Source organism: Psychrobacter sp. CoH-33_TS_01 (genome assembly GCF_058189395.1).
On the sequence record NZ_JBVGQI010000001.1, the window covers coordinates 403700 to 461370 of the forward strand.

The 57671-nt window shown below is 44.2% G+C and carries 36 protein-coding genes and 1 tRNA gene (2 of these 37 running past the window's edge); 21 read left to right on the forward strand and 16 right to left on the reverse strand.

Annotated features, from left to right (window positions below; translation table 11 throughout):
- Both petA and ACZ2XM_RS01710 read right to left on the reverse strand, forming a co-directional pair.
- Nucleotides 1–11, reverse strand: the 5' portion of a protein-coding gene (gene petA / locus ACZ2XM_RS01705) for a ubiquinol-cytochrome c reductase iron-sulfur subunit (protein ID WP_490587888.1). It extends 574 nt beyond the left edge of the window; the window shows 11 of its 585 coding nt (coding positions 1–11); the start codon lies at nucleotides 9–11; its stop codon lies off the left edge, out of view.
- 603 nt (nucleotides 12–614) lie between these two features.
- Entirely contained in the window at nucleotides 615–2555 is a 1941-nt protein-coding gene (locus tag ACZ2XM_RS01710; RefSeq protein ID WP_490587887.1) for an ATP-binding cassette domain-containing protein, read from the reverse strand.
- 219 nt (nucleotides 2556–2774) lie between these two features.
- Here ACZ2XM_RS01710 and ACZ2XM_RS01715 point away from each other — a divergent pair, with 219 nt between their 5' ends.
- The 10 genes from ACZ2XM_RS01715 to ACZ2XM_RS01760 all read left to right on the forward strand — a co-directional run bounded on the left by ACZ2XM_RS01715 (nucleotide 2775) and on the right by ACZ2XM_RS01760 (nucleotide 27024).
- Complete coding sequence (locus ACZ2XM_RS01715) at nucleotides 2775–2993, forward strand: SlyX family protein (protein ID WP_490587886.1); 219 nt, start codon at nucleotides 2775–2777, stop codon at nucleotides 2991–2993.
- A 360-nt stretch (nucleotides 2994–3353) separates the two neighbouring features.
- A complete protein-coding gene (locus tag ACZ2XM_RS01720; RefSeq protein ID WP_490587885.1) occupies nucleotides 3354–4751 on the forward strand; it encodes an OmpP1/FadL family transporter in 1398 nt (465 codons plus the stop codon).
- Between the two features lie 369 nt (nucleotides 4752–5120).
- Nucleotides 5121–6311 carry an OmpP1/FadL family transporter gene (locus tag ACZ2XM_RS01725; protein WP_490587884.1) on the forward strand — a complete coding sequence of 397 codons (1191 nt, stop codon included), beginning with the start codon at nucleotides 5121–5123 and terminating at the stop codon, nucleotides 6309–6311.
- 440 nt (nucleotides 6312–6751) lie between these two features.
- Nucleotides 6752–9424, forward strand: coding sequence for a transferrin-binding protein-like solute binding protein (locus ACZ2XM_RS01730; RefSeq protein ID WP_490587883.1), 2673 nt, complete (start codon nucleotides 6752–6754; stop codon nucleotides 9422–9424).
- A gap of 125 nt (nucleotides 9425–9549) precedes the next feature.
- Nucleotides 9550–11166 (forward strand): surface lipoprotein assembly modifier, encoded by a 1617-nt coding sequence (locus ACZ2XM_RS01735; protein WP_490587882.1) that lies wholly within the window; start codon nucleotides 9550–9552, stop codon nucleotides 11164–11166.
- A 319-nt stretch (nucleotides 11167–11485) separates the two neighbouring features.
- Complete coding sequence (locus tag ACZ2XM_RS01740) at nucleotides 11486–12835, forward strand: hypothetical protein (RefSeq protein WP_490587881.1); 1350 nt, start codon at nucleotides 11486–11488, stop codon at nucleotides 12833–12835.
- A gap of 311 nt (nucleotides 12836–13146) precedes the next feature.
- Entirely contained in the window at nucleotides 13147–15666 is a 2520-nt protein-coding gene (locus ACZ2XM_RS01745) for a transferrin-binding protein-like solute binding protein (RefSeq protein WP_490587880.1), read from the forward strand.
- Between the two features lie 509 nt (nucleotides 15667–16175).
- Nucleotides 16176–23594, forward strand: a complete 7419-nt coding sequence (locus tag ACZ2XM_RS01750) for a transferrin-binding protein-like solute binding protein (RefSeq protein ID WP_490587879.1) — start codon at nucleotides 16176–16178, stop codon at nucleotides 23592–23594.
- Between the two features lie 126 nt (nucleotides 23595–23720).
- Nucleotides 23721–25283 (forward strand): surface lipoprotein assembly modifier, encoded by a 1563-nt coding sequence (locus tag ACZ2XM_RS01755; RefSeq protein WP_490587878.1) that lies wholly within the window; start codon nucleotides 23721–23723, stop codon nucleotides 25281–25283.
- Between the two features lie 199 nt (nucleotides 25284–25482).
- Entirely contained in the window at nucleotides 25483–27024 is a 1542-nt protein-coding gene (locus ACZ2XM_RS01760; protein ID WP_490587877.1) for a surface lipoprotein assembly modifier, read from the forward strand.
- 137 nt (nucleotides 27025–27161) lie between these two features.
- On the opposite strand, the gene putP is transcribed toward ACZ2XM_RS01760, so the two are convergent.
- Together putP and ACZ2XM_RS01770 are read right to left on the reverse strand one after the other, a co-directional pair.
- Nucleotides 27162–28661: a sodium/proline symporter PutP gene (gene putP, locus ACZ2XM_RS01765; RefSeq protein ID WP_490587876.1), complete on the reverse strand. Its 1500-nt coding sequence runs from the start codon at nucleotides 28659–28661 to the stop codon at nucleotides 27162–27164.
- Between the two features lie 777 nt (nucleotides 28662–29438).
- Nucleotides 29439–30311 carry a LysR family transcriptional regulator gene (locus ACZ2XM_RS01770; protein WP_490587875.1) on the reverse strand — a complete coding sequence of 291 codons (873 nt, stop codon included), beginning with the start codon at nucleotides 30309–30311 and terminating at the stop codon, nucleotides 29439–29441.
- A gap of 905 nt (nucleotides 30312–31216) precedes the next feature.
- Between ACZ2XM_RS01770 and leuC the strand changes: the two genes are divergently transcribed.
- The 6 genes from leuC to ACZ2XM_RS01800 all read left to right on the forward strand — a co-directional run bounded on the left by leuC (nucleotide 31217) and on the right by ACZ2XM_RS01800 (nucleotide 37943).
- Nucleotides 31217–32635, forward strand: coding sequence for a 3-isopropylmalate dehydratase large subunit (gene leuC, locus ACZ2XM_RS01775; protein ID WP_490587874.1), 1419 nt, complete (start codon nucleotides 31217–31219; stop codon nucleotides 32633–32635).
- Nucleotides 32636–32739: 104 nt separating this feature from the next.
- Complete coding sequence (locus tag ACZ2XM_RS01780; RefSeq protein WP_490587873.1) at nucleotides 32740–33378, forward strand: glutathione S-transferase family protein; 639 nt, start codon at nucleotides 32740–32742, stop codon at nucleotides 33376–33378.
- A 19-nt stretch (nucleotides 33379–33397) separates the two neighbouring features.
- Complete coding sequence (gene leuD, locus ACZ2XM_RS01785) at nucleotides 33398–34048, forward strand: 3-isopropylmalate dehydratase small subunit (protein WP_490587872.1); 651 nt, start codon at nucleotides 33398–33400, stop codon at nucleotides 34046–34048.
- A gap of 314 nt (nucleotides 34049–34362) precedes the next feature.
- Nucleotides 34363–35076 (forward strand): hypothetical protein, encoded by a 714-nt coding sequence (locus ACZ2XM_RS01790; protein WP_490587871.1) that lies wholly within the window; start codon nucleotides 34363–34365, stop codon nucleotides 35074–35076.
- A gap of 339 nt (nucleotides 35077–35415) precedes the next feature.
- Complete coding sequence (gene leuB, locus ACZ2XM_RS01795; RefSeq protein WP_490588532.1) at nucleotides 35416–36525, forward strand: 3-isopropylmalate dehydrogenase; 1110 nt, start codon at nucleotides 35416–35418, stop codon at nucleotides 36523–36525.
- Nucleotides 36526–36863: 338 nt separating this feature from the next.
- Nucleotides 36864–37943 (forward strand): L,D-transpeptidase family protein, encoded by a 1080-nt coding sequence (locus ACZ2XM_RS01800; protein ID WP_490588531.1) that lies wholly within the window; start codon nucleotides 36864–36866, stop codon nucleotides 37941–37943.
- A gap of 305 nt (nucleotides 37944–38248) precedes the next feature.
- On the opposite strand, the gene infA is transcribed toward ACZ2XM_RS01800, so the two are convergent.
- The 8 genes from infA to ACZ2XM_RS01840 all read right to left on the reverse strand — a co-directional run bounded on the left by infA (nucleotide 38249) and on the right by ACZ2XM_RS01840 (nucleotide 47746).
- A complete protein-coding gene (infA, locus tag ACZ2XM_RS01805) occupies nucleotides 38249–38473 on the reverse strand; it encodes a translation initiation factor IF-1 (protein ID WP_019671605.1) in 225 nt (74 codons plus the stop codon).
- A 147-nt stretch (nucleotides 38474–38620) separates the two neighbouring features.
- A complete protein-coding gene (gene truA, locus ACZ2XM_RS01810; RefSeq protein ID WP_490588530.1) occupies nucleotides 38621–39535 on the reverse strand; it encodes a tRNA pseudouridine(38-40) synthase TruA in 915 nt (304 codons plus the stop codon).
- Nucleotides 39536–39642: 107 nt separating this feature from the next.
- The gene (locus ACZ2XM_RS01815; protein WP_490588529.1) at nucleotides 39643–40740 is read right to left on the reverse strand and encodes an asparaginase; all 1098 of its coding nucleotides are present in this window, start codon (nucleotides 40738–40740) and stop codon (nucleotides 39643–39645) included.
- Between the two features lie 147 nt (nucleotides 40741–40887).
- Entirely contained in the window at nucleotides 40888–42471 is a 1584-nt protein-coding gene (locus ACZ2XM_RS01820) for a FimV/HubP family polar landmark protein (protein ID WP_490588528.1), read from the reverse strand.
- 211 nt (nucleotides 42472–42682) lie between these two features.
- Nucleotides 42683–44245: a type IV pilus assembly protein FimV gene (locus ACZ2XM_RS01825; protein WP_490588527.1), complete on the reverse strand. Its 1563-nt coding sequence runs from the start codon at nucleotides 44243–44245 to the stop codon at nucleotides 42683–42685.
- 305 nt (nucleotides 44246–44550) lie between these two features.
- A complete protein-coding gene (queA, locus tag ACZ2XM_RS01830; protein ID WP_490588526.1) occupies nucleotides 44551–45642 on the reverse strand; it encodes a tRNA preQ1(34) S-adenosylmethionine ribosyltransferase-isomerase QueA in 1092 nt (363 codons plus the stop codon).
- Nucleotides 45643–45841: 199 nt separating this feature from the next.
- Complete coding sequence (gene dinB, locus ACZ2XM_RS01835) at nucleotides 45842–46966, reverse strand: DNA polymerase IV (protein WP_490588525.1); 1125 nt, start codon at nucleotides 46964–46966, stop codon at nucleotides 45842–45844.
- 162 nt (nucleotides 46967–47128) lie between these two features.
- Nucleotides 47129–47746: a YqiA/YcfP family alpha/beta fold hydrolase gene (locus ACZ2XM_RS01840; protein WP_490588524.1), complete on the reverse strand. Its 618-nt coding sequence runs from the start codon at nucleotides 47744–47746 to the stop codon at nucleotides 47129–47131.
- A 358-nt stretch (nucleotides 47747–48104) separates the two neighbouring features.
- On the opposite strand from ACZ2XM_RS01840, the gene ACZ2XM_RS01845 reads away from it, so the two are divergent.
- The 3 genes from ACZ2XM_RS01845 to ACZ2XM_RS01855 all read left to right on the forward strand — a co-directional run bounded on the left by ACZ2XM_RS01845 (nucleotide 48105) and on the right by ACZ2XM_RS01855 (nucleotide 49835).
- Nucleotides 48105–48653, forward strand: coding sequence for a hypothetical protein (locus tag ACZ2XM_RS01845; RefSeq protein WP_490588523.1), 549 nt, complete (start codon nucleotides 48105–48107; stop codon nucleotides 48651–48653).
- 107 nt (nucleotides 48654–48760) lie between these two features.
- Complete coding sequence (locus tag ACZ2XM_RS01850; RefSeq protein WP_490588522.1) at nucleotides 48761–49009, forward strand: hypothetical protein; 249 nt, start codon at nucleotides 48761–48763, stop codon at nucleotides 49007–49009.
- 142 nt (nucleotides 49010–49151) lie between these two features.
- Entirely contained in the window at nucleotides 49152–49835 is a 684-nt protein-coding gene (locus ACZ2XM_RS01855) for a SinI family restriction endonuclease (RefSeq protein ID WP_490588521.1), read from the forward strand.
- A gap of 56 nt (nucleotides 49836–49891) precedes the next feature.
- Here ACZ2XM_RS01855 and ACZ2XM_RS01860 read toward each other — a convergent pair whose 3' ends face one another.
- From ACZ2XM_RS01860 to ACZ2XM_RS01870, 3 genes are all read right to left on the reverse strand, one after another.
- Nucleotides 49892–51061, reverse strand: coding sequence for a DNA cytosine methyltransferase (locus tag ACZ2XM_RS01860; RefSeq protein ID WP_490588520.1), 1170 nt, complete (start codon nucleotides 51059–51061; stop codon nucleotides 49892–49894).
- Nucleotides 51062–51468: 407 nt separating this feature from the next.
- A tRNA-Leu gene (locus ACZ2XM_RS01865) sits at nucleotides 51469–51553 on the reverse strand.
- A gap of 195 nt (nucleotides 51554–51748) precedes the next feature.
- Entirely contained in the window at nucleotides 51749–53587 is a 1839-nt protein-coding gene (locus ACZ2XM_RS01870; RefSeq protein ID WP_490588519.1) for an alkaline phosphatase D family protein, read from the reverse strand.
- 599 nt (nucleotides 53588–54186) lie between these two features.
- Here ACZ2XM_RS01870 and ACZ2XM_RS01875 point away from each other — a divergent pair.
- Nucleotides 54187–55338: an acyl-CoA dehydrogenase family protein gene (locus ACZ2XM_RS01875; RefSeq protein WP_490588518.1), complete on the forward strand. Its 1152-nt coding sequence runs from the start codon at nucleotides 54187–54189 to the stop codon at nucleotides 55336–55338.
- 260 nt (nucleotides 55339–55598) lie between these two features.
- Here the strand turns inward: ACZ2XM_RS01875 and ACZ2XM_RS01880 are convergent, their stop codons facing one another.
- Entirely contained in the window at nucleotides 55599–56288 is a 690-nt protein-coding gene (locus ACZ2XM_RS01880; protein ID WP_490588517.1) for a TetR/AcrR family transcriptional regulator, read from the reverse strand.
- 346 nt (nucleotides 56289–56634) lie between these two features.
- Between ACZ2XM_RS01880 and ACZ2XM_RS01885 the strand changes: the two genes are divergently transcribed.
- Nucleotides 56635–57671, forward strand: the 5' portion of a protein-coding gene (locus tag ACZ2XM_RS01885) for an acyl-CoA dehydrogenase family protein (protein WP_490588516.1). The gene runs 115 nt beyond the window's last position; 1037 of the gene's 1152 nt are visible here — the first part of the coding sequence; its start codon is at nucleotides 56635–56637; its stop codon lies beyond the right edge, outside the window.

The window sequence follows — 57671 nt, forward strand, 5'->3', positions numbered from 1 at the left end:
GCATGGCTCATTAAAACTTCCTCCAGGTGAATGTAATGGGATTATCCCACACTGGGTTTGTGGCGGTGGGGAGCATGAATGTTGCACCTGAACCACTTTTAGCTGTGCCTAGTTTTGCTAATTGTTACTATTCTAAGCTATTTTCGTCATAAAATAAATTCATAGGCGCAAAATAAAGCAAACCCCTGAGTAAAATTTTACCAGGGTTTCTCTGCTTTTAAGACGAGCTAGCTATTGACATTATAGCAAAGTTTCACTCAATTCCTTAAGCAGTCTAAGGAATTTATTTTTTTATTAAAACTATACGAATATTCGCTGGATTTTCGGCACGATATCAGAGCTATTTCTACGATATTCACACAGTATAGCCAACAGATATTCTAAACATTTTATTATTACTAGCAAGACTAGGCATAAAAATAGTAATACCAAATATAAAACTAATTTATTTACCTTTTCTACTTACTTAAGAAACGGGGCAGCTCACTATGGAGGCCCCGTTGTGGTTGTTATATATAGAGTTGAGCGATAGTTATCTAAGACATAGTTATCTAAGCTATAAATAGCTAGCTAAGCTGATTATCGGTAAACCAGATCGGATTACCTTAAAGCCTTTATTCTTGCTCTAAAGCTTCCCAGCGTTCCAGTTTCTGCATCAGCTCGTCATCAATAGCGGTCAGACGTTCGCTAGCCGCCGTTGCCGCTTCCAAATCTTGGGTAAACCAAGAGCCATCCGCTAACTTAGCTTGCAAACCGGCTTGTTCTTCTTCTAACAGTTTGATTTGCTTAGGAAGAGCGTCGAGTTCGCGCTGGTCATTATAGCTTAGCTTTTTCTTATTTGCAGCGGGCAAATCACTATCGTTAGCTTTTGCAGGGTTGGCCTTATTGGATTTTTTACTGTTAGCAGAGGCTAGAGGCTTATCGTTACGGTCTTTTTGTACTAAATAGTCTTGATATCCACCGACATACTCTTTGACGATACCATTGCCTTCTTCATCTTTATCAAACACCCAAGTGGATGTCACGACATTGTCCATAAAGGCACGGTCATGGCTAATCAGTAAGATAGTACCGTTAAAGCTCGCTACGGACTCTTCTAATAATTCAAGGGTTGCCATATCCAAATCGTTGGTAGGCTCATCGAGGATTAGAATATTGGCAGGTTTTAGCAGTTGCTTGGCCAATAGCACACGGTTACGCTCACCACCCGATAAGGCTTTAACCGGAGTACGGGCACGCTCTGGGGCGAATAAGAAGTCTTGCAAATAGCTCATGATATGCGTTTTGCGGCCGCCCACTTCGACGAAGTCAGACCCTTCTGAGACGTTTTGTGCCACACTGGCTTCAAGATCAAGCTGATCACGCAGCTGGTCAAAGAAGGCAATCTTGAGGTTAGTCCCTAAGGTGACGCTGCCCGTTTGAGTGAGATCAGCATCCGACATATCTAAGATAGCTTTAATAAGGGTCGTTTTACCCACTCCATTAGGGCCGATAATACCGATTTTATCACCACGTACAATAGTGGTACTAAAGCCATCGACCAACACATCACCGTCATATTCAAGATGCAAGTTTTTAACCTTACAGACGAGCTTGCCACTCTTATCGCCACTGGTCATGGTGATATTGACGTTGCCCACTTGCTCACGACGCGACTTACGCTCTTCACGCAGTTGTTTTAATTCGCGTACGCGGCCTTCATTACGGGTCCGACGCGCTTTGATGCCTTGGCGAATCCACACTTCTTCCTGAGCGAGCTTTTTATCAAAATTGGCGTTGTTCTTTTCTTCTGCTAAGAGTTGCTGCTCTTTTAACTCTTGATAGCGAGCATAGCCACCAGCGCCTTGGGTCACGTCATAGCTGGACAACTGGCCACGATCGAGCTCAATAATACGGGTCGCAAGCTTATCGACAAAGGCACGGTCATGCGTGACGAATAATAGCGTCAGGCCTTGCCAGTCCTTTAAGAATTGCTCCAACCATTCAATACTATCGACATCCAAATGGTTGGTTGGTTCGTCAAGAAGTAAAAGATCAGGCTTAGTCACTAGAGCTCGGGCTAATAGCACACGACGTTTACGGCCGCCAGATAGGGCAGAGAGGTCGTCTTCGGGATTCAGTCCCATATTGGTAATAAGTGTAGTGGCTTCGCGCTCAAGGTCCCAACCGTGTACTGCATCGATATCGTGTTGCAAGGTGGCCATCGCGTCACAGGCATCCATATCGCCATCAGCACAGGCATCTAATTTGATATTATAGTCTTTAAGCAGTTGCGCAGTACGAGGGCTACCCCCCATGACGATATCTAAAATACGCCCTTCCGATTCGGGCACGTCCTGCTCTAGCATAGCGATGCGCACACTATTATTCATAATGACTTCGCCGCTATCGGGCTGCAATGAGCCATTAATCAACTTAAATAAAGTAGACTTGCCTTCGCCATTACGTCCAATTAAGCAGACGCGCTCGCCTTCACTGATGCTCAGATCTATACCATCTAAAATAGGCGCAATGCCGAATGCCAGATGAATATTTTTTAAATGTACTAGTGCCATAGCTAATTTGTCTTACCCAAGGTTAAAATTGCCCAGATTATAGCATGCTATTGCCAGATATTCGTGTGATAGCTCGACTGTCTTTAAGGGTAAGGCCTCTTAAATTTTAATTAAGCTTAAAGCTTGCCTAGCATTTTAATTAGCGTAATTTTTAGCGATAGCAGGCTTTATGAGCCTAGTAAATAACACATTAATGATTTACCAATGAGGAGTACAGACATGTCACAGGATTTAGCGCAGCAGGTCACTGACTTGCAAATCACAGTTGCCCATCTAGAAGATACGCTAGAACGTCTGGATAAAGTCATCGCAGTGCAGGATAAACAAATGCAAGATATGCAGCGTCAACTACAGTTGGTTTATGGCCGTATTGACAATAAGAGCGAGGAGGGCGTAGCACCGTTTGATGTCATGGCTGATAAGCCACCGCATTATTAATAAAAAATTATTAATATATGGAAAATTCTAATCAATAAAACATATGAATTATCTTAATAATAAACAACTTAGCTTAGAGGTTCTTAATAAAAGCCTTGAATGAAAGTTAGAGTTGTTATAAGAAATATCAATTAAATCAATAGAGAACGGTTGTGTTCTGAATTGTTAGTAGAATAAATAACATCATACTTTTACATTTAGTAAAGCGAAATTTCTTACTGGTAGCATTCTTATTCTAATGTTGTATTTGCGTGTCATTTTCATTACTATGGGGACGCGTTTCTAGGGCAACTATGCCTAACCATGCCTGTTGATTGGTTGGCATTTTATTTTTAACAATTTGGACGTTTGGAGCCATTCATGATCCACAATTTTTCTCTTAAGACTTTGGCAGTTGCCATCACTTCTTTATCTGTTGCTAGCGTAGCGGGCGCTGCTGGCCTTGATCGCTCAGGTCAAGATATCAGTGCTTTCTTACAAGATGGTCTCTATGCTGAAGCCAGCTATACCTATATTGATGCTAAAGTTACTGGTAATGATAACTCTTACATGGGTATTGCAGACTTAAGCAAATATAACCAAGGCAATAAGATTGACGATATCGCTGAATCTTATGACATGGCGCGTTATGGTGTAAAAGTTGACGTAAACGATAGAGTTAGCGTTGGTATCTTATACGACGAGCCTTTTGGTGCGGCCGCTAAATACTCTGGCAACAATAACTTCGTAAGTGGCGATGCTGCACAAATTGCTGCTAATGCTGATCAGCTTGTGGCTGGTTTGACTCAAGACAAATTTAGTTCGGTAGCAGATGCTCAGACAGCCTTCAAAGGTTTGCAAAATGCTCTAGCTAACCCTAACCTTCCTGCTGAACAAAAAGCCATTTTGCAGGCTCAAGCGCAAGATTTAGGTACTGCATTAGGTGCAACTGATAAAATCATAAGTGGTATTAGTGCAACTACAGGTCAAGGTACCAATGTAGAAGTAAGAAGTGAAAACATCACTGGTCTTATTGGTGTTAAGCTAAATGACAACTTCCAAATTTATGGTGGTCCAGCTATTCAACGTCTAAACGCTGATGTAGCACTGCGTGGTCCCGCTTATTTAACAGCTGCAGGCTATGACGCGCATATCTCTTCTAGTGATGGCTATGGTTGGGTTGCCGGTGCCGCATTCTCAAAGCCAGAAATAGCTCTAAAAGCTGCATTAACTTATCGCTCAGAAATCGATCATGAAAATAATATCGATGAGACGATGCCAGTATTTGCTGCAAGACAAGGCAGCAAAATTGATATCACTACCCCTGAGTCAGTCAACTTTGACTTTCAAACAGGCGTTAACCCAACAACCTTAGCTACTGCTAAAGTTCGTTTTGTGCCTTGGAGCAAGTTTGAAATTGTTCCACCTTTATATAATGAACAGACAGACTCTGCTTTGGTAAGCTACGATAAAGACCAATGGCAAGTAGAGTTAGGTCTAGCCAAACGTGTTGCGCCAAACTTAGCGGTATCAGGTAGCTTAGGTTGGGATAGTGGTGCAGGTAACCCAACCACTTCATTAGGCCCTATCGAAGGCTATTATAGTGTAGGTGCTGGTGCTAAGTTTGACCTCGACAAAAACTGGGCAATCTCAGCCGGTGGTAAATACTTGATGTTTGGTGATGCCAATGGGTCATTACCTAACCGTAAAGTCGTTAGTAACTTTGAAGATAACGATGGTTATGCTGTAGGTGTTAAACTGTCTTATCAAGAAAAGTAGGCTAATAAGATTATATAAACACTTTTATTTCATTGTTTTAAATTATTGCAATAATTGATAAATGTTTATAAATAAATGTATTAATAGAAAAGCAGCCCAGAGAGGCTGCTTTTTTATTGCAATAAATGTCAAATGGTAACGATATTCCATTGCTAAGTTACAATAATTTAACTATGATACTTACAGAACTTACGTTATTAAACATTATGACAAGGTGATAGGTAAGGGAGAATCTTCTCAATTACTAGCCTGCATAATAGCGTATGACCAATTTAGGTGGGATTTACTTACTAGATAAAGTAAGTAAGCAAAGCCAGTTAGATTGACGACTATGGACGTTGTCATTTTTATCATCATGGAGGACATTCAATGTCAAAAGTCTTTACCTTATCTCAGCTTACCTGTGCGCTAGCCGCCTTATCTCTTACTTCTTTAGCAGGCGCTTCTGGTCTTGATCGTTCAGGCCAGCCCAGTGAAGACTTTAGCTCAAGTGGGACTTTAGCTTATGTTAGCGCTTATCACATCAGTCCTGATGTTTCAGGCGTAGACGTAACTGGTAGAAAAGTCGATAGCCTTGCAGAAGAGTATGAAGGCTATGGTTACGGTGTCAAAACCGATGTCAATGACAAAGTTAGCGTTGGTGTATTCTACGATCAACCTTTTGGTGCTGCAGTTAGTTTTGAAGGTGATAACCTACTAACTAAAACCGCTAACGGTCAATTTATGCCCACTTCGGCTGATGTTAGTACCGATAACTTTACTGGTATGTTAGGGCTTAATTTAGGCGCTAACAATAACTTCAAAGTTTATGGTGGCCCAGTGCTACAAAAGATTGAAGGCGATGTCAAACTTAATGGTGCTGCGCTACAAGCTTTAGACGGTTATACTTTAAATATTGCTAAAAATGATGCTTATGGCTATATGGCGGGTATTGCTTACGTGAAGCCAGAAATTGGTTTAAAAGCTGCTGTGACTTATCGTTCAGAAATCGAGCATGATGTAAATTATGCTGAAGCTATGCCTGCTCTTAATGGTTCACCATATACATCTGCTCAAACAAAAGAGAAAGAGTTGACCACCCCTAAATCAGTCAATATTGATTTCCAAACGGGCCTTAATGCCACTACATTGTTAACCGCAAAAGCCCGTTGGGTGCCTTGGAGTGACTTTGTAATTGCACCGCCATTACTAAATGATAACGTTTCGGCTCTACTAGGTGTTCCTAAAGCTAACTTGCTACAGTATAGCGATGACGCCTATATGGTAGAAGTGGGTTTAGGCAAACGCCTTACGCCAGCTTTAGCGGTATCAGGTTCAATCGGTTGGGACAGTGGTGCAGGTAACCCAGTCTCACCATTAGGACCTACTGAAGGCTATTACAGTGTTGGCCTTGGCGCTAAATACAATGTCACGCCTGCATGGTCGGTATCAGCCGGTGCTAAATACTTAATGCTAGGCGATGCTGATGGCGTTCTAGCTGCCAGTGGTAGTAAGATTGGTACGTTTGAAGACAATGATGCCTATCTCTTTGGTATGAAATTGGCTTATCAAGCTAAATAAGCATTTAGTTAGTAGTAGGATTGCTTTAGTCCAGTCTCAAAAGTGCCGTATTATAACTAAGCCGCTATCAATTGATAGCGGCTTTTTTTGCTCTGTGTATTGCTATATTTATAGAGATAAAAGGACGCTTATACTCGAAGCCTTTATAACGTATAAGGTTTTAAAGCATAACCAATGGCAAGGAAGTTACGTAGTATTGAAATTGTCATATTTTATATATTCAGTTACATTTTAAAAAATTATAGTTAATAATTGCTTAATAGTTATTTAAATAATTTAATTGATATTCGACCGTATATTTGTTTATCTATGATAGTTGCATATGTCTCACGGCCTGTAAGAAGTACATTCTGTACCTATTGCGCTGTATGGCTATGAGTGAGTGTTGAATGCGCAGATGCGCAAGACATTTCATACCAAATAATCATGGAGGAAATATAATGTCCCCTAAACATCAAAGGACTATCAACGGCAATCTACCAAAACGACCTAACGTCCCTCTCAAAGCTAGCGTGGCTATTATCACAGCTATTATTCTCTCATCCTGCTATGGCGGTGATGGTGCCTCATCTTATAGCTTTGATGAAGTCTTTAACCACAGCTCAGTAATCCAGCCTAAGACTGACGATACTACAACCGATGACACAACAGCTGATGACATAACGACCCCTGAAGCAGAGCTTACTGGGGCCCAGCACGTACTTATTGATGCTACAGAGGCAGGGCAGGGTAAGCTAGATACCACTACCAGAGATTTTACAGCCCGCTCTACCGCTGATATAGATGCTAGAGCAGAGTTGGCGGCGCCAGATATTATTTCAGAGGCTGTGCCTGTGATCATCTCCGGAGATAATGACACGGATACTGAGCAAGGCTTCAAGTCTCACTCTGATAATGCTACCGTTCAGTCTGCACTAGGTGAGCTTGAATTAAACTACGACTCTGTCTATAAAGACTTCGATGATGACAATGTTATGCGTATTGGTCATATTGATGGGCCAGTAGACGTTGCCGCAGTGGGTGTTACAGTACCTGTAGATGGGGTATTCGTCGTAGGTAATGCTACGCAAGAGGCCAATATGCCATCGGAAGGTAGTGTGGAGTACAAAGGCGATGCCACTTATCGCTTAACAGGCCTTGATAACGATATTGAGTATGGCAGCTCTGTATTTACCGCTGATTTTGTTGCCAGTACTGTCGGTGGCACACTATCTTTTGACGACGTGGATAATATTAATTTAGCCGCCAGTATTGATGGTAATATTTTCAGTGGCACTAGTGATGGCTACAATACTGAAGGCGGTTTTTACGGCGGTGAAGCTGAATATCTAGGCGGTATCTACGAAGGTAATGGGGCACAAGGTACTTATGGTGCAAATAAAGAGGCTACAGCACCACCACCAAGCACAGATTTAACAGGTGTTCAGCATGTGCGTGCGGATGTTAGAGATTTGGGACAGAATACCAATTCAGTGCGCGCTACGACTCGTAATTTTGATATTCGCAGTTTAGATGATATCGATGCTCGAGCAGATTTGCTGCTGCCTTCCCTAATCACAGATCCAGTAGCTATGCAGCTTGCTGGTACAGATGATGTTGAAACAGAAAATGGCTTTCAGACGTATGAAGGCACTGCTAATGTCTTGGCAGATGATGACTTAAACTACGTGTCTGTATATAAAGATTTCGGTGATGACGGTGAGATGCGCATTGCTCATGTAGATGGCGCTGTAATGGCTGATACTCTTGAAGTCCCTGTAGATGGAGTCGCTGTAATAGGGCAAGAGACGACTACGATGCCTACAGAAGGCGCAGTTGACTACAAAGGCGATGCTACTTACCGCAAAGTGGGTGCAGGCAACGAAGTCAATTACGGCAGCTCTGCTCTTACCGCAGATTTTGTAGCGAGTACAGTAAATGGGGCACTAGAATTTGATGAGGTTGCGGATATCGAAATCGCGGCTGTTATAGAGGGTAATGAGTTCTCAGGTCGTAAAAATGGCTATAACACAACAGGTGGTTTTTATGGCACAGATGCTGAATATGTAGGCGGTATCTATCAGAATAATAGAGCGCAAGGTACGTTTGGTGCCTCTAAAGATATGGGCACCACAGACCCTGAACCGCCTGTCAATCCAGAAGTACCCGCTGAGTCAGATATTTCAGGAGTAATGAGCAACACACTCAGCAGTGTACAAGGTCTCGGTACTACTAATCGTATTGGCTATCGTCAGTTTGTCACAGATGACCAAACCTTTACGGAAACTGAGCCGGATGCCAATGGTGAAGAAGGTCCTATCATTACTCAAGAAGGAGATAACTTCACCAGTTATGATGCTTTTGATGCTCGCTTAGATATTGTCTCTCCGTCGCAGTTTACGGAACCTCAAGAGATAATTACCGTTCGCGATAATGATGTTGATGCGGGTAACGACTTTAAAAAGTCTGCCGCTATGAACAATGTTAAGTTCCAAAATGTAAATTCGATTCTTGGTCCGTTAGAACTTAGCCTTGATTATGACTCGGTTTATCGTAACTTCGATACGCAGATGCAGATTGGTCATGTCTATGGTCCTATTAGCAAAGAAGGTGGCTTAGGTAGCGGCGTTAAGTCTCGCTACTCTAACGTCTATGCTATCGGTAATGCGACTGCTTTAGCAGATATGGACTATCTAAAATCGGTGGCTCAGTACAATGTTGATAATGATATCAATGATGGTACTGTTCAATATGAAGGGGTCGCCACCTATATCGAAAAGCTGCACTTAGCCGATGGTGATCGTGATGGCCCAGTGGTCGATGGCACCTCTACCTTTAATGCTGATTTTGTCGACGGTACTTTAGAGGGTACTTTAAACTTTGCTGAGGGCGACTATGTCTATATGCCAGAAGACAATGAAATTAATATTGCCGCTACGATTGATGGCAATGAGTTCACAAGCAAAGAAGACATTATTGCTACAGCAGGTGGGTTCTTCGGTCAAGATGCGCAGTTCTTAGGCGGCATCTACCAAGAAGCGCGAGAAGAAGAGGGTGCACTGACTCCTGGCACAGGGACTATAGCAGGTACAGGAACTAACTTCCAAGGTACTTTCGGTGCTGAAAAACAGTAAATATTAATAGCGATATATCTATTAGAAAAAAGCGTCCTAGGGCGCTTTTTTCTCTATGAGGTCTGAGTTATTGGGCTAGATAGCCCTGTATTTATTGTAGTACTTTAGCCAAGGAAGTCAGCATTATGATGGTCGTTAAAATAACACCCGAAAAAGCTTTATTAGCTATTAAACAAGTCTCACCCTTAGCATTACGCATAGTAGTGCCTACTGTAGTATTACCTTTAACCCTAAGCACTGCTTTTGCGGCAGATGAACAGGCGCCTGCTCAGCCGGCTTTATTAATACAAGAAGCTATTTTTACTCAAACAGATCTGCCAATACAAGCCGCTACAGTCGAATTACTCACTGACAGTAGTGAGGTTAATTTCGCTCAATCTGCCGTACCTACCGCTCGGCCTACTCTCGAAGAAACCGAAGACGCTCTACAGCGGCAACGCCAGCAGAAACTCGCGCGCTCTTATGATTTACCAACCCTAAAGTCTGACGCGGTCTTATTTAGTAAGTACCTTAATCAAGCCTTGGCTGCAGGAGACATGGCTACCGTGAAGCAGCTGCTACCTGAGTATAAAGCGCTAGCTAATAATGATCCCACTTTGATTCAATATGCCGAAGCTTTGGTCTATCGCAGTAAAGGAGACAACAAAGCCGCTATCGCTATTTATCGCAAGATGCTAGCCACCGACCCAAATTTTCATCCTGTACGCTTAAATTTAGCTACTGCTCTATATGTTGATAAGCAATATGTAGCGGCTAAGAGTCAATATCTAAGATTACGGGCAGAGCCTTTGCCAGAGCAAATACTAGCGAGCATTGAGCGTTCACTCCAGCAATTAAAGCGGGTAGATGAATGGCGGTTCAATACGTCGATTAGCTATATCAGCGATGATAATGTTAATGATGTTCCCGGAGATTATTCAGTCGCTCCCATCAAAGCAAATGGGCTGCAGGCTACTATAGGGGCAAAAAAACGTATTAACTTACCCAAAAACTACTACGCAACTGTGGGTGGCAATGCTTTTATTAAAGGCTATTGGGATGAGAGTGATTACAACGATTATCTGTTCACAGTATCTACCGGTGTAGGCTATGCCGATGCAAAAAATGATATTTCGCTGAGTCCGTATATGAGTAAACGTTATTATAATGAAGCGGACTATAGCCTAAGCAAGGGAATCTCTGTACGTGCCTCTCGCTGGGTCAAGCCAAAGCTAAAATTAACCTTATCCAGTCGCTATTCTAATGAAAAATTTGAGCAAAAAAAGGATAAGAATCGGGAGGCCGATGGCAAGTTTATTGGAGCCAGTGGTCTCTATACCAAAAATGCTACAGAATACTACTACGGTGGTGTCGATCACTATCGTAATGAGGTACCAAGGTCGAGCATCATTAGTTATGACAGAAATGGTGTCAATGTAGGCTGGGGCAAAGAATGGCCACGTGGTATCTCGACCTTAACTACCCTTGGATATGCTATCAAAGATTATGACAATCCTAGTGAAACTTATCGACCAGGTAGTGGAGGGTATATAGGATATTACAACTCATTTGGCGGTGAGTATGGCAGTAATAGGAAAGATAAAACGACTTCGCTCGGCCTGCAAGTCTGGAAACGTGACTTTACTTTATACGGCTTAACACCAAGAGTGGTTATGAACTATGCTAAAACCTCTAGCAATTTTCGCTATTACGACAATCGTGATGAAAAATCTGCAACTGTATTGTTAACTAAAAGCTTTTAGATGAGCCCTCTAATAACTGTAACAATCACAAGCCATTTATCAAATATCTTCTCTCTGAAACGTAATGAATTAAAACGTGTCTATTATAAATATATTTAAAGAATGATTGCTATATTGTTTAGTTTTATTTATTATAAAAATTAAATATTATTAAATATAATCTTTAATCCATTACCTACTCACGCCCCCGAATACTAATGGCAGACTATTAAGTAAACTTTTGAATTTTTTGGCATAGGATGAATTGCCAATTTTAGTATCGGCTTTAAGCTTAAGAGCAAAGCACTTTGATATTTATTTTAATCATGGAGGATTTCTAATGTTGCAAAAGTTTCCTATCTCAAAAATAACTTTAGCTTTATTGTCTCTAGCTACGGCCCCTTTATCACAAGCGGCTGGTCTTGATCGTTCTGGACAAGACATCACTGGGTTTTTCAACGAAGGTGTCTATGCCGAGATTGATTATGCCTATATTAGTACCGATATCACCGGTCATGACGATGGTAGCGCAATTGGCATCTCACCTATTAAGGACGAATATGTTAAAGGCAAGCCCATTAACAATATTACAGATGATGCTTATACCTTTATGCGCTATGGGGTCAAAGCTGATATAAATGATAATATAAGTATTGGGGTGTTCTATGATGAGCCCTGGGGGGCTGAAGTCCGTCATTCAGGCGATAACAACTTTGTCTCTAATGCTGATCAACAAGTCGGTTTACCAGTACCTGGCACTGCCGATTTTATTTCAGTACCAATAACTGATATTGATACTAGGATTGGTGAGCCAGGTTATGACAGTGCATCAAATGTCAAAGTCTTTACTGAGACCTGGACAGGGTTATTAGGGGTTAAATCTAACGGATTCCAAGTATACGGCGGTCCGGTATTACAAAAGGCCGAAGCGGAAGTTCATCTGCGCGGTAATGCTTATGGACCACTAACGGGTTATGACGCTGCAGTTAATAGTGATACGGCTATGGGTTGGATAGCGGGGGTAGCGTATAGCAAGCCTGAGATTGCCTTAAATGCCGCATTAACTTATCGCTCTGAGATTGACCACGAAACTCCTATCTCAGAGACTATGCCTGCTCTAAATAATGAGATCATTCAAGCGGTAATAAGAGAGGATGGCTATACTGGGCCATTATCAGACAGTGCAACGACAGATACTACCGTGACCACGCCGAAATCTGTCAACTTGAATTTACAAACCGGGCTTAGTCAAGAGTATCAATTGTTAGGGACACTAGATGTACGCTGGGTACCTTGGAATGATTTTCAAATTGTCCCACCACTTTATAATGCTTTCTCGAAAGTCTCTGTGGAAGAAGGCTTACCCCTCATTGACTATGATAAAGACCAATGGCAGGTGGACATTGGACTAGCCAAGCGCTTTAATGAGAAGTTAGCGGGTACGGTAGTAGTCGGCTGGGACTCAGGTGCTGGAAATCCAGTAAGCTCTCTTGGTCCGGTTGATGGGTACTGGAGCCTTGGTGGTGGCGTTAAATATAACGTCACGCCAGAATGGGCAATCTCTGCCGGTGGTAAATATTTAATGTTTGGCGATGCTACTGCAAAGCTACCAAATGGCTATATCGTAGGGGACTTCCAAGATAATGATGGCTATGCAGCAGGGGTAAAACTTTCTTATCAAAGTCAGTAGTAGCAACTAAAAATAAGAACCTAACGTGGAATAATAATTAATTTTTGAAAAAGCTTATCTAGTTATTAGATGAGCTTTTTTATGAGTAGTTTTTAGTTAAAACGATATGTAATGTATCTTTTAATTTAGTAGGGATAATTGGTTACATATTATAAGTTACGTATTGTAAGCGTTTGATAACTTTTAGATAACTATTGATTGACTTTGAAAAGTATTTTTGTTTATCTATGTAAGTTGCTCAATTAGCTAGAATTATGTTGAGAACATAAATATATGGAAATATTTATCTAATCATTCCTGGAGGAATAAGAATGTCACTTAACCGTCATTCCAATATTACGATTCGTTCGCTCAAGCTGCCTACCACACCCCTAAAGGCTAGTGTAGCTATTCTAACTGCTATCATTTTATCTTCTTGTGCTACTGGTGACGGTGCGCCTTCTTATACTTTTAATGATGTCTTTGGTGTAGTAACCAATCCTAACGGCGGCGATACTGACGGCGGCGATACTGACGGCGGCGATACTGACGGTGGTGACACTGGCGGCGGTGATACTGGCGGCGGCGATACTGGCGGTGGTGATACAGGCGGCGATACTGGTGGCGGCGATACAGGCGGCGGCGATACAGGCGGCGGTGATACAGGCGGCGGCGATACAGGCGGTGGCGATACTGGTGGCGGTGATACAGGCGGCGGCGATACAGGCGGCGGTGATACAGGCGGCGGTGATACAGGCGGCGGTGATACAGGCGGTGGCGATACTGGTGGCGGTGATACAGGCGGCGGTGATACAGGCGGCGGTGATACAGGCGGCGATCCAGGCGGCGATCCAGGCGGTAATCAGCCTGAAGCTGATAAAACTGGCGTACAATCAATAAATATAAACGCCGATCCATTAGGAGCATTTAATACTACCACTCGCGACTTTACAGTTAGTGAAGATGGTTCTGTAGTAGATGCTAGAGCTGACGTTGCAACCACAGATCCAAAAAAACCAGATGATGGTGGTCTTTTGCCAAAGGTACCTGTAACTATATCAGGTGCTAATGATACTGAGCTTACTGATGGCTTTAAGTCTCATAAAGATAGTGCAGTGATTGAAGCGCTCAATACGGAATTACCGCTAAATTACGTTTCAGTCTACAAAGACTTTGGCAAAGATATGCTGATAGGGCATATAGACGGTGCAGCCGATGCTACATTACTGATAGGTAAAAAGCTTCCTGTAGATGGAGTAGCTGTCACAGGTAATGCAACTCAAGCCGCTAACGTGCCCACAGATGGCACAGCTAAATATACAGGCGATGCCACTTATCGCAAGCTTGGTTTAGACAATGATATCGAATTTGGTACTTCAGTATTCACTGCTGATTTTGTCGGAAAAAAAGTTGCTGGCGATTTAAAGTTTGCGAAAGCTGGCAACATTGGTTTAACCGCAGGTATTACTGGTAATAAGTTCTCAGGCAGTGCAGCAGACAATGCTGGCTATAATACTGAAGGTGGATTTTACGGTGGCGATGCAGGCTATTTAGGTGGTATCTATGAAGGTAATGATGCTCAGGGTACTTATGGTGCTGAAAGAGTAGCCGATACCGGTGGTGGTGATATTGGTGGCGGTGATACTGGTGACGGTGATACTGGTGACGGTGATACTGGTGGCGGTGATACTGGCGGCGGTGATACTGGCGGCGGCGATACTGGCGGCGGCGATACTGGCGGTGGCGATACTGGCGGTGGAGATACTGGCGGTGGAGATACTGGCGGTGGAGATACTGGCGGTGGAGATACTGGCGGTGGAGATACTACTCCAATACCTCCTGAGAATCCAGTTGCCGCTGTTAGCTCAGATGTCACAGGTATCATGAGCAATACTCTAAGCAGTAAAGATGAAAAAGTATTTGGTATTCAAGCTACTGTAGATCGTATTGGTTATCGTCAATTCGTTACTGATAATGAAACCTTTACTGAAGTTAATGAAGATCCAAATGTACCAGGTGAAAATGCTCCAAACATTGTTAAAGATCAAAGTGTAGATAACCTTCCTAGCTATAGTGAATTTAACCCAAGAGTAGATATTACTTCTCCTGATCAGTTTGCTAAAGATAAAGTTACCAAAGAGCCTACTGACAAAGCGACTTGGGATAATATTACTACTGTACGTGGGGATGATGTAGATGCTGGAAATGGTTTTAAGAAATCTAAAGCCGCCAATAACTTCAAATTCACAAATGTACCTACTCCAGTAGGAGCTAAAGATCTTGATTTAGATTATCAATCTGTTTACAAAAACTTTGACTCTCAAATGCAGATAGGTCATGTCTATGGTGATATTAGTCTAAATGCACCAGTTATCGGAGGTGTTAAATCACGTTATTCTAATGTCTATGCAATAGGTAATTCTACTGCACAAGTCGATATGGATTACATGAAAGCATTGGCTCAGTTTAATAAAGATAACAATATCAATGACGGCACTTTCCAATATACTGGTGTTGCTACTTATATTGATAAATTACATTTAGGTGCTGGTGATCGTAGTGGTCCGGTACTAGATGGTACTTCTGAATTCAAAGTTGACTTTGTTACTGGCTCTTTAGAGGGTAACTTAAATTTTGGTACGGATAAAGATATTGGCATTGGTGCCACTATTGATGGTAATACTTTTACAGGTACTAAAGGCAAGGTAGAAACTGCTGGTGGGTTCTTTGGAGAAGATGCGAAGTTCTTAGGTGGTATCTACCAAGAAAACCAAGGTACAGGTGGTTCAGGTACTACACCAGGTACTGGCACAACCTTCCAAGGCACTTTCGGAGCTGAGAAACAAAAATAAGCTGCTTATTTAATTATATAGTAGAAATAGAAAAGCACCCTTGGGTGCTTTTTTTTGGTTAAAAAATAAATATTTAGGTAAAGTCAAATAATAAAAAAACCAATAAGTTTACTGTTTAATGTTGACTAATTTTAATAATTACATCGGATGCTAAAATTTTAAAATGCACAAGTCTAATTGCCTGAAAATACACCAATGTTCATCCTAATTAGAATATAAAAATTAGTTTCATAAGTTAAAAGCTTATTTTATATAAGTATTTTAGATTTTATGGATAATGATTGTATTTGTATCATTATAGTTAAAAGAACAAAAAACCGTTATTATCACTTCTTCACCTAACATATAGTTACAATTGAGATAGGTATATAGCACATGGTATGAGAACTTTTGTTTAATAATTTAATTGACTTCAAGAAGTTATTTTGGTTATCTATCTCAGCTGTATGATTATTGTATTCAATAATAATCACAGGGACGTCTAATCATTTATTCATGGAGGAATAAGAATGCCATCTATCCGTCATTCAAATATCACTACTCGTTCGCTTAAATCCCCTAATACCCCTTTAAAAGCCAGTGTCGTAATCTTGACAGCTGTGATTCTTGCTGCGTGTGGTTCGAGTGGTGGTAGTTCTGTTACCCCTAAGCCAATTCCTATGCCACCAGGTAGTGGAACAGGAACAGGTGGCGGTAGTACCGATAATGGAACGGGAAATAACGGTGGTGGCACCGATAATGGTACAGGAAATGGCGGTGCGGGAACTGGTGGCAATGGTTCAGGTACCGTTACTGGGCCGGATACAACAGAAGCTGAGAAACAAGAAGTAGAAGCGCTTAAAGCCGAAGCTGCTGCAGCCAAAGCTGCTGCCGAAGCTGCTAAAGCAGAAGTAGATGCACAGATACTAGCCAATAGTCAGACAGCATCTACGGCGCAGATTGAAGCTGCCAGAAAAGCGGCTGCAGAGGCTAAAGCCCGTGCAGATGCTGCCGAAGCTGCTGCGAAAGACGCCAGAGCTAAAGCGGAAGCTGAAATTAATAAAGTTGTCGCTGACTCTGAAGCTCGTGCAAAAGCTGCCGAAGAAGCCACTAAAGCTGCCCAAGCTGCTAAAACTAAAGCAGAAGCTGCTGCTGCCGCTGCAGAAAAAGCAAAAGCTGAAGCTATTAAGGCGAAAGAAGCTGCTGAGAAAGCTTTAACTGAGGCCGAAAATAATGGTGGCAGCGCTGGTAGTAGCTCAGAAGCGCTGCAGAAAGAAGCTGAACGTAAAGCTAAATTAGCTAAAGAGGCTGCAGATACCGCGACTGCTCAAGCAAACGCTGCTACCAAAGCGGCAGCAGCAGCAGCAGCCAAGGAAAGTGCCGCTGCCGCCGCTACTAAAGCCGCTACCGATGCTGCCAACGCTGCTAAAATTAAGAATGCTCCTGAAGCTACTAAGACCGGCGTACAGTCCCTTAACGTGAATGGCGGTGCTCTCGGTGTATTTAGTACAACCACTCGTGATTTCGCAGTTAGCAAAGATGGCTCTTTAGTTGAAGCTCGTGCTGATATCGCTTCGCAAGATCCAAAAAAACCGGGTACACCAGGTCTCTTGCCAAAAGTCTCAGTGGTCACATCAACTGCTAATGATACTGACTTAAAAGATGGCTTTAAAGAATATAAAGGCAATGCTGAGATTGTGGTAGCAGCACTTGGTCAAACCCTACCGTTAGACTATGTCTCAACTTATAAAGACTTTGGCGATGACATGCGCATTGGCCACATTGATGGTGGTGCTGAAGTCGCAATTTTAAGCCAAACGCTACCGGTAAATGGTGTGGCGGTAATGGGTAATGCGACTCAAGCGGCTAACGTACCCACAGATGGCACTGCTAAGTACTCAGGTGATGCCACTTATCGCAAGTTGGGTTTAGGCAATGACATTGAGTTTGGTAAGTCAGTATTTACTACCGACTTTGTGAATAAAAAAGTAGCTGGTGATTTGACCTTTGCCAAGGCAGGCAATATTGGCATATCAGCAACTATTGCAGGCAATAAGTTCGCAGGCAGCAAAGATGGTTACAATACCGAAGGCGGATTTTACGGTGGGGATGCCCAATACCTCGGTGGTGTCTATGAAGGTAAAGATGCTCAGGGTACTTATGGTGCAACTAACGATGCTAAGAAACAAGCTTTAGAGGCGGTCCAAAGCACACAAGCAGCTGCACAAGCCGCTACCAAAGCCTTAGAAGCGGCGAAAGCACAAGCTGCCGCAGCACAAGCGGAGGCAGCAAAGGCTCAGGCTGATGCGGCGAAAGCTAAAGCAGATGCAGACAAAGCTCAGGCCGCTGCAGATAATGCAGGAAATGGATCAGGCGCAGGTGCCTTACAAGACGCCTTAGACAGAGCGGCGGCGGCTGAAGCTGCGCAAGCCGCTGCAGAGAAAGCTGCTAAAGTTGCAGTAGACGCTGCTAGAGCCGAAGCTGCCGCTGCAAAGGATGCTGCCACTGCCGCTAAAGCAGAAGCCAATGCTAAAATAGCTGCCGCCCAGAATGCATCTACTAGCCAAGTTGCTGCAGCTAACAAAGCAGCTACAGAGGCTAAAGCCCGTGCAGATGCTGCCGAAGCTGCTGCTAAGAGTGCTGATGCTCGCGTCAAAGCTGCCGAAGCTGAAGTTAAGGCGGCTCTAGAAGCCAAAACTAGTGCTGAAGCACAGGCCAAGGCAGCAGAGGCTGCTACCAAAAATGCACAGGCTGCAACTAATACTGCTCAAGCAGCTAAGGCTAAAGCAGAGGCTGCAACCGCAGCAGCAGAAAAGGCTAAAGCTGAGGCTATCAAAGCTAAACAAGATGCAGAAAAAGCTTTAGAGGAGGCGCTGAGCTCAGGCGGTGGCTCAGAAGCACTGCAGAAAGAAGCTGAACGTAAAGCTAAATTAGCTAAAGAAGCGGCTGCCGCCGCCAGTGCTCAAGAAGCTGCGGCCACCAAAGCACAAGCCGCCGCCACCGCTAAAGAGAGTGCCGCCGCTGCTGCCGCTAAAGCCGCTACCGATGCTGCCAATGCTGCTAAAATTAAAAATGCTCCTGAAGCTACTAAGACCGGCGTACAGTCTCTTAACGTGAATGGCGGTGCGCTTGGAGTATTTAGTACAACCACTCGTGATTTCGCAGTTAGCAAAGATGGCTCTTTAGTTGAAGCTCGTGCTGATATCGCTTCGCAAGATCCAAAAAATCCAGGTAAACCAGGTCTCTTGCCAAAAGTCTCAATGGTCACATCAACTGCTAATGATACTGACTTAAAAGATGGCTTTAAGGAATATAAAGGCAATGCTGAGATTGTGGTTGCTGCACTTGGTCAAACCTTACCGCTAGACTATGTCTCAACTTATAAAGATTTTGGCGATGACATGCGCATTGGCCACATTGATGGTGGTGCTGAAGTCGCAGTTTTAAGTCAAACACTACCAGTAAATGGTGTGGCGGTAATGGGTAATGCCACTCAAGCGGCTAACATACCTACAGATGGTACGGCTAAGTACTCAGGTGATGCCACCTATCGTAAGTTGGGTTTAGGCAATGACATTGAGTTTGGTAAGTCTGTATTCACTACTGATTTTGTGGCAAAGAAAGTAGCTGGTGATTTGACCTTTGCCAAGGCAGGCAACATTGGCATATCAGCGACTATTGCAGGCAATAAGTTTGCAGGCAGCAAAGATGGCTACAATACTGAAGGCGGGTTTTACGGTGGGGATGCTCAGTACTTAGGTGGTGTCTATGAAGGTAAAGATGCTCAGGGTAGTTATGGTGCCACTAGTGATAAACAGACTAAAGCTGAGCAAGACGTCAAATCTGCTCAAGCTGCTGCTCAAGCCGCTACGAAGGCATTAGAAGCGGCTAAATCACAAGCGGCAACAGCACAAGCGGCGGCAACAAAGGCTCAGGCTGATGCGGCGAAAGCTAAAGTGGATTCAGAAAAAGCTCAAGCTGCTGCAGAAAATTCAGGAAATGGAGCTGACGCTTTACAAGACGCTCTAAACAGAGCGGCTGCTGCTGAAGCTGCGCAAGCCGCTGCAGAGAAAGCTGCTGCAGAAGCTGTATCTGCTGCCAAGGCAGAAGCTGCCGCTGCAAAGGATGCTGCCACTGCCGCTAAAGCAGAAGCTGCTGCTAAAGTAACTGCAGCAGAAAAACTTGCAAGCCAAGGTAACGCCGCCGCCGCTGCCGCTACTAAGGCGGCAAATGAGGCCAAAGCTCGCGCTGCTGCTGCCGAAGCTGCTGCTACGGATGCAGAAACTCGTGCTAACACCGCTGTTGCTGATGCTAAGAAAGCAGCGGAGAAGGCTACCACTGAGGCTAAAGCTCGTGCTGAAGCAGAAGCTCGTGCTACTGCAGCAGAAAAAGCGACCCAAACTGCTCAAGCGGCTAAGACTAAGGCAGAAGCTGCCGCCGCCGCCGCAGAGGAAGCTAAGGCTGAAGCTATTCAAGCTAAAGAAGACGCTGAACAGGCTTTAGCAGATGCGCTTAGCTCAGGTGGCAGCTCTGAAGCTCTGCAAAAAGAAGCTGATCGTAAAGCTAAATTAGCTGAAGCTGCTACCGCTGCCGCTAAAGCTGCCGCTACTGCTCAAACTCAAGCTGCTGCCGATGCGGCCGCAAAAGCTACTGCTGCTGAGGCTGCTAAAAAAGCAGTTACTCAAGCTGAAGCTGCTGCGAAGATTAAAAATGCTCCTGAAGCTACTAAGACCGGTGTACAGTCAATCAATATCGATGCTGCAGACTTAGGTGTATTCAACACGACTACCCGTGACTTTAGCGTTAATGCAGATGGTTCTGTCGTTGAGGCTCGAGCTGATATTGCCTCGCAATTAGATCCAGCAGCGCCAGGCTTACTACCAAAAGTTCCTGTGACCATATCTGGAGCTAACGATGCTACCCTACAAAATGGCTTTAAAGAGCATGCGGGTAATGCAGAGATTTTTGTTGAAGCCCTTCAGCAAGCCTTGCCGCTAGATTATGTTTCAACCTATAAAGATTTCGGTGATGACATGCGTATTGCTCACATCGATGGTGGGGCTGATGTAGCGCTATTGGGGACAACATTCCCTGTAAACGGTGTGGCTGTGCTAGGTAATGCAACCCAAACCGCTAATGTGCCAAAAGAAGGCTCACTAAAATATACTGGGGATGCGACTTATCGCGAGCTAGGTTTAGACAATGATATCGAATTTGGTAAATCGGTCTTTACCGCTGATTTTGTTGGTAAAAAAGTTGCCGGTGATTTAACTTTTGCGAAAGCAGGTAACATTGGTTTATCAGCTAACATTGCGGGCAATAAGTTCTCAGGGACTAAGGGTGACTATAATACTGAAGGGGGCTTCTATGGCGGTGATGCCCAGTACATAGGTGGTGTCTACACTAGTGATAAAGCTCAAGGTACTTTTGGCGCTACAAGCGATAAACAAACCAAAGCGGAACAAGCTGTCAAAACTGCTCAAACACAGTCTCAAGCAGCTACTAAAGCTTTAGAAGCGGCGCAAACGCAAGCTACGGCTACCCAAGCTACTTTAGAAAAAGCGCAGGCTGATGCTATAAAAGCGCAACAGGCTGCCGTTAAAGCTCAAGAGGCAGCCGATAATGGCGGTGGTGGTGAGGATGCCTTGCAAGCTGCTCTAGATAGAGCTGCTGATGCAGAAGCGGCTGCCATTAAAGCAGAAGCCGACGCTACTAAAGCAGTTGCCGCTGCAGAAGCGGCAGCTGCAAAAGCCTCTGCTGCTGCCCAAGCAGAAGTTAAAGCCGCACAAGCAGCCACTGTCAAAGCTCAAACAGAAGCCGCAGCAGCAAAAGCCGCTGCTGAAACCGCAAAAACAGAAGCGGCTGCCAAGGTTGCAGCAGCACAGAAAGCCGCTGAAGAAGACGTTGGTACTGCTAGAGCAGAAGCAGAAGCTGCAGAACAGAAAGCTACTGCAGCAGAAAAGAAAGCCGCTGCAGCAGAGTTAAAGGCTAAGGCTGCTGAAAAGACCATAGCAGAAGCAGAAACTAAGGCTGTAGAAGCCGAAGCAAAAGCAAAAGCTGCAAAAGACGCTTTAGCAGCAGCTCTGAAAGTTCCACCACTTCCCGTCAATCCAGAAGTTTCTGCAAGCAAAACTGTCTCAGGTTTCCAGAACACTATTGCAGATAGTGATAACAGTAGCATTAGCAAAAACACCTCAGCCAGCTATAACCGCCTGACTGTCCTTGCTAATGATACGGGGTCACGTGACTTTAAAGACACTCTTGACCTTCAAATCACTAACTCCTCTGATGTAAATTTTGGTAGCGGCTTTAAAAAGAGTGACCTGTATAAGATTGGAGGTTTCGGTGAGAACAAACTAAATTACACATCAGTATATAAAAACTTTGATGGTGATATGCAAATCGGTCATGTGTATGGTGATTTGAAAGCCCCAGCTAACCTAATTCGCAAATCTAAGATTTCTAATGTATATGTACAAGGGAAGGCCACTGACCTTAAAGATATGCAGTATAGAAAAGACGTGGCTCAATATAGCGTTGATAATCGGGTTAATGATGGCAAAGTTGATTACCAAGGTGTTGCTACTTATATAGGTAACGGTACCGATGACATTATCGGTGCAGATCCAATTTTAGGTACGTCTAAGTTTAAAGTTGATTTTGTAGATCAGCAGGTAGATGGCACGCTGTCTTTCGGTTCTATACCCAATAAAAAGCTCAAGGCGGAAATCAGTGGGAATACCTTTAAAGGTAATTGGAATGGTGTTGATACGCAAGGTGGTTTCTATGGAGAAGATGCTGGCTTATTAGGTGGCGTATATCAGGATGGAAATGGTAAGGGGACATATGGAGCGAATAAAGTAACGCCAGATCCAGTAGTTCCAGTTGACCCAGTTGACCCAGTTGACCCAGTTGACCCTGAACCAGTCGATCCAACAATACCTCCTGTTAATCCAACTGCAGCAGTTGATACTAATGTTTCAGGTGTCATGAGCAATACTCTAAGCAGCAAAGATAAAGTAGTATTCGGTCAGCAGGCTACCGTAGATCGTATTGGTTATCGTCAGTTCGTCAATGATAAGCAAACGGTTACTGGTATGGATGGTAAAGATAGTAATGGTGGTATTCCAATCGTTGAGGAAGATGAAGATGAAGATAACTTTGTTGACTATAAAGTATATAAGCCACGTGTAGATATTACTTCGCCTGATCAATTTGTTAAAGCTAATCGCGATAATATTACTACCGTACGCGGTAATGACGTCGATGCGGGTAATGGCTTTAAAAAGTCTGCTGGTAAAAACGCCGCCAACTTTAAAAATGTACAGACTGGAGTATCCCTATCCCCTACAGCTGATCTCGTTTTGAACTATGACTCTGTTTATAAAAACTTCAATTCACAGATGCAGATTGGTCATGTCTATGGTGATTTAGACAAACCATCAGGAACAGGTAGTGGTATCTCCTCACGCTATTCTAACGTTTATGCGATTGGTAATAGTACCGCACAAGCTGATATGGACTATATGGCAGCCTTAGCTAAATTTAATAAGGCTAATAATATTGATGATGGTATCTTTAAGTATTCTGGAGTCGCTACTTATATCGATCAGCTGCATTTGGCTGAGGTTGCTAATCCGACCACATCAACTCCGAGAAATGCACCTATCTTAAACGGTACTTCTGCATTTGATGTCGACTTTGTTGGTGGGAAAGTAGGTGGTAAGTTAAACTTTACCGGCAAGCCACAGATCGATATAGCTGCAGATATTACCGGCAATACTTTCGCAGGTACGGCTAAAGGCATCGAGACTGCCGGTGGCTTCTTTGGTGAAGATGCTAAATTCTTAGGGGGTATCTATCAAGATAACCCAGGTAATGGCGGAGCAGGTGGCAAGGCTGGCACCGGTACTAAATTCCAAGGTACCTTTGGCGCAGAAAAGCAATAAGATAACTTGACTATTTAGCATAAGAAAAAAGCGTCCTAGGGCGCTTTTTTTCTCGCTAAAGTACTTGAAAACGCTTAGGATAATTGAGTCAATCAAGTGTAATTAGAGAATTCGGTAAGGATACCTATGAAAGATCAGTTTATATTTAAGCCATTGACGGCCTCCCTATTATTCATTATGTCAGTCATTTCGGTATCAGCAGTTGCAGCACCTGATACTGATACAGCACCTGACCCAATCGTGCCTGATAATGACCAAGCTAGCGAACTGCTCAAACGTGAGAACCAAACCCTGTTATTGGGTAATACGGTCCCTTCTACTAAAGTGACTGATGCGGAAGCGCAGCAAGCCATTCAGAGTCGCCAACAAGCAAATGCAGCGTTGTCCTATGACTTAGAAGCATTAAAAGCAGATCCTGTACTATTTACTAAGTTTTTGAATGGCGCATTGGCCGCGCAGGATATGGTGACAGTCAAGCAGCTGCTGCCACATTACAAAGCGCTAGCAGTGAATGATCCGATGCTGATTAATTTTGCGGATGCTTTGGTTTATCGTAGTGAGGCCAAGAATAAGCAAGCTATTGCTATCTATCGTGACATGTTAGCAGCAGATCCCGACTTTCATCCTGTGCGTCTCAATATGGCCATGGCCATGCAAGCAGACAGACAATATGCTGCCGCAAAAGAGCAATTGCAAAAGCTGCAAGCAGCTGACTTGCCAGCCCCAGTTATGGCTAAAGTACAAAGTTCCTTAGCGCAAATTAATAGCATGGAAGAGTGGCGTTTTGATGCTTCAGCCAGCTATGTGCGAGATGACAACCTTAATGACGCCCCCTCAAAAACTATCCAATCACAGCTGGGTAAATCAGTCGAGCAAGAGTCAGGCAATGGCATACAAGTCTCTGCGAGTGCTAATAAACGCTATAACTTACCCGATAATTTTTATGCCACTTTAGGGGGCAATGCCTCGCTAAAAGGGTATTGGGACACGAGCGATTATAATGATTATCTATTTACGGCCTCAGCTGGCGTGGGCTATGATGATGCCAAGAATGATGTCTCAGTGACCCCATTTGTGACCAAGCGAATCTATGATGAAGACCCTTATAGCCTGCGCAAGGGGGTCACCGTTAGCGGCTCACGCTGGGTAAAGCCGCAGCTTAAGCTATCGGCTACGTGTATCGTATCCAAAGAGACGTTCGATGATGATAACGATGCTAACCGTGAGACGGATGGGCAGTTTTTAGGTCTAAATGCTTTATATCTCAAGGATGCTAAAGAGTACTTTTATGGCGGTCTTGGCACCTATCGTAATGACGTGCCTAAGTCGAGCATCATTAGTTATGACCGTAACTCCTTAAACGTGGGTTGGGGTCGCGAGTGGAAAAAAGGACTGTCTACCTTAGCTACAGCAGGCTATGCTATTAAAGACTATGATGATCCTGCCGATGCTTATGAGCCTGGCACAGGGGGCTATTTAGGGTACTACAATGCAGTAGGGGGCGAGCCTGGTAGCAAACGAGAAGATAAGACGACTTCGTTAGGCTTACAAATCTGGAAACGTGACTTAAGTTTATACGGTCTCACCCCACGCTTAGTCTTTGAATACGATAAGACTTCGAGTAACTTTGGCTACTATGATGACCGTACTGAAAAGCTAGCAACTATTATTTTGACGAAGAGCTTTTAAGCCCAGTCCGTAGCAGAAAGTTGGTCGTTTTACGCGCTTATAATTTAGCAGTTACAAACCTCGTCCAATGTGGCGAGGTTTTTTATTTTATTAATCGAACAAGTTTATAAAACCAACAAGCAACTTTTTCTCGCAAAATATTTTACAAGCGTTTAGGATTAAGCCGTGATGAATGGGTCATTACCATAAAGTAGGTAGAATGATGATAGCAACAAAAGCCGGTAAGCTGCCTTTAACAATGGCCATGAGTTTTGGTTTAGTAGCGGTCACTATAGCTGGAAAGGCAGCTGCTGATGAAACTGTTGTTATAGATGGCTCATTAGCGACCAGTAGTGCAGTCACTGTGCCCGCTACTAAAGTAGCTTTAGTAAACAAGCTTAAGCCCACGGATAAAGAAACCACGGCAAGCCTTAGCGAAAAATACGATATCGAGCAGTTGCAAGCCGACCCGCTATTGTTTGATAAGACTTTGCATCAAGCCATCAGCGCTAAAGATTGGCAGAGTGTGGTGCAGTTATTGCCTTATTATCGTGCCCTGGCCTCAAGTGATCCCACGCTGATTAAGTTTGCTCAAGCGTCAATAGAGCAAAGCCAGAATAAATTTAAGCCAATTATTAGCCTTTATCAAGCCCAACTGCTCGATAAGCCTGAGGACTATAAGGTTAGATTAAGCTTAGCGCTGGCCTTACAAGCCGATAAGCAATTTACTGAGGCGAAAGCACAGTTATTGCTCTTACAAGGCGTGGCAGTGCCAGAAGCTATCAGCACAAAAGCTGAGCGGGCACTGGCTAGTATTAATAAAATAGAAGCTTGGCGGTTTAATGTCAGCACGAATCTAGTCATTGACCCCAATATTAATGATGCACCGCCAAAATATATTCAAGATCGTTATGGCAAGGTCATAGAGCAAGAGGTGGGGAGTGATGTCTCGGTATCCGCTAGTGCTAATAAACGCATTAACCTGCCTAAGCGCTACTACGCCACAGTCGGTAGCAATGTATTTTTAGACGGCTTTTGGAAAGACGGTGATGAGATTAATTATTTGCTTACCGGCTCGGTAGGGATAGGCTATAACGACCCAAAAAATGAGTGGGCGCTTACGCCTTCCATCACGAAAAGAATTTATGATGATACCTCTTATAGTCAACGCCAAGCGTTAAATCTACGCGGGTCCAGATGGTTGGGTAAAAAGTTAAGAATGAATGCGACTACCACGTGGTCGACAGAAAACTTTGATAGAGATTTGATCGATAGGCGTAAAACAGACAGTCGTTATCTTGGGGTTAGTGGCTTGTATGTACAGGATGCGCAAGAGTCTCTGGTGGCGACTATAGGCCATCAAGAGACTGAGCTACCCAACTCAGTGAGCAGTAGCTCTGAGTACAATACGCTCAGTATTGGCTGGAATAAGCAGTGGGAGAATAATTTCGCAACGGCTGTAACCGTTAGCTATATGGTGAAAGACTATGCAGATCCTGCACTAAGATATGGCGATGGCAGATTAACAGAGGCGCAGGCAGCGGCATTAGCACGTTACTATAATAGTGTCGGTGGCGAGTTTGGGGCGTTAAGACAAGACCGCACTAGCGGCTTAGCATTGCAAGTTTGGAAGCGTGACTTTACCTTTTATGGTGTCACACCGAGGCTTAATCTAAAATACAATAAAACGGTCAGTAATTTTGATTATTATGATGATCGCAAAGATAAAGCAGCGGTAATTCAACTGTCGAAAAATTTTTAGCGCTATAGGCAGTGCCCTCAAGATTTGCTACAAAGTCATCGGAATCAGTTGGCAATAAAAAAACCTCGCTAAAGATTAGCGAGGTTTTTATTTAACTAAGTTTGCTATACCACAGCGTATAGCGGGTTGGAAGGAGCTTATTTTAGGTTAAGTTCCATCTCTTCAAACTTAGCCACTACAGAAGGCTTCGGACCACCGGTGGCAATACTAACCACAACGATAGCGATAGTGCTTAATACAAAACCAGGAACGATAGCGAATAACCAATCGCCTAGAGGCACGCCGTCCGCTGTAGTAAAGCCACCGTAAATCCATGCGATGACCGTCAAGGCACCAATTACCATACCGGCAACTGCACCGTTACGGTTCATACCTTTCCACATTAAGCTGATAATGACCAGTGGACCAAAGGCGGCGCCAAAGCCTGCCCAAGCGTTAGACACTAAGCTTAGTACTGAGCTGTCTGGGTTTGAGGCTAAGAAAATAGAGACTATGGCTACTAATACCACTGAGATACGACCGACCAATACCTGACGAGCTTCTGGCGCGTCTCTGTCGAAAAATAGTTTATAAACATCTTTCGTTAACGAGCTAGAAACCACCAACAGCTGCGATGAAATCGTACTCATAATAGCGGCTAAGATAGCTGCTAATAAGAAACCTGAAACTAGCGGGTGGAATAAGAACTGAGTGAATACTAAGAAAATAGTCTCAGGATCGTCTAAAGTCATGGCTGTTTTTTGCACATAAGCACGGCCTGCGAAACCGGTCATCAAAGCACCGATCAAGCTGATAATCATCCAGACCATACCGATGTTACGCGCTGTTGGCACATCTTTTACTGAGCGAATCGCCATAAAACGCACGATGATATGCGGCTGACCAAAATAGCCTAAGCCCCATGCTAGTAAAGAGATAATACCAAGAGTCGTCATGCCACTAGTGATATTAAGCAGTTGTGGGTCAATATTACGGACCGCAGTCGTAGTAGCATCAATGCCACCCAAATCGGTAAAGGCTACAATTGGCACGATAACCATCGCAAACAGCATGATGACACCCTGCACGAAATCCGTCATCGACACAGCTAAGAAACCACCGAATAGGGTATAAGCTACAACTACCCCTGCGGTAACCCAAAGGCCGGTACCATAAGACAGATTTAACGAGCTTTCAAATAATTTACCGCCACCGACGAGACTGGCCGCCGTATAAACCGTAAAGAATAAGATAATTACGATAGCTGAGATGACGCGCAGCATATGCGATTTATCTTCAAAGCGGTTTGCAAAGTAATCGGGGAGGGTAATGGCATTGTCCGCCACTTCGGTATAGACCCGCAAGCGCGGTGCCACAATGATATAGTTTAAGAAAGCACCTGCGGTCAGGCCTAAGGCAATCCAGATACTAACGACACCATCGGCATACATGTAGCCAGGTAGACCGAGGAGCAACCACCCTGACATATCAGAGGCGCCTGCGGAGAGAGCGGTAACAGCGGGGCCAAGATTACGGCCACCCAACATATAACCTTCAGAGTCATTGGCTTGCTTAAAGTAAGCATAAATACCAATACCAATCATTACTAAAAAGTAAGCGCCTAACGAAACGAGGACGCCGGTTGAAATTCCATTCATAAAATATCCTTAATCTAAATTCTGGCGTTTAAATACAAAAAAAGCCATTATGGTCTAGGCGGCATAATGGCTTTATTAATAAACTCTAATAATCTATGACGACGGCTAAGGTAATAAATGACTGACGTTACTATCAGAAGTGTTACCAACATAGCTTTTACCCATAAAAATCACTATTAATGAGTCTGATCATTAATGAGATCAGCCATTAATAAGTCCCTCTAAAGCAAATCCTTTACTTTACTACCTGAAGTCGCTTTTTTAAGACTCTTATTTTTAACGTATTGGCTTTTTATAGTAGGTAATAAGATATTAGTAACGTCAATTATTTTGCAAAACCTTCGCATCGTTCAGGTGAGACCTATTAAATTAAATAGGCACCAAACAATCACTGGAAACAAGACAGCGACTAGACAATAAGAGCACCAATAAAGTGCCATTGAGTTTCATCTATATTTGCCTAAACTTTAGTTACGGGTGCTCTCTAATAAATTATGCTGATGACCAACTTGGCTATGAAAAATACCAGCAAGATAACAGCCCTATAACTAAACAAACTGTCACGTATTATAACGCATGGTTAATGTGATTGCTAATTAGCTTTGTTTTTCTAGAAAAATCAATAAGTTTTATAAAGGTAGCTTAAATTCATACGCCACATCAATACTGGCAATGCTCAGTATTAGGGCAGCGTATAAGAGGGTTGTCGGGCTCGACTTGAAAAACCTAAAGAGGCTGATTAAAAAAACCTAAAGCTACTGTAGCTAGCCGCTGCCACTAATCTATGGGGGTCAGCATCTCTAATAGAGCGTCGACACTGGCTGAACGCGTCAAGCTAGGGTTAATCACCACCCCTAAATAACGCTGCAACTCTATATTATCGGCCATATCGATTTGGGCCAACTCTTGATTCACCAAAGTTTGCGGCAATACTGACCAGCCCAGACCTACTGAGACCAGCATCCGAATCGACTCTAATGGATTGGTGCTCATAGTGGCATAAGGCTTGAGATTATTCTTAGCAAATTCTGCCAAAGTAATTTGACTGGTGAAAGTATTGGCAGACGGTAGAATCGCTGGATAATGCGCCAGTTGCTCTAGCGTGACGTTATTCTTTTTAGCCAACGGCGATAAGGTGCCAGTCATGAAATATAACGGATCTGACCAGAGGGTGTGATAGGTTAAGCGCTTATCATAGACCGGTGGTAGCGTTAGAAAGGCCAAAGATACATCGCCATCGAGCACCGCTTTATGCGCCTCTTCTGAATCGACGAAATGCACCTCTAACTGTACAGCTGGATAGGTCTGGATAAAGTTTTTCAAGACCGGCGGCAAATGATGTAGCCCAATATGATGGCTAGTGCCTATGACCAATTTGCCAGAAACCGTTTGCTGCGAGTTTTGTAGATTAATCTTAAAGTTTTCGTAGTCATCCAGCCATTTTTTGGCATGGGGCAGCATTTCATTGGCGGCTTGGGTGGCGACAATACCGCGGCCAACCGTATCAAACAAGGTAATCTTAAACTCTTCTTCAAGATTTTTAATGCGCTTACTGACGGCAGGCTGCGTAATAAAAAGTTTTTCGGCGGCACCTGATATGCTGCCGGTCTGCATGACGGTTACAAACGTGGTCAAATTCGTCGTATTCACATCTTAATCCTTGTAGTGGCCATTTAAAAATAGGATGGCTGGTTAAAAAAAGATAGGGCAATAATTGTTTTGAGTGGGTCGGTCGATATAGCTTAAAAATAAGGGATAGCCATTATTTTTAAGGTGCGTAATAAGATTTTTAAGGTGCGTAATGAGGGCAGTTAGCGGCCACTGATTTTTAAGCCATCAGGCTGCTGCGCAGAGCTAGCCATGGGGCATTCTCGCGTTTGGCTAAAGCAGGCAATATGGTATAGTCACAGGGTTAAATTCACCTTACTAATGTCGTCAAAAGTCAGCACTGTGCTAAGATAGATTTGCACCATATTGGAGCATTTTTTAACTAAGCAGTCTCTGGACTAATAGGAAAGTTATAGTGCTTAAAATTTGCTTAACTCGTTACGGTGATTGATTTTCTGGATGCCATAACCGTTAGTTGAATAGTATATTCGCTATAAGACAGAATTAAAAGTTTTTAAACTAATAAAAATCATCAATTATTCTTATAGAAATTTAACAGGTATAATCAGGGTTATAGAGACGGTTAGCAGACTCGCTATTGATGGGTTTTATGACTGCAGCATGACAGGCGACTACAGGCCTAATATTAACGCATTATAAACGCAGGTCTGAGTACGAAATCCTTGATTAGATAGCTTTTTATTATCGTCTAGCTAGCACTGAAGACTCTCATCAAGTAATACTACTCATCAAGTAATACTAGTAGTCACTCTTAAAATATCGTTCCTATTGCTGTATAAGCTTTTTAAATTATTTATATTTTATTTTTAGTCTCGCCACTGTTTATGGTGATGCGGCTGCGTTGAGCTATTTTTTAAACTTATTGTTTAGTAAGCTCAGCAGTCGGTCAGTATAGACATAGCCACTTGTAATTAAAGGACATAACTATGGCCGGTCAAACTTTATATGACAAACTTTGGCAAGCTCACGTCGTCAGCCAACGCGATGATGGCTCTTGTTTAATTTATATCGATCGTCATTTGCTCCATGAAGTGACAAGTCCACAAGCTTTTGAAGGTCTGTCATTAGCGGGGCGTCAGCCTTGGCGCTTGTCGGCCAATATCGCCACGCCTGATCATAACGTACCTACCGTCAGAAAAGAGCGTTTAGAAGGGGTGGCGGGTATTCAGGATCAGGTATCGCGCCTGCAGGTTTTAACTTTAGATGAAAACTGCGCAAAGTTTGATATCGCAGAATTTACGATTAATGATGCGCGTCAAGGTATCGTCCATGTCGTTGGTCCCGAGCAGGGCTTAGTTCTACCGGGTATGACCGTAGTGTGTGGCGATTCACATACCGCGACTCACGGTGCTCTCGGGTGTTTAGCGCACGGTATCGGTACCTCAGAAGTGGAGCATGTGCTCGCAACCCAGTGTCTCGTACAGCAAAAAATGAAAAATATGCAAATTCGCGTGACCGGCCAATTGGGTGCTGGCGTGACCGCGAAAGATGTCGTCTTAGCGATTATTGCTAAGATTGGTACGGCAGGTGGTACGGCGCATGCGATTGAATTTGCAGGTCAAGTGTTTGAAGAGATGAGCATGGAAGGTCGTATGACCGTCTGTAATATGGCTATCGAAGCTGGCGCGCGCGTCGGCATGGTCGCTGTGGATGACATCACTATCGACTATGTGAAAGGCCGTCCTTATGCGCCAACCGGTGAGCAGTGGGAGCAAGCGGAAGCTTACTGGCGTACTTTGTACTCGGATGATGATGCGGTATTTGATACGGTCATCGAGATGGATGGTAGCCAAATCGCCCCGCAAGTCTCTTGGGGTACTTCTCCTGAGATGGTGGTAGAGGTCACGGAATCTGTCCCTACATTAGACCAAGCGCAAGATGAAACCCAACAAGAAGGCTGGGAGCGTGCGTATAAATACATGGGTCTTACCGCAGGCCAGCCGGTCACTGATATTCAGCTAGACCGTATCTTTATTGGCTCATGCACCAACTCGCGTATTGAAGACTTACGCTCAGCCGCCGCTGTCATTAAAGGGCGTAAAGTGGCGGATACCGTTAAAGAGGCCATCGTAGTAGCTGGATCCGGTCAAGTAAAACAACAGGCAGAAGCGGAAGGCCTAGATAAGCTGTTTACTGAAGCTGGTTTTGAATGGCGTGAGCCAGGCTGCTCAATGTGTCTCGCGATGAATGCTGATAAATTACAGCCGCAAGAACACTGTGCCTCGACCTCCAACCGTAACTTTGAAGGACGTCAAGGTAATGGCGGGCGCACGCATTTAGTGAGTCCTGCGATGGCCGCCGCTGCTGCGTTGGCGGGTCATTTCGTCGATGTGCGTAACTTTTAACCCCGATCATATTGCTCTCTCTGTTCATGTAGGCTTAAGCTTAAGGGGTAACACCAAAGGCTGGGTTTGAGATGGATGGCTAATTTTATACAAGGATGAATAAAATGCTGACACTTTATAAACTGCCTTTTCAGTCACGAGCTGAGCGGGTGTTATGGACCTTAGCAGAGCTCGGACTAGAGTATGAGGTCAAGATATTAAACCCGATGACCGGCGAATCTCGGACAGAGGAGTATTTGGCGCTCAACCCTTATGGCAAGGTGCCAACGCTAGTACATGATGACACCACGTTGACAGAGTCAGTAGCGATCATGGAGTATCTCAATGATTTGCATGCCGAGCGTCCGTTAACGCCAGATGCTAATGCCCCGAGCTACGCTATCGACAATTTCAATTTTCGTCAGGCGTTATCTTATGGTATGACGGAGATCGAAAGCTACTGTTGGTTACGCGCCCAGTCTACGTTACTAAATGGCTATTACAAATGGCCTGAGGGTACCGCTGAGCGCAGTCTAAAAAGTATTGAACGCGCTGTCCCGACGCTTTGGCAGTGGCTCGAGCAACGCGATTATGTGGCGGGCAGTAAATTCACCTTAGCCGATATTTATTATTATCAGCTGATTAGCTGGATGAGAATGTTGGGTTTGAGCGAGCTACCTGATCATGTACAAGGCTATTTAGATAAATTAGCAGCGCGGGAGAATTTCCCCGCAGCGATGAAACAAGCAGGACCGAAATTTTAATCGAATTTAAGGAAGACCTATGCAAGCTTATACCACGCAAACCGGCATTGTTTGCCCACTTGATCGCTCTAATGTAGACACCGATCAGATTATTCCTAAGCAGTTTTTGAAATCTATTCAACGCACAGGGTTTGGCGTCAATCTCTTTGATGAGTGGCGTTATTTAGACGAAGGCTATCCTGGACAAGACCACAGTGTGCGTCCTATTAACCCAGATTTTGTCTTAAACTTGCCACGCTATCAAGGCGCAAACATTCTGCTTACCCGCAAGAACTTTGGTTGTGGCTCTAGCCGTGAGCATGCGCCATGGGCCTTATCAGAGTATGGCTTCCGTACTGTGATTGCGCCAAGCTATGCCGATATTTTTTATAACAACTGCTTTAAAAATGGCATGCTACCGATTGTATTGTCCGAAGACATTATCGAGCAACTGTTTGCTGCAGTAGAAGCCAATGAGGGCTACGAGTTAACAGCTGATCTTGAGCGTCAGGTCGTCATTACGCCAGAAGGTACAGAATACGCTTTTGAGGTTGATGAGTTCCGCAAACATTGCTTACTCAATGGCTTGGACGATATCGGGCTGACCTTGCAGCAGAGCGATGCTATCAAAGCTTATGAAGCAAAGATGCAGCAGCAGACTCCTTGGATCTTTAATGATGTGCGTGCGTAACTGTTGTAGCTATAAATAGAAAGCCGGTAAGCGTATTTAGCGATTTATAGTTTGGGCATAACTCTGCTCATTTATATCTGTGAGTCGCTATGTGCTAGTTTTAAAAAGGATTGACTATATTTTCTAATAACAGAGGCTACCCAAGGCCAAGTTTGAATGATAGTCTTGAGCTAAGCTATAGTTTTGATTTAGATAGGAGAAGCCCCGTCATCCTTAACAGACGACATCCTATCTACTCATAGCGGGTGTACATTGAGTTATGCAGGATAACTATATAAAATGTATAAAAGTTTTTAATCGCGATGTGATATCTCATGAATAAATATATGGCTTGGCTTGCTCCTAAAACGACGGTACTGGCTGCGACAGTGGCTATGTTGGCCTTATCAGGTTGTCAAGTAATCAATGGCTATCAGACCCTGGATACTCCTGAGGCGCCGACCCCTTCAGCCGATAAGATTCACACCTTTCCCGGTGAGGTCACGGTAGCCTGTGAGGGCACTTATCATTGTGAGCTCACGCAAATCGATAAGAAACTATTGATTGATTCAGACTCTCATGCGCCTGCAAAAGGGGCAATAGTCACGCAACCCGATGAATTAAAACAAAGTAAAGGTGGCTTAAGTACGCCTAAGCTGGTGCCACTACTGAGCACGAAATTAGCAGGCTTAGTCAATTACTATGCTCGGGTTATGCCAGGCAAGCATGAGATACATACCAATTTCTATCCGGAAAATAACGATGAGTATGTAGAGCGCTTTGCGCTGATTCATGACTTCAAAGTGCCGGGTGATTATCGATTACGGGCCTATCGTACGGCCGATAATGAGAAAGCCGAGAGTTTATTAGACACGGCTTCACCGAATCCATTGTGCGTGGAGCTTTTGTACAATACCAAACCGATTCGTCGCTTTTGTAAGCTGCCTGTAGACTCGCGTCAGAATGAGTTTATCGAAGTGACAGGCATCTCTGCAGGTCCAGAGACCCAAGCTATATTGTCATCAGATGATGCGGTATTTGAAGATTAAATATTAGGGCGTGTCCTCAATTAACAACACTAGCGTGTAATGGACTAAAACTGGCTATATTTCCGTCACTCTGCGAAAATTTCTAGACAATATGCTCATATTCTCTGCAAAATTTCCATGGACTGACGAAAATCTATCTCACTTTTAGCCTCATGATTCAATTGAGGACACGCCCTAGTATAGACTCAAGATTTACCCGATTTAAGCAGGATAGCTGATATATCCTGCAACAGATTGTTTTAGCGTTATCCTTGCAGCGTTTTAATAACTCTGCATTTTTATTTCTTTATTTTGAACTTTCACCCCTAACTTTTATTTCTAATCATGCAAAGGAATCACATGGCAACCGTATTAACTCTAGCTGGCGATGGTATTGGCCCTGAAATCATGACACAAGCAATCGACGTGTTAAAAGCGGTTGATGCAAAGTTTGGTTTGGACTTGACCTTAGAAGAGGGGTTGATTGGTGGTGCGGCTATTGATGAAAGCGGTGAGCCTTTACCAGCAGCGACCTTAAAAAAAGCTCAAGCCGCAGATGCCGTATTATTAGGGGCAGTGGGCGGGCCTAAATGGGATACGATTGAGCGCAGTATTCGTCCAGAGCGCGGTCTATTGAAGATTCGTAGTGAGCTAGGCTTATTCGCCAACTTACGTGTGGCTAAGCTGTATCCACAACTGGCAAATGCCTCTAGTATTAAGCCAGAGATTATCAATGGTTTGGATTTGCTCATCGTGCGTGAATTGACAGGCGGCATCTATTTTGGTGAGCCTCGCGGTATTCGCACGCTAGAAAATGGTGAGCAGCAAGGCTATAACACCATGGTGTATAGCACCAGTGAAATCCAACGTATTGGTAAGGTAGCGTTTGAATTAGCACAAGTCCGTGCGGAAGCGCTAGGCCGTCCTGCTAAAGTGTGCTCAGTAGATAAAGCCAACGTTTTAGAAGTCACCGAGCTGTGGAAGCAGACGATGACCGAAATGCAGCAAGAGAGCTATACCGATGTGGCGCTATCGCATATGTATGCGGATAATGCTTGCATGCAGCTGATTAAAAATCCGAAGCAGTTTGACGTCATGGTCACGGGCAATATGTTCGGCGATATTTTGTCAGACGAAGCCGCTATGTTGACCGGCTCAATTGGTATGCTGCCTTCAGCAAGCTTGGATGCGTCTGGTAAAGGCATGTATGAGCCTTGTCATGGTTCAGCTCCAGATATCGCCGGTCAAGATTTAGCCAACCCATTAGCGACCATCCTGTCAGTTGCAATGATGCTGCGTTATACCTTTAAGCAAGAGGCTGCTGCCGTAGCTATCGAAGACGCCGTCAGTGCGGTATTGGATGATGGTCTACGCACCGCTGATATCTTAAGTGTAGATAGCGATACGGCTGGTCTGAAAAAAGTCGGCTGCCGCGAAATGGGCGAGGCGGTCTTAGCTAAATTAAAATAAAGAGCTAATCAAATAAAAAGCTAAGCAAAATAGTCTATGACAATGAAAATAGGTGGTCTTAACGATGTTGCTGTATTAATGCACAATATTGCTACGAGTAGCCACACATAGACACAGATAAATTTAGCGTTATCTGCGATGATAAAAAGGAACTTATACGTAAGTTCCTTTTTTTATTTATATAAAATATTATTTGAATAAAAACATACTAACTAGACTCTATTTGCAGCAACCACTTGTATATAACTGCCTGTTTAGAAAGCTAATTTATATAAAAATTAACCTATAGGATGTCTTGAATAATGCAAAAGAAAATAATAATAACCAACGTACTCGGAATGGCGTTAGCATCTATTATGCTGGTCAGTTCGCCCGTTAATGCAGCCACCACGAAGGCCGCAACTACGAATGCTACTAGCACTACCAACGCTGCAGAAAAGTCTGCCACCATGGTCAGCCAAAAGTTCACTGGACAAGGAAAAGTAATCACGACTTTAAATAAAGTCTTGCCGGTTATTCCTTATTCCACAGATAATTTGAGCAGTACCGCAAAAAAGGTCAACAGTAGCCAATGGCAAGCGGGTAAAAAAATAGATCGTAATGTCGGCGCGAAATTACAAGCCTTGCTCAATTGGCACAATCATGGCGTTGGGGCTGTCGATGGTCGTTGGGGTAAAAACACTCGTAAGGCCATGCAAGCCTTTCAAAAGGCCAATGGGCTAGCAGTAACCGATAGCTTAAATAGTGAAACGTGGCAAGCGCTCACGCAAGACAGTACTCTGACCCAGCAGCCAGTATTGGTCAATTACATGATTAAAGATGGTGATGTGAATATCAAGACCACGACTATCCCTGCTAGTACGGAAGCAAAAGGCGAGCTTGAGGGCATGTATTATGAAAGTGTTTTAGAAGCGTTAGCAGAAAAGTTCCATATGGATACCGACTATTTAAAAGCTTTAAACCCCAATAAATCGTTTAAATCAGGCGAGACCATTACTATTTATAACCCAGGTACGCCGACCACGACCGCAGTGAGCCGAGTGGTAGCGGATAAGACTACACAGACGCTTTATGCTTATGATGCCAATGATAAATTGGTTGCCAGTTATCCTACCACTGTAGGCAGTACAGCGACCCCATCTCCAACAGGGACGCATAAAGTCGAAGTTAAGGTGCATGAGCCTAACTACACTTATACTGCGGATGATGGCACCAAGACGATCATTCCACCGGGCGCGAATAACCCAGTAGGCTTAGTTTGGATTGGCTTAAGCAAGCCCACTTATGGCATTCATGGCTCGCCAGATCCTGAGCGTATTAGCCGTCAGGCCTCTTCTGGGTGTGTGCGCTTGACCAACTGGGATGCGTTGACCTTGTACGGTCTAATCGATGATGATGCTACGGTTGAGTTTAAGTAAGGGTGCTGGCTAACAGTATTGTAGATATTAATAACGGCTGGGCTATTAATGAATAATGAATGGTGCAGCCGTTACTGGCTATAAACTAGCCATTATAAAAGTTGTTATATCAATGTTGTTATATAAATAAAGCAGCGCCCATAAAAAAACACCGCGAAATGGCGGTGTTTTTTAGTGCTGAATTAAAGTCGTAGCTATTGGCTATTCGATTGTCTTTAGCTCAGCAAAGTATTTGACATATCAGCTAGGCTTAAACGTAATAGAATCACTCAAAAGAGCTGTTACGCAGAGTTTACTATCCGTGATTAGTTTTTGCCACGGTAAGTAATACGACCTTTGGTTAAGTCGTAAGGGGTCATCTCGACCTTAACTTTGTCACCCGTCAAAATACGGATATAATGTTTACGCATTTTACCTGAGATGTGCGCGATGATTTCGTGCCCATTCTCTAAACGCACTTTAAATAGAGTATTTGGAAGGGTGTCGATGACTTCGCCTTCAAATTCAATAATGTCGTCTTTTTTTGCCATAGTCGCTGTCAATCAATAAAAATAAGACCGTATTATACGTAACTTGGTGAATAAACGCAATATGTAGCGCCTGTAGAAGCGCTCACAGTAACGTGGTGTTACAGAGTAATGAGTTAAGGCTTAAGCTAGCGCTATAAAGTTAGCAGATTAAGGTAAATTAAGCCAAGTTGGGGTCAAAGGCAGGTCGGGTAACAGCTGCTGAAACTCAGGCGGGTAGTAGGCATTAATAAAATATAGGCCGTCCCCCGAGGCGGTAGGCGGAGCAATTGTACGGTCTTTTTTTGCCATAATATTTTGTAAATCTTCTGGGGCGAGCTCCCCTTTACCAATCGCAAATAGCGTGCCCATCAGGTTGCGCACCATATGGTGCAAAAAGCCATCGGCCTGTATGTCGAATACGATAAAGGCACCATGAGCAAAGAGCTTGGCGTGGCTGATCGTTCGTACCGGTTGGTTGGATTGGCAAGCAGCAGCACGGAAACTGCTAAAGTCATGCGTTCCTTCGATAGTCTGTGCAGCTTGCTGCATCTTGGCTAAATCTAGCGGCTCATAGATATGGGTCACTTGATGGTTGAGCAGGGCAGGGCGTAGTGGTTGATTTAAGGTAATATAACGGTAACGACGGGCAATAGCGCCAAAGCGGGCATGGAAGCTACTGGGCATCGGTACCATCCAACGCAGCGCAATATCGTCTGGCAGCAAGCTATTGATACCACGTAGCCAATTGCGCACCGGTCGATAGGCACTGGTGGTAAAGTGCGCAGTCATATTACTGGCATGCACGCCTGCATCCGTACGCCCTGCTGCCACCACTTCTACGGTTTCATTAGCGACTTTGCTAATGGCGGCCTCTAACACCGCTTGCACCCCGACGACTTCTTTTTGGCGCTGCCAACCGCGGTAGCCCGTCCCTATGAACTCAATACCAATGGCTAACGTATATTGCTCAGACGGCGGTAGCGTATTATCTGGGCTGTCAACTAGCAATATATTAACGGACTCTTTCGTGGCATTGATATTCGTGTCATTGGCAAGGTCAGTATCTTGGGCAGTAGCAGTCATAGTAAGCAACAGTTATTCAGAGAAATAGGGGTTGGTCAAAGTAATCGGGATGAAGAATAAGACGATTAGCCTTTTTATAACTATTTAAGTAGCATCACTTCAGCCCGTTAGCTTCTAACCAGCGTCGCTTGATTAATGCTATGGGTCCAACGTTGTCGACGGCGAGCTGGCGTATCAAAACGCAGGTGCAACCAAAGCAGCCGTGCAAAGATAGCGGGCAAGGTCAGACGACCGCCACTAATCACGTGATGCTCATATTGCCAGCTGCCTGCTGCATAAGTCTCACCGACGCCGCCAAACGCACATTGGCTAGCACTGACGACCAAATGACCACGCTGATAAGCTTGATCTAGTAGCTCGGCTATCGCAGGCGAATAAGTCGCGTTACCGGCGCCAAAGCCGATAAGGATAATACCACTCGCGGGGCGATCAATTAGACTGCGCAGCTGTAACTCAAGTACAGCGCTATCATTGGGCATGCAATACAGCGGATAGACTGCCGCCTGTGTGCTACGCTCGATGATTTGCGCATTCACGCTCATCTGATCATCTAGCCAATGCTGCCGGCGGGTATCCGGTAGAATTTTGCTATAGCTATTAGCAGGATAGGCGGCGCGGCGATGACCAGTAAAGGCCATAAAGTCGTGGCTGTGAATTTTTTGCACAGTCTGTGCCTGCCAGCTTTCGCCAGCGAAGCAAACGCGAACGCCAGGCTCGCCATGGGCGGCTAATTTGATAGACTCTACTAAGTTGCCCCAAGCATCCGACTGGTCATCGACTACATAGCCCTCGAGCTGGTCAGGATCAAACAATGGCCGCATACTGCCAGTGACGACGATACAAATATCGCTACCGACAAAAGCCTCGGCTAAAAAAGTGCTTAAATAGCTCAAGCTATCCGTACCGGTAATCAGCACGAAGCTGCGTTGACCTGTGGCATACGCCGCTAAAATTAACTGATAAAAATGCACAAAGTCGCTAGGCGTCAATTGGCTGCTGTCTTTAATTAATGAATTGTCTAACCAACAGGTTTGCGGTAAGTATTGCTCCGCTAAAAGCTGCTCTACGATAGGTAAAAACTCAGCTGCGGCAATCGGCGATAGCGGTTTACCATGGCAACCAAAAGTGCCGCCAGCGTAAATGAGTTGGACGTTGTTATTGTTAGCTGTAGCAGAATCATTATTAGTAAGTTTGGATGAAGGCATGATAAATCAGAGCTCAAAATAGATAAAATGGGAGAGAAGATAGGGAGAATAATACCATTAAAAAACGCATAAAACCGAGGCTTTATGCGTTTTTAAAACGGATTAAGTAGAGATAATAACTAGGTTAAGTTCACACTGGTTATTCTCTTAAACCGCTCTGGCTAATAAGGACTCAACTTGCGACTGCTGCTCAGCATTGCCTTGATTCGCTACTTCCTGGAGCAGACGCTTAGCACTCTCATACTCGCCCAACTCTAAATACTGCGCTGCCAAATCAATGGTGACCTGCACGCTATCCAACTCATTTACATAGTCGAAATCTGCAGCAAACTGACTGTCATCCGGGATGCTAACGGGCGTATCAGCAGACTGAGCGGTCTCTACAAAATCAGCGCTAGTAGGTTCAACATCGGCCAATTCAGCAACAGCTGCAGCAGGTGCTGACTCAGCGACAGGGTTTGCTACTACTGGCTCTTCGATTGCCAAGCTATCTGCGGTAAAGTCAGACGCTTCTTCCGTCTCTAGCGAGAAAGATGAGTTGGTGTCCGTAGGGGCAGATTCTTCTGTAGTCACCGCGTCCGTAGTAAACGAGAAGTCGTCATCCATACCCAATTCATTGCTTTCGATATCCGCAAAACTGAGCTCGTTATGCTCCATATCAGTAGCATCGAGTTCAATCGTTTGGGTCGCCGCTGCGGCATCAGCCAACTCTGTATTTAGAGAGTCTGTTGTGGTGTCCTCTGTGACTAAATTATCCAGCTCTAAAAAGTCACTTGTGGCTGTTTGCGGAGCATCTTCTGCAGGAGCATCGCTAGTTACCGTTGAGCTGCTAGAGAAGTCGAAGTCATCGTCTAGGCTAAAAGCATCATCAGTGGCTACGGTCTCTGATGTTGTTGTAATAGTTGCTGGCTCGTCTAACTCTAGGCTAAAGGCGCTGTCATCTGCGACAGGTTGCGTAGGCTCAGTAGTCTCTAATGACAAACTCTCAGCGTCTGCATCACCAAAGTTAAAGTCTAGACCTTTATCTGTATCGGAGACAGGAGTGTCAGAGGTATACTGTTGCTGAGTGGCGAGGCCATCATCTGCTAAGAGTTGGTTTTCTAAATCATCAAAAGATAACACCTTTTCTTCTTGCTCAACACTATCCAGCTCTAAAAGCTCTTCGCTAGCAGCAGTGGCCGCTATAGCAGCAGGCGCGTGCTCAACAGTCGTATCGTCTAACAGATTGAAATCTAAACCTTCCTCATGACTGTCCGCCACAAAGCTATCACTGGCCGCTACAGGAGCAGGTCTACTTGAAGCTTGCTCTTCATCTAGCAGAGACTTGATATTGTCTGCCGCTGCTAGGGTTGCCGCATCCCCTTGCATCTGAATCGTTTGGTATAAGTCACTAAACGCCTCAGTACGGTTGGTTAACGCATAGATATTCAGTAGCTTGAGGGTAAGGTCTTTATTTTTAGGGTGGCTGCCTAAGCCCTGCTTTAATTCACTAATCGCATCGTCATAACGCTGTTGATCAATAAAACGCTGTGCAACCGTGAGTCGGTCTTGATAGTTCGGCGCAGCAGCACTCGGTACAGCAGCTTGACTGGCTCGGTCATGCACTGGTCTTGGTGGTGTGACCGCAGCAGGCTTACGCGGCGGCGGTGTCGTATTCTTGCTGCGTAATAATACGAAGGCTAGAATAAGCACAATAGCCAAGCCGATTGCTATATAAATAAGGTTGTTCATGTTGGCTCCCACACCGGTCGTCCAGAGACTCTGACAATATTTAATTATTTTTGGAGATAAATAACGGCAAGCGCTCGCTGCCAATATAAACCCTATAAGCTTAATTATATAAGTTAAAACCTATCTGTCTTCATACTAACAATATAGGTCGATAAAAAATAGACTTATTATAGATAGGTGACTATTAGTAATAATATTATTAATTAGATACTTAACGATTACGCAGCTCTTTTAAACGCTCTTCTAACTCGGCAAGCTTCTGACTTTGCAGCTGTAATTTCTTATTATCGCCCGCTAACTGCTGAGTGACTTCGCGGACTCGCTGTGCCTGTTGGGCTGTTTGTTGCCGCGTCGTTTTTAGGGTATTCAGCGTATCATTATTAATTCCTGAACCCGTAGCTGCTGACGCTTGCGTCTGTGTGCCGTCAGCGCGGCCATCTTTACCAGGCGCTAACACGGTCATGGTAGCTTGCGGTAATTTTTTACTTAAATTACTTTTGGTCACGGCGGTCGTAGTGCGAGTCACGACCGGAGCAGCAGTAGGTTTAGGCTGTACAGGCGCAGTGGCCACCGTACGGTTATTGCTGTTTGCTCGTGTATTACGTGCTTCAATAGCCGCCTTTAAGCCTTGCTGCGAAGGAATGACTTCATAATTAGGCAGACTCAGCTGGGCTTGAGCTTTTAATTGATTAATATCATTATTGATAAAAGCATTGGGGTTTAAGGCTTTGATTTGCTGCATCACAGCACCCACCTCAAGGTTATTCTGCCGCGCTAATTCATTAGCAATTAGCCAGAGACTATCATTGCGCTGTACCGTATAACGACCTACTGTAGGCACTGGTGTTGGTGGTACCACGATATTACTAAAGGCATTATTCTGAGGTTTGGGTTGCGGTACAGGCTGCGTAGGCGTAGCGGCAAGCTGAGTATTATTAGCTAAGTCGTTCGCAGGGGGCACTGTGGTATTAGCGGCGACTGCTGTAGGTACACTCGCAATAATTTTGCGCGTGACCTCAACGTTTAAAATATCCAACTGTCTGTCGTTTACGGGATTATTGCGCGCATTGCTTGTACTATTCACACTATTCGTCGTAATGCCGGCCCCTGTATTGGCACGGTAAGTGTTTTGGAAACTGTTTTGGGGACTGTTTTGGAAACTAGGCTGAGCAATAGTAACCGGAGCAGTAGACTGTCTTGGTAAATTCACAGCCGATAAAGCCTCTGCATTGGTGTTGGATAATAAGGGGGGTGGCGCCGTGCGTTTCACCCGTAATGGGGTGCCAAGCGCTGGCGTGGTCACTGGTAAATTAGGTCTGGCGGCAGTCATGGCAGGAGGATTGGTCGCCACGCGAGTAGCTGTCGCTGAATTCTGTAGCGGCATCAATAACGTTTTAGGAATGATTTGCTGGCGGTCTTGTGTACGGATAGCGATGACGACATCGGCAAAGGGTGCGGTGACGGGTCGCGAAGTGGTAATCAAAATACGCCCCGAGGTTTGACTGGTCGCCTCAAATCTGACATCCATCGAATCGTTAGGCTGCAGTCCCATCTGACGATAGATATCTTGACCCACTAGGCTGGCTGAAAAGTCGTTTATATCGATGCCCGATACCGCAATAGTGGCACTGAGCGGTTGGTTCTGGGCAGATTGCACTTCCGTCTTACCAATATCGGCCGCATGCGTCATCGGACCCATACTTAATGTGCCAATAGCAGCAAGTAATGCTAACGATAGCGCCTGTCGTAACTTATTTGGTCGTTGCCCAGCCATGCGCATCCCTTGTCATCAGCGAATTATTATAAATACTAAAAGTGAAGTCATTACTACAGACCATTAGGCCATGCTTACTGCCTTCTATGTAACGCTAATTAAACCAGCTCTAACCCTGCTTAAATTAATGAAATATAAAAGAAAAGTGTTAATTAGATATAGGGTTTAACTCTGTCTATAGCCTAACGTTGACTACAAACTGTAAGCTATCGGTAATACTTGCCTATGCATTTATAACAAAATCAACACAGTATTACTAGCAGATTTGGACTATCTGACCTAAGCAGTATTGTGTCACAGCCCGTCTAAGCGCTCGTAAGCTTATCCAATAACATCGCATCGCCATAACTAAAGAAGCGATACTGCTGAGTCACGGCATGCTGATAGACCTGCTCAATATTGGCTTTACCGGCAAAGGCGGAGACTAACATTAATAAGGTAGATTTAGGCAAATGAAAATTGGTGATTAAGCGGTCGATGACGCCAAACTTAAAGCCAGGATAGATAAAGATTTCGGTATCACCAGCCCAAGCCGATAGCGGCGAGCTGTCTGTCACGGTCTGCTGATAAGCGGTCTCAAGCACACGGGTCACGGTAGTGCCCACAGCTATCACGGCATTGCCATTGCGATGGGTCTCATTAATCAGGTCGGCCGTAGTTTGTGGCAACTCCGCATATTCGCTATGCATCGTATGATTCAGTAGGTTGTCCGTCTTCACCGGAGCAAAAGTCCCAGCCCCCACATGTAGCGTCACAAAAGCGCTGCGAATGCCTTTGTCTTGTAGCTGCTGCAAAATAGCGTCGTCAAAATGCAGACTGGCGGTAGGCGCGGCAACACTAGCTAATTTCGCAGGGTCATGAAAGACCGTCTGATAGCGGGTATTATCGGTCTCATCGGCATGACGCTCAAAGTAAGGCGGAATAGGCAACTCACCGTGCTGTTCTAAATCTGGCAAGATAGGCTTGGTGAAGGCTAATACAAATAGGTTCTCTTGGCGGCCAATCATTTCGCACTGTATCGCACCATCGGCTAATAGCAGTGTCTGGCCCAGTTTCGGCGCTTTGCTCGCACGTACATGACATAGCGCCACATGCGCATGGCCTTGGGTAAACTCCACCTCATCAGTAAGACGCTCGACTAAAACTTCGACCTTACCGCCCGTATCCTTTTGCCCAAATAGCCGAGCTTTCATAACCTTAGTGTCATTAAAGACAATCAGATCGCCGGCATTGAGCAAATCCGGCAACTCAGCAAACAGTCGATCTTGTGGCGCGGCACTGGCTGGCAAGTACAACAGCTTGGAGGCAGAGCGCTGCTCTAAGGGATAGCGGGCAATTAGCGTATCAGGAAGGTCGTAATCGTAGTCATTGACGCTTAGGTAGGGCTGCTCAGTCATAAGAACTCTGCAAGGCTCAAAAGGAGAATAAAATAAGAGGGGTTTGAAGTGGCGCTATTTTAGCAGAATGTGACGGTGGCGGGAATTGACGTTGTGGTTTAAAAAGAAATCCACCCCAACCCTCCTTTAAGAAAGGAGGGAGCATTCTTGCATAAATATGACATTAGAACTCTTAAAAGTATTTTAGTTTATGACAAAATTAGTCATCAAAAATGTCAAATAAGTCTGGCTGCGGGGCTGGCTCGTCCGCATTGCTTAAAGTGGAGTAGGTCACGCCAACCAAGCGAATAGGTAAATGGCGTGGTACATCCGCAAGTAATTTCTCTAACCAATAATGCGCAGAATCGGCATCGGGGAAGGGGGTATGTAAGGTATGCGAGCGGGTAATCTGAGTAAAGTCAGCATATTTAATCTTTAGGGTGAGGGTTTGACCTTGCTGGCCTTTTTTGCCCATTTGCGTGAAGGCATCGGCGTTTTGCTCAAAGATTTGCTCAAGTAAGATGGCGGTATCGCTAATATTATCGCGAAAGGTAGTCTCAGAGCCGACCGACTTATACTCGCGCTCAGACTTCACGGGGCGCATATCACGGCCATGAGCAATCTCAGAATAGAAGCGACCGCGCTTACCAAATTGATCGACTAAGGCCTCTACAGCAGCAGCCTTTAGGTCAGCACCATTACGAATACCCATATCATGCATTCTACGCGCCGTCGATTTGCCAATACCATGAAAGCGCTCAATCGGTAACGCAGTAATAAAGGCATCCGCCTGCTCAGGGGTAATGACCGCAATGCCATTAGGCTTATTAATATCCGAGGCAATCTTGGCAAGCATCTTATTAAAGGACACACCTGCCGAAGCACGCAACCCCGTCTGCTCATAAATCTGTGCGCGTAACCAATTCGCCATCAGCGTCGCCGAGCCTTTATGCGCTTGAATCCCAGTGACATCCAGATAGGCCTCATCTAACGATAGTGGCTCTACCAAATCGGTCAAAGTATGCATAATCCGACGAATATCCTGACTCACTTCGCGATACACGTCAAAGCGAGGCCGCACAAACACCGCATCAGGGCAGCGTTTTTTTGCCTCATAGCAAGACATCGCTGAGCGCACCCCAAACTGACGAATCTCATAGCTTGCCGCTGCTACCACTCCACGACCACTGGGATCACCACCCACAACTAAAGGCTTCCCGCGCAATTCTGGGAAGTCACGCTGTTCGACACTGGCGTAGAAAGCATCCATATCGAGATGGATAATTTTGCGCTGGGGCAAATCAGCTAGCGTATTAGGTTGGGACGGTGCAGAAGTGGCAGTCATGAAGTCATTATTGAACAAGTCGTCATTGAGTGAAATGTAGCAGGTTTAATGGTCAATTTACTGTGATATAAAACCCCTTGCAAGCTAGGTTTTGTAAGGGGTACTGTGTATTTAGCTAAATTGATTTCCACCACAAAGTTTTGAGAAATAGCTTGCCTGGTCTTAATACTGCGCCTTATAACGAGCATAAGCGGCTTCATCAACATGATCAAAATCAATGTCGAGGATGGCATCGCTACACAGCATATTGAGGTGGTAGTTAATATCAATGCCTAACCCTACACGCTGAGGAATATGGCGAATATAGTCGATATCCCATGAGTTTGGCAGATTGACCAAAGTTCTCTTGGCTATGGCAACAGCGGGGTCGTCCTTATCTGCAATGATAACCGCTACATCGTTAGGATTACTCGTGGGGAAGGACAAGCGCATCTCTTGGGGTATAAACGTACTGTCTGCTAGTGAGTCCTTCAACGATTCCTTAGGATAGATACACGGCTCTACTAATAGGGCAGGTAGGTTATATTTATGAGCAAAATGATTGGCAAACCATGCGCCTAGACCTTCTCCTGCCAATACGAAAACTTCATATTTTTTGATATGCGCTTGGATCAAGGCGTCATAAATTTCGAATACTTGAGCAAAATCCTTTCTATAATCCACCGTCTCGCATAGCTTTTGCTTGCGCTTGATTTCAGTAAAATTCACCGTCTTATTATCCGAGTCTAGTCCATGGAAAAACAACACCATCGACTCTGAGTTATTCAATACATCTAACATTTTATAATCCTTGTAGTATTTATAAATAGGAGCGTAGCTGCGGGGCAAGCAAAATTAGTAGGAATATACCAGCAGTGGTTTCGTCCAATATCTGCTGGTATAGCATGCTCGGTGTTAAAGTAAGGCATTATTGTGAGTTGCCCACCAATCAATCGGTGAGTTTTTATATTTTTTTGCATGAAGTTAAGTATGAAGCAGCGTCTGCCGATCAAGTTGAAGGCGAGCTTGATAAATTAGCTTGGATAAAAATAAGTTCTAATATAGCATGGGGTTAAGCAAGAGGCGTGCCTTCCAATGCTTGTTTGTTGCTCATGGATTGGGCTTAAAGTTTATTCTAAATAAAACAGAGGACTGACAAATGATTCGAACCATAATTAAAACTATTGTGCCTTTGGCTTGCATGCTTGGAGTAATGCAGGCGCATGCCGAAAGCATACGTTATGCATACTGCATATCAGATTTTAAAACTCTAAGTTCTGGCCCGGGGTCTTATAAGGTATCGCAAGGCGACAAGATAATATTGTTTTCACCAGTTTTTAAGGTGGATGTAAGTAATCCAAAGACATCAAGGCTTGAGCTTGCAACCAAATTTGAACAGGCTGTCTTTGCTGAGCGCAACAAAGTCAACTCAAAACCGGGTACTTGGATGGCGGACATCCCTCTTAATCACAACCGATGTAATCTTGACCCGACCTCTCTAGATGAAGCTAAAGAGCAATTTGATCGGGATTATATGAAGGTGAAAAATCTAATCCCGTATTTTGAAAGAAAATGCTCAGCAATTGGTACTTACCAATGGACTCCTGATGGGCGTGAGGGTCTTTATGCAACAAAAATAACAACGCTAACTGGATCTAATATATCTACTCAATGGTGCGATAGCGACGAAGGTCCATTGTATAAGTAATTAGATTGATTACAATTCACACAAACCATCCCAAGCTCTCAGAAATACCACAGCCCTAACACTTAACGCATAACTAATATTATGCCTACCGTGTAAGGGGTTTTTTAATGTCCATTCGAACTAAACTCATTACCTATAATCTGACCGACCGTGGCCGTCAGCAGAATGGTGTGGACAGGTCTGATATGGACATCCGGTCTATGATCAATCAAATCAAATCTGCAGCAACGCAAGAGCCTGTTCAATCAGGCGATTTATTTGGTTATAACGGCCATAAAATCCACGCTCGTTTTGGCATGAATCCACTAAAAAAATGCGTCCATCCATCCAGCCACTGGCAGCGATATCAACATTGAGCTAGGCATTCGCACAGTTAAATTATCTGCAGACTGTTAACTTGATGTGCCTTCAGTGTATATCAAATTACCGAGGAGTTTTGAATAGAATAATTATATCAAACAGTTATAATGTATATTTCAAAATTTGTTGGATGGAAATATGCAATTTATACCTAACGCACATGTTTTTGCTGCACACGAAATGAATAGAATCAATCCCAGTTTAACAGGGAGTTTTGAAAGCCTCATTCTATGTCTGTCTATAAATACAGAACTAGCTCCAAAGTCAAGAAGTCTAAATATACTAGACGGTTCTCAAGAATACATAACAAAGCTAGCTAATAATTTTAATACATCTAGGTATATTAGAGCCCCAAAACTTCCTTCAACTACTCCAGATGAAATGGTATCTGAAATATTGAACATCTATTTTGATATCCCTGATTATAAGCTAGAGGAAGCAAAGCACCTACATATGGCATCTATGGCTGCAGAAAATATAATAGGAGATTTGCTTGAGCGTTATATAGCATCTGTAATCGAGCCAGAAGGATGGGTTTGGTGCTCAGGATCAACTGTAAAAGCAGTAGATTTTATTCGACCACCAGTAAAGCCTGGTGAAGAGTGGAGCCTCCTGCAGGTAAAAAATAGAGATAACTCTGAGAATTCATCAAGTAGCGCAATCCGTCAGGGCACTCAAATTATAAAGTGGCATAGAACCTTTTCCAGATCAGGCGCGACAAACTGGGAAGCTTTTCCTTGCCTAAATGCCAGTAATAATCTTAGTGAGAATGGCTTTATCCAGTTTGTAAGGAAGTATCTTTCAAATGTGCGAAATAATTAATTTATTAAAACTAAGCTTTTCACTTTATATCTAAAAAAGTAAAAGTAATAGAGGAGTTATTTCTTAATTGATTTTAACCAGTTTGTATCATTAGTAAATTTGTACCTAGAAAACTTAAAATCAACAGGCGGAGTTATATCAATACCAGCAACGTGGTTTTTCAGTAGATTGCCAATGGCAAAGCCAAGGCTTACTGGCACGGCATTACCAATTTGTTTGTATTTATCCTTGGTCTTTCCCGCAAAAAACCATTCATCAGGAAACTCCTGAATTCGAGCATATTCTGCCACACTTAATGGCCTATCTTCTATTGGATGGGCCAAGTCTGTGGCAGGCATTGTCGGACTAGTCAATAACGTGGGACTTGGTCTATTCCAAGCTAATCGCCTAAAAAATCCTGTCTTGCCACCTCCTGAATTATAAGCGTTTCCCATAGCTTCTCGTTGTAAATTTTCAGGTAAGGACTTCCAGTTACCGCCGGGGCCAATCATTCTATAATATTTCAATCTACCTTCTGGGAAGACAGCGCATTCCTCATTATCGTGATCAGACAGATTAGATACAGCACTTTCAAATGTATTCCATGGTGGTAACCCCCAAGATTCATCATCAGAATGTGTAGGGTTTAAATATGGAAGTTTCTTCCCGTCTATGGAGGCGACAATAACTATTCTTTCTCTAATTTGAGGTGTACCATAATTAGCTGAGTTATAAAGGTTAAATGATATGCCATAGCCCTTACTTTCTAAAAAAGACAATATATACTTAAGAGCTCCGCCCGGCATTTCTTCATTAGTTAGGGGAGGAAAGCCTTCTCCACGCTGGTTGTGCGGGCGATGTTTCAATGGAGCTGATAGTAACCCTCTTACATTTTCGATTACAATAAACTTAGCATTGAGACCTGTAGCAAGTTCAAGGTATTTTATAAAAACGTTGCCACGTTCGTCTTCAAATGACTTTCTAGATCCAGCTGTAGAAAAAGCTTGGCATGGCGGCCCTCCAATAACTAAATCAACACTATCGTTTTCTGTTATACCAGCAATTGTCCTTATATCAGAAACAGAGTAATCCCTTATGTCCTCTATTAAAGGGACATTCGGCTTGTTTGTTTTTATAGTTGAAATGCAAAATTTATCTACTTCACATACCATAAGTGGTTCAAATCCTGCTTTTTCAAGCCCAAGATCTAGTCCTAATGCACCACTAAAGAAACTAAGATATTTCATATAAAACTCAAATATTGTTTATTAAAATTAAAAGTATATTAGATCGTTGAATCATTGAAAGCCTATTAAATATAAGGCTTGCTCAACTATAGCATAGTAATATTTGTATTTATTTACTCATTATGTTCATCTCACTATTAGTGATGCGAAACTAGATTTAACGTAGTGTTGATATGAAAATATACAAATAATTGAAATCTCCTGTCTATCACATTTTTATCAATTATCTCTGTCGTGACTTTCGTTAATTATACTTTTCTGACTTTCTATGTTGAAAAAATTTTACAAACAATAATAGTAAGCTAAAGACTTAAATATAATGTTGGCCAAGAAGTTACTCTAAGATACTCATTAACTACAAACAATAAAAAACCCTTGAAAGCAATAAGCCTCAAGGGTTTCGTATATGGTACCGGTGGTCGGACTTGAACCGACACGCTTTATAGGCAACGGATTTTGAATCCGTCGTGTCTACCATTCCACCACACCGGCATGTAGGGTTAGCAGCAATATCGTGCTATGTAGGGTGCGTATTATAGCAACTTATTGATGCCCGTCAAGGGTTTTCGCACTATCGATTGGCATAAAATGCAAATTAATTAGGTCATCAAGCTTAGCATCAACACTAAGCCCCCAATTTAGCGGATTACAAAATCATAAATACAGCTAAATTAGGTGCTCACTGGCTTATATACCAACCTCAGTAATCTTATTCTCACCCGCTTTCACACGCAGCGTTTTACCGACCTCAGCAGAGTAAGTCGGCTTGAGGATATCACTGACTAAGATCCACTCAGACTGACACTCGCTCGGGGTCAGCGTAATCAGCATATAGCCGCGCTCATTGGTATTGGCATATTTAAGCGTACCACCTTGCACGAGTCCTGGTAGCGCGGCGGCAAATTGCGCAGGAGGAATATCAGACAGATACTCTTCAAAGCCTGGCGAGCTGACCGAACTGGTCGCAAACTCGACACCCACGGCATCACCCTTACTGTCTTTTAAGTCATTCGCCCAAGCGTTATGGGTATCACCGGCCAGCACGACCAAGTTAGCGTTATTGGCCTTGGCCAGACTTAACAAGTTATCACGGGCAGCGCTATAGCCATCCCAAGCATCTAGGTTATACGGGATAGCCGGCTGCGCTAAGATATATTTTTCGGTATCGGTTAATGACTCAGGCGCGGCTTGCTGCTTCGCTAATATCTGAAAATAGGTGGGCACAGGGACGCCAGTAGTCGGGTCATTGAAGTTGAGCAGGAGCGGGGCGGGAATCCACATTTTACCCATCAGGATTTGCTGTCCTAATACTTGCCATGTGGCTGTAGACTTTTGCAGTTGGGTCGCTAGCCAGTTTTGTTGATTTAGACCGAGTAGGCCACGGTCTTTTTTCAGTAAATCTCCGAAGAAGGCCAGTCCTTTAAAGCTGCCATCCGTCTCGACATAGTTGCCATAGTCGAGCGGTTGGTCACGACCGATGATGCGAGTATCCATCATATGTAGGCTTAGCAGGTTGCCAAAGTCAAAGCTGCGGGTGATGTTATTGATGACGCTATTACGGGTAGGCAGCCACTCGTGATAGGCGGTCATGGCGGCGAGTTTACGGTCTTCCCAATCGCCTTCTTTATCAGGTTGGTGGTTTTCACCGCCATCTCTATAAGCGTCGTTACAGAATTCATGGTCATCCCACACCGAAATCATCGGCGCGCTAGCATGTAAGTCTTGCAGATTGGGGTCACTACGGTACTGGGCATAGCGGCGGCGATAGTTGCTGATGGTGGTGATTTCATTAGCGGGTTCTACTTCACGGTCTAGCGCTTTGGCATTGGCAGAGGCATAAGCGGTCTCTTCAGTCAGCCCGATATCGGTAGTGACCAACACGGTACGACCATACTCATAAATATAGTCGCCGAGATGCACGCAGACATCGATGTCTTGGCGTTTGGCCGCATCGGCATAGGCATGGAAATAGCCTGCCGGATAGTTGGCACAGCTAAATACCGCCAGTTTGACCTTGGAGACGTCACCGCTGGGCAGGGTTTTGGTTTTACCTATGCGGCTTTTCACGCCTGCCGACTCAAACTGATAATAGTAGACGGTGTTGGGCGACAGCTTATCGACATCGACCTTTAATGTATGGTCGTTGGCGGCACTAGTGGTAGCCTCACCTTGGTTGACGATAGTGCTCATATCAGCGTCTGTAGCTATACGCCACGTCACTTTGACAGAGGCTTGGCGGCTGGCAGGCACGACGCGGGTCCACAGTATCACGCACTCTTGTAGCGGATCGCCACTGGCCACCCCATGGGTAAAAGTGACCGCGTCTGATGCATTGCCCCCTTGCCATATTGAGTCGTCATCGCCACCACAGGCCGCCAGACTCAGCGCCGCAGCACTAGCCCCTAAACCATGGATGAACCGGCGGCGGTTGACGGTAGGCTTGGCAGCATCGTCGCGCTGCGAGTCAGTGATTAAGTTATGTAAGGGGCGGCTGGCGAGATCGGGGTGATCCACGGGCTTTGTCATAAGGGCTATCCTGTATAGAGGCGAATATTGAGACCACTCTCATGCGGCAGCGGCTAAAGTCAGCTGTGCAATGAGAGCACTTTTATAGAGACGTCACAGGATAGTGGGGGTCGCCCGACTGTCCGTAGTAGGCTATATAGTGACAGATTAGCATGACATATTAATTAAATCTAACTTTCTGGTAGGTTATCCTAAATATTTGATATATTAGAATTTATTAAGGTTTTTATTCAGGGGTATAACCAGGATAGATAGCAAAGTTATGGTCATAAACGATGACTAAAAATCTACCAATAGCCTGCAGTTAGAGATATCAAATAAGCAGATACCTATTTATAAAATCACTATAAAATGTTTATTTATACAAATAGTAATAAAGATTACTATTAATGATAGGTATATTGCGGTTATGAATTATATTTTTTATGATGTAGCTATCAATGCCCAATAAAACAAAGATGCCAGATTTTACCCAAATAGTAATTTTAATTACCGTATGCTATGGGTTGTAAGTCTTAAGCACTTTGTATTGGGATAATGACATTATTTTTAAGCCCTCTGTTGTTTTAACAGAGCGCTATAAGCCAAGGAACAATGCTATGGGTATCGAACACTTTACGCCGAAATGGATGACTGAAGAGCATCAAATGGTACATGACAGTGCCCTTAAGATGTTTCAGTCTTGGGACAAATACGATGAACAGTGGCGCGAAAATGGCTCATTAGATCGCTCTGCTTGGGAAGAGGCGGGCGAGATGGGCTTTTTATGTGCCTCTATGCCAGAAGAATACGGTGGCGGCGGTGGTGATTTCGGTCACGAAGCAGCGCTGCTGTATGCGCAAGCGCAAGCCAACCAAGCTGGTTTTGGCGGTATGATCCACTCAGGTATCGTCGCTCCCTATATCTTGCACCACGGTACCGAAGAGCAGAAAAAAGACTGGCTAACCAAGATGGCTACCGGTGAGTATATCGCAGCCATCGCGATGACTGAGCCAGGTACAGGCTCGGATCTGCAGAATATCCAAACTTATGCGGTCAAGGATGGTGATGATTACATCATCAATGGTTCTAAGACCTTTATCACCAACGGTCAGCTGGCCAACCTAGTGGTCATCGCTTGTAAAACCGACCGTGAAAAAGGCGCTCAAGGCATCTCGCTAATCGTCGTTGAGACTGATAAGACCGAAGGCTTTGGTCGTGGTCGTAACCTGAAGAAAATTGGTCTATCGGCACAAGATACTTCAGAGCTGCACTTCACCAATATGCGTGTGCCACAAAAGAATCTATTGGGCAGCGTCGAGGGGCTTGGCTTTATTCAGCTAATGCAAGAGTTGCCACGTGAGCGTCTGATCATCGCGCTAACCGGTGTCGGTGCTATGCGTCTGGCGATCGACTTGACCATTGACTACACCAAAGAGCGTGAAGCTTTTGGTAAGCCTATCTGGAAATTCCAAAATACCCGCTTTAAATTGGCTGAGTGCTATGCTGATTATCTAGCTTGCCGCACCATGTGTGATGCCGCTGTTGAAGCTATTTTAGAAGATAAACTGTCGGTACCGCATGCCTCATTGATTAAATACTACGTGACTGAAAAGCAGTGCCGTGTGATGGATGAGTGCTTGCAGCTGTTCGGCGGTTACGGTTATATGACCGAGTATCCAATCGCTCGCTTGTATGCGGATGCTCGCGTCCAGAAAATCTACGGCGGTACCAACGAAATCATGAAAGAGCTGGCTTCACGCTTTATGTAATAGCCGGCATTGATAACGTGTGCTTAGTATTAACGGATGCTTAGCATTAATAGCTACTTAGTATTAATAGATAGTCAGTGTTAATAGATACTAAGTGTTAATAGATACTAAGTGTTAATAGATACTAAGTGTTAATAGATACTAAGTGTTAATAGCTGCAATCTCTTGAAAGTCTCTATCCTCTCATTGGCATAGAGACGCAAAAAAAGGTCAGAGCCTAGGCTCTGACCTTTTTGCGTTTTGTCTAACACCCCGCAGGGTTAGAGCGGGTTGGCCGGCTTAGCGACGGAGCGCCATAGAATATCAAACAAAGCCTCAAACTGGTCATTCATCGGTGTTGGGGTCCGGCGAACGATATGCATCAAGCCTAAACGACTGATAAAGCCCATAAACACATCTAAGAGGACATATAAAGGCACTTGGTCATCAAGGACGCCGCGGCTTTGCCCATCGACCAATAGTTTCAAAAATGCCCCGATGAGTTCTTTATTCTCATAAATCGCAATGTTGCGATAGCGCGAGACCGGTACTGCTGTCGATAACACCATGACCGTATTTGGGTGGGAGTCGACAAAATCAAAGCAAACCCAAAGGGTCTTGCGTAAGCGTTCCTGCACACTGTCGATACCTTGTAAGTGATCGATCATCCGCGCTGCCAAGCGTCCTAGTACCCGGTCCAAAATCGTATAAATAAGCGTCTGTTTGTCGCCAAAGTACTTATACAGGGTCTGCAGGGAGACATTCGCTTCCGCTGCAATTTGTTTCATAGTCACTTCATTGGCATCATGCCCGGCGAATAAATGTATGACCGCATTTTCGATTTTATCGAGGGTAGAGGCACGCATACTAGATAACGGTGGCAGAACTGGCCAGTCATCCCTAGGGTGGGTGCTATAAAGCTCGTAGGTATTATCGCCCTTTAAGGGGTTATTAGCATCTTGATCAGTCATAATTGAAAAGCTTCCTTAGTCTATTGAATTAGGGCGTTTGCGGTAATTCCGTTTGTATATCAAGGAGTAATGAGAGCATTGGCTACTGAAATTAAAGGCAGTTTCAGCAAAAGGTAATCGATATTACCATTGGTCGGTTATACATTGCGAATCTGTTATTTATTTTCTATCATGGATACGCCAAGAACGAATATTATAAAGATATATAATGTTTGCTCATTACGGTAATGTATATTACCATAGCTAATATAATAAAGTATCTTGCTTTATTTGATTTCGCATAAATAGCTTATTTTTACCACTTACCTTATTTTCAATGGAAAGCTAAACGCTAGGGATAGATCACATGAGTATTGAACACTTTACGCCGAAATGGATGACCGAAGAACATCAAATGGTGCAAGAGAGCGCTTACAAGATGTTCAAGTCTTGGGACGAGCATGATGAAAGATGGCTTGAAGCAGGCGTAATTGATCGTGCCGCTTGGGAAGAAGCCGGCGAGATGGGCTTTTTATGTGCCTCTATGCCAGAAGAGTACGGTGGTGGTGGCGGTGATTTCGGTCACGAAGCCGCTATTCTTTATGCGCAAGCGCAAGCCAACCAAGCCGGATTTGGTGGTCTAATTCACTCAGGTATTGTGGCTCCATATATCTTGAATCACGGTACTGAAGAGCAAAAGAAAGATTGGTTATCGAAGATGGCTACTGGCGAATATATCGCGGCTATCGCGATGACTGAGCCAGGTACAGGCTCGGATCTACAGAATATCCAAACTTATGCGGTAAAAGATGGTGATGACTATATCATCAACGGTTCTAAGACTTTCATCACCAACGGTCAGCTGGCCAACCTAGTGATTATCGCTTGTAAAACCGACCGTGAAAAAGGCGCTCAAGGCGTCTCACTGATTGTCGTAGAGACCGACAAGACAGAAGGCTTCGGTCGTGGCCGTAACCTGAAGAAAGTTGGTCTGGCCTCACAAGATACTTCAGAGCTGCATTTCACCAATATGCGTGTGCCACAAAAAAACCTATTGGGTAGTATGGAAGGCATGGGCTTTTTCCAACTGATGCAAGAGTTGCCGCGTGAGCGTCTGATCATTGGTCTAACCGGTGTCGGTGCAATGCGTCTGGCTATCGACTTGACCATTGATTACACCAAAGAGCGTGAAGCCTTTGGTAAGCCTATCTGGAAATTCCAGAATACTCGCTTCAAATTGGCTGAATGCTATGCCGATTACCTAGCTTGTCGTGCTATGACAGACGCTGCAGTCGAAGCACTGTTAGAAAATAAACTCTCTGTTCCACATGCCTCATTGATCAAATACTACGTGACTGAAAAGCAGTGCCGCGTGATGGATGAGTGCTTGCAGTTGTTCGGTGG

Coding starts and splice junctions, on each gene's coding strand:
- ACZ2XM_RS01880 (WP_490588517.1), bottom strand. CDS start 56,288: ATGACTGATCAAGATGCTAATAACCCCTTAAAGGGCGATAATACCTAC.
- leuD (WP_490587872.1), top strand. CDS start 33,398: ATGCAAGCTTATACCACGCAAACCGGCATTGTTTGCCCACTTGATCGC.
- ACZ2XM_RS01780 (WP_490587873.1), top strand. CDS start 32,740: ATGCTGACACTTTATAAACTGCCTTTTCAGTCACGAGCTGAGCGGGTG.
- ACZ2XM_RS01720 (WP_490587885.1), top strand. CDS start 3,354: ATGATCCACAATTTTTCTCTTAAGACTTTGGCAGTTGCCATCACTTCT.
- ACZ2XM_RS01745 (WP_490587880.1), top strand. CDS start 13,147: ATGTCACTTAACCGTCATTCCAATATTACGATTCGTTCGCTCAAGCTG.
- ACZ2XM_RS01845 (WP_490588523.1), top strand. CDS start 48,105: ATGATTCGAACCATAATTAAAACTATTGTGCCTTTGGCTTGCATGCTT.
- ACZ2XM_RS01850 (WP_490588522.1), top strand. CDS start 48,761: ATGTCCATTCGAACTAAACTCATTACCTATAATCTGACCGACCGTGGC.
- ACZ2XM_RS01825 (WP_490588527.1), bottom strand. CDS start 44,245: ATGGCTGGGCAACGACCAAATAAGTTACGACAGGCGCTATCGTTAGCA.
- ACZ2XM_RS01740 (WP_490587881.1), top strand. CDS start 11,486: ATGTTGCAAAAGTTTCCTATCTCAAAAATAACTTTAGCTTTATTGTCT.
- ACZ2XM_RS01735 (WP_490587882.1), top strand. CDS start 9,550: ATGATGGTCGTTAAAATAACACCCGAAAAAGCTTTATTAGCTATTAAA.
- ACZ2XM_RS01790 (WP_490587871.1), top strand. CDS start 34,363: ATGAATAAATATATGGCTTGGCTTGCTCCTAAAACGACGGTACTGGCT.
- ACZ2XM_RS01860 (WP_490588520.1), bottom strand. CDS start 51,061: ATGAAATATCTTAGTTTCTTTAGTGGTGCATTAGGACTAGATCTTGGG.
- ACZ2XM_RS01870 (WP_490588519.1), bottom strand. CDS start 53,587: ATGACAAAGCCCGTGGATCACCCCGATCTCGCCAGCCGCCCCTTACAT.
- ACZ2XM_RS01725 (WP_490587884.1), top strand. CDS start 5,121: ATGTCAAAAGTCTTTACCTTATCTCAGCTTACCTGTGCGCTAGCCGCC.
- putP (WP_490587876.1), bottom strand. CDS start 28,661: ATGAATGGAATTTCAACCGGCGTCCTCGTTTCGTTAGGCGCTTACTTT.
- ACZ2XM_RS01815 (WP_490588529.1), bottom strand. CDS start 40,740: ATGCCTTCATCCAAACTTACTAATAATGATTCTGCTACAGCTAACAAT.
- ACZ2XM_RS01710 (WP_490587887.1), bottom strand. CDS start 2,555: ATGGCACTAGTACATTTAAAAAATATTCATCTGGCATTCGGCATTGCG.
- leuB (WP_490588532.1), top strand. CDS start 35,416: ATGGCAACCGTATTAACTCTAGCTGGCGATGGTATTGGCCCTGAAATC.
- dinB (WP_490588525.1), bottom strand. CDS start 46,966: ATGACTGCCACTTCTGCACCGTCCCAACCTAATACGCTAGCTGATTTG.
- leuC (WP_490587874.1), top strand. CDS start 31,217: ATGGCCGGTCAAACTTTATATGACAAACTTTGGCAAGCTCACGTCGTC.
- ACZ2XM_RS01755 (WP_490587878.1), top strand. CDS start 23,721: ATGAAAGATCAGTTTATATTTAAGCCATTGACGGCCTCCCTATTATTC.
- ACZ2XM_RS01760 (WP_490587877.1), top strand. CDS start 25,483: ATGATGATAGCAACAAAAGCCGGTAAGCTGCCTTTAACAATGGCCATG.
- ACZ2XM_RS01820 (WP_490588528.1), bottom strand. CDS start 42,471: ATGAACAACCTTATTTATATAGCAATCGGCTTGGCTATTGTGCTTATT.
- ACZ2XM_RS01730 (WP_490587883.1), top strand. CDS start 6,752: ATGTCCCCTAAACATCAAAGGACTATCAACGGCAATCTACCAAAACGA.
- ACZ2XM_RS01715 (WP_490587886.1), top strand. CDS start 2,775: ATGTCACAGGATTTAGCGCAGCAGGTCACTGACTTGCAAATCACAGTT.
- infA (WP_019671605.1), bottom strand. CDS start 38,473: ATGGCAAAAAAAGACGACATTATTGAATTTGAAGGCGAAGTCATCGAC.
- queA (WP_490588526.1), bottom strand. CDS start 45,642: ATGACTGAGCAGCCCTACCTAAGCGTCAATGACTACGATTACGACCTT.
- ACZ2XM_RS01855 (WP_490588521.1), top strand. CDS start 49,152: ATGCAATTTATACCTAACGCACATGTTTTTGCTGCACACGAAATGAAT.
- ACZ2XM_RS01840 (WP_490588524.1), bottom strand. CDS start 47,746: ATGTTAGATGTATTGAATAACTCAGAGTCGATGGTGTTGTTTTTCCAT.
- ACZ2XM_RS01800 (WP_490588531.1), top strand. CDS start 36,864: ATGGCGTTAGCATCTATTATGCTGGTCAGTTCGCCCGTTAATGCAGCC.
- truA (WP_490588530.1), bottom strand. CDS start 39,535: ATGACTGCTACTGCCCAAGATACTGACCTTGCCAATGACACGAATATC.
- ACZ2XM_RS01875 (WP_490588518.1), top strand. CDS start 54,187: ATGGGTATCGAACACTTTACGCCGAAATGGATGACTGAAGAGCATCAA.
- ACZ2XM_RS01750 (WP_490587879.1), top strand. CDS start 16,176: ATGCCATCTATCCGTCATTCAAATATCACTACTCGTTCGCTTAAATCC.